Origin of the sequence: Nocardia sp. NRRL S-836 (genome assembly GCF_001279525.1) — a bacterium.
Lineage (GTDB): Bacteria > Actinomycetota > Actinomycetes > Mycobacteriales > Pseudonocardiaceae > Lentzea.
In genome coordinates this window covers 1-48,013 of sequence record NZ_LGDY01000131.1, presented here as the reverse complement: position 1 = coordinate 48,013, position 48,013 = coordinate 1, and the positions used below count along the sequence as shown (strand labels likewise).

Annotated in this window: 45 protein-coding genes and 1 pseudogene; 31 read left to right on the top strand and 15 right to left on the bottom strand. The window is 70.5% G+C overall.

The annotated features are described in order from the left end of the window. The 6 genes from ADL03_RS36380 to ADL03_RS47665 form a co-directional block, all read left to right on the top strand. A partial coding sequence (locus ADL03_RS36380; RefSeq protein WP_053738162.1) for a sugar ABC transporter substrate-binding protein occupies positions 1-1,095 on the top strand: 1,095 nt, incomplete at its 5' end. Continuing rightward, complete coding sequence (locus tag ADL03_RS36375; RefSeq protein WP_197288950.1) at positions 1,092-1,979, top strand: carbohydrate ABC transporter permease; 888 nt, start codon at positions 1,092-1,094, stop codon at positions 1,977-1,979. The genes ADL03_RS36380 and ADL03_RS36375, both read left to right, overlap by 4 nt. Next, positions 1,969-2,787 carry a carbohydrate ABC transporter permease gene (locus ADL03_RS36370; RefSeq protein ID WP_053738160.1) on the top strand — a complete coding sequence of 273 codons (819 nt, stop codon included), beginning with the start codon at positions 1,969-1,971 and terminating at the stop codon, positions 2,785-2,787. The genes ADL03_RS36375 and ADL03_RS36370 overlap by 11 nt, the downstream gene beginning before the upstream one ends. Next, entirely contained in the window at positions 2,784-3,668 is an 885-nt protein-coding gene (locus ADL03_RS36365) for an alpha/beta hydrolase (protein WP_053738159.1), read from the top strand. The genes ADL03_RS36370 and ADL03_RS36365 overlap by 4 nt, the downstream gene beginning before the upstream one ends. Positions 3,669-3,693: 25 nt before the next feature. Continuing rightward, positions 3,694-3,990: a hypothetical protein gene (locus ADL03_RS36360; protein WP_157529610.1), complete on the top strand. Its 297-nt coding sequence runs from the start codon at positions 3,694-3,696 to the stop codon at positions 3,988-3,990. A 32-nt stretch (positions 3,991-4,022) separates the two neighbouring features. Then, positions 4,023-4,178, top strand: coding sequence for a hypothetical protein (locus ADL03_RS47665; protein WP_157529609.1), 156 nt, complete (start codon positions 4,023-4,025; stop codon positions 4,176-4,178). A gap of 3 nt (positions 4,179-4,181) precedes the next feature. On the opposite strand, the gene ADL03_RS36355 is transcribed toward ADL03_RS47665, so the two are convergent. Continuing rightward, on the bottom strand, positions 4,182-4,655 hold the full coding sequence (locus ADL03_RS36355) for an MSMEG_6728 family protein (RefSeq protein ID WP_053738157.1): 474 nt from the start codon (positions 4,653-4,655) through the stop codon (positions 4,182-4,184). Positions 4,656-4,732: 77 nt separating this feature from the next. Between ADL03_RS36355 and ADL03_RS36350 the strand changes: the two genes are divergently transcribed. After that, positions 4,733-5,011, top strand: a complete 279-nt coding sequence (locus ADL03_RS36350; RefSeq protein ID WP_053738156.1) for a hypothetical protein — start codon at positions 4,733-4,735, stop codon at positions 5,009-5,011. A gap of 58 nt (positions 5,012-5,069) precedes the next feature. Here the strand turns inward: ADL03_RS36350 and ADL03_RS36345 are convergent, their stop codons facing one another. Next, on the bottom strand, positions 5,070-5,465 hold the full coding sequence (locus ADL03_RS36345; RefSeq protein ID WP_053738167.1) for a RidA family protein: 396 nt from the start codon (positions 5,463-5,465) through the stop codon (positions 5,070-5,072). 91 nt (positions 5,466-5,556) lie between these two features. On the opposite strand from ADL03_RS36345, the gene ADL03_RS36340 reads away from it, so the two are divergent. Further along, positions 5,557-6,522, top strand: coding sequence for a YafY family protein (locus tag ADL03_RS36340; RefSeq protein ID WP_053738155.1), 966 nt, complete (start codon positions 5,557-5,559; stop codon positions 6,520-6,522). A gap of 1 nt (position 6,523) precedes the next feature. On the opposite strand, the gene ADL03_RS36335 is transcribed toward ADL03_RS36340, so the two are convergent. Next, positions 6,524-7,588, bottom strand: coding sequence for a family 2 encapsulin nanocompartment cargo protein terpene cyclase (locus ADL03_RS36335; protein ID WP_231642718.1), 1,065 nt, complete (start codon positions 7,586-7,588; stop codon positions 6,524-6,526). A 17-nt stretch (positions 7,589-7,605) separates the two neighbouring features. Beyond that, positions 7,606-8,460: a geranyl diphosphate 2-C-methyltransferase gene (locus tag ADL03_RS36330; RefSeq protein WP_053738153.1), complete on the bottom strand. Its 855-nt coding sequence runs from the start codon at positions 8,458-8,460 to the stop codon at positions 7,606-7,608. 324 nt (positions 8,461-8,784) lie between these two features. Here ADL03_RS36330 and ADL03_RS36325 point away from each other — a divergent pair, with 324 nt between their 5' ends. Further along, positions 8,785-11,499: a CHAT domain-containing protein gene (locus ADL03_RS36325; protein WP_053738152.1), complete on the top strand. Its 2,715-nt coding sequence runs from the start codon at positions 8,785-8,787 to the stop codon at positions 11,497-11,499. A gap of 28 nt (positions 11,500-11,527) precedes the next feature. On the opposite strand, the gene ADL03_RS36320 is transcribed toward ADL03_RS36325, so the two are convergent. Beyond that, on the bottom strand, positions 11,528-12,442 hold the full coding sequence (locus tag ADL03_RS36320) for an SDR family NAD(P)-dependent oxidoreductase (protein WP_053738151.1): 915 nt from the start codon (positions 12,440-12,442) through the stop codon (positions 11,528-11,530). A gap of 101 nt (positions 12,443-12,543) precedes the next feature. On the opposite strand from ADL03_RS36320, the gene ADL03_RS36315 reads away from it, so the two are divergent. Further along, a complete protein-coding gene (locus ADL03_RS36315) occupies positions 12,544-13,209 on the top strand; it encodes a TetR/AcrR family transcriptional regulator (RefSeq protein ID WP_053738150.1) in 666 nt (221 codons plus the stop codon). 141 nt (positions 13,210-13,350) lie between these two features. After that, positions 13,351-16,206 (top strand): nitrous oxide reductase family maturation protein NosD, encoded by a 2,856-nt coding sequence (locus ADL03_RS47660; protein ID WP_157529608.1) that lies wholly within the window; start codon positions 13,351-13,353, stop codon positions 16,204-16,206. A 61-nt stretch (positions 16,207-16,267) separates the two neighbouring features. On the opposite strand, the gene ADL03_RS36305 is transcribed toward ADL03_RS47660, so the two are convergent. Both ADL03_RS36305 and zapE read right to left on the bottom strand, forming a co-directional pair. Continuing rightward, complete coding sequence (locus ADL03_RS36305; RefSeq protein WP_053738166.1) at positions 16,268-17,041, bottom strand: ion transporter; 774 nt, start codon at positions 17,039-17,041, stop codon at positions 16,268-16,270. Between the two features lie 66 nt (positions 17,042-17,107). Further along, the gene (gene zapE / locus ADL03_RS36300) at positions 17,108-18,067 is read right to left on the bottom strand and encodes a cell division protein ZapE (RefSeq protein ID WP_197288948.1); all 960 of its coding nucleotides are present in this window, start codon (positions 18,065-18,067) and stop codon (positions 17,108-17,110) included. Positions 18,068-18,094: 27 nt separating this feature from the next. Between zapE and ADL03_RS36295 the strand changes: the two genes are divergently transcribed. The 5 genes from ADL03_RS36295 (at position 18,095) to ADL03_RS36275 (ending at position 21,805) form a co-directional block, all read left to right on the top strand. Then, positions 18,095-19,036 (top strand): pirin family protein, encoded by a 942-nt coding sequence (locus ADL03_RS36295; protein WP_053738165.1) that lies wholly within the window; start codon positions 18,095-18,097, stop codon positions 19,034-19,036. Positions 19,037-19,134: 98 nt separating this feature from the next. Continuing rightward, entirely contained in the window at positions 19,135-19,536 is a 402-nt protein-coding gene (locus tag ADL03_RS36290; protein WP_063798827.1) for an SsgA family sporulation/cell division regulator, read from the top strand. A gap of 9 nt (positions 19,537-19,545) precedes the next feature. Then, positions 19,546-20,739 carry an amidohydrolase gene (locus ADL03_RS36285; protein ID WP_053738147.1) on the top strand — a complete coding sequence of 398 codons (1,194 nt, stop codon included), beginning with the start codon at positions 19,546-19,548 and terminating at the stop codon, positions 20,737-20,739. A gap of 63 nt (positions 20,740-20,802) precedes the next feature. Further along, positions 20,803-21,651 (top strand): helix-turn-helix transcriptional regulator, encoded by an 849-nt coding sequence (locus ADL03_RS36280; protein ID WP_053738146.1) that lies wholly within the window; start codon positions 20,803-20,805, stop codon positions 21,649-21,651. Beyond that, positions 21,626-21,805, top strand: coding sequence for a DUF397 domain-containing protein (locus ADL03_RS36275; protein WP_053738145.1), 180 nt, complete (start codon positions 21,626-21,628; stop codon positions 21,803-21,805). Before ADL03_RS36280 ends, ADL03_RS36275 begins: the two co-directional genes overlap by 26 nt. Before the next feature lie 44 nt (positions 21,806-21,849). On the opposite strand, the gene ADL03_RS36270 is transcribed toward ADL03_RS36275, so the two are convergent. Genes ADL03_RS36270 through ADL03_RS36255 form a run of 4 tightly spaced genes read right to left on the bottom strand, consistent with a single transcriptional unit; the run spans position 21,850 to position 26,120 of the window. Next, positions 21,850-22,146, bottom strand: a complete 297-nt coding sequence (locus tag ADL03_RS36270; protein ID WP_053738144.1) for a hypothetical protein — start codon at positions 22,144-22,146, stop codon at positions 21,850-21,852. 16 nt (positions 22,147-22,162) lie between these two features. Continuing rightward, positions 22,163-23,779, bottom strand: a complete 1,617-nt coding sequence (gene glpD, locus ADL03_RS36265; RefSeq protein WP_053738143.1) for a glycerol-3-phosphate dehydrogenase — start codon at positions 23,777-23,779, stop codon at positions 22,163-22,165. A 34-nt stretch (positions 23,780-23,813) separates the two neighbouring features. Continuing rightward, positions 23,814-25,331: a glycerol kinase GlpK gene (gene glpK / locus ADL03_RS36260; RefSeq protein WP_053738142.1), complete on the bottom strand. Its 1,518-nt coding sequence runs from the start codon at positions 25,329-25,331 to the stop codon at positions 23,814-23,816. A 33-nt stretch (positions 25,332-25,364) separates the two neighbouring features. Beyond that, positions 25,365-26,120 (bottom strand): MIP/aquaporin family protein, encoded by a 756-nt coding sequence (locus ADL03_RS36255; protein ID WP_053738141.1) that lies wholly within the window; start codon positions 26,118-26,120, stop codon positions 25,365-25,367. Between the two features lie 243 nt (positions 26,121-26,363). Between ADL03_RS36255 and ADL03_RS36250 the strand changes: the two genes are divergently transcribed. After that, a complete protein-coding gene (locus ADL03_RS36250) occupies positions 26,364-27,128 on the top strand; it encodes an IclR family transcriptional regulator (protein WP_053738140.1) in 765 nt (254 codons plus the stop codon). 25 nt (positions 27,129-27,153) lie between these two features. Next, a complete protein-coding gene (glpK, locus tag ADL03_RS36245; RefSeq protein ID WP_053738164.1) occupies positions 27,154-28,647 on the top strand; it encodes a glycerol kinase GlpK in 1,494 nt (497 codons plus the stop codon). On the opposite strand, the gene ADL03_RS36240 is transcribed toward glpK (ADL03_RS36245), so the two are convergent. Beyond that, a complete protein-coding gene (locus ADL03_RS36240; protein ID WP_053738139.1) occupies positions 28,644-30,020 on the bottom strand; it encodes an aminopeptidase P family protein in 1,377 nt (458 codons plus the stop codon). The two genes, glpK (ADL03_RS36245) and ADL03_RS36240, sit on opposite strands and share 4 nt — an antisense overlap. A 107-nt stretch (positions 30,021-30,127) precedes the next feature. On the opposite strand from ADL03_RS36240, the gene ADL03_RS36235 reads away from it, so the two are divergent. Then, positions 30,128-31,069, top strand: coding sequence for a LysR family transcriptional regulator (locus ADL03_RS36235; RefSeq protein WP_053738138.1), 942 nt, complete (start codon positions 30,128-30,130; stop codon positions 31,067-31,069). Here ADL03_RS36235 and ADL03_RS36230 read toward each other — a convergent pair. The 3 genes from ADL03_RS36230 to ADL03_RS36220 form a co-directional block, all read right to left on the bottom strand. Next, on the bottom strand, positions 31,056-32,387 hold the full coding sequence (locus ADL03_RS36230; protein ID WP_053738137.1) for a collagenase: 1,332 nt from the start codon (positions 32,385-32,387) through the stop codon (positions 31,056-31,058). The genes ADL03_RS36235 and ADL03_RS36230 overlap by 14 nt on opposite strands. A 96-nt stretch (positions 32,388-32,483) precedes the next feature. Then, positions 32,484-34,061 (bottom strand): MFS transporter, encoded by a 1,578-nt coding sequence (locus tag ADL03_RS36225; protein ID WP_053738163.1) that lies wholly within the window; start codon positions 34,059-34,061, stop codon positions 32,484-32,486. An 11-nt stretch (positions 34,062-34,072) separates the two neighbouring features. Further along, entirely contained in the window at positions 34,073-35,206 is a 1,134-nt protein-coding gene (locus tag ADL03_RS36220; protein ID WP_231642716.1) for a molybdopterin-dependent oxidoreductase, read from the bottom strand. A 424-nt stretch (positions 35,207-35,630) separates the two neighbouring features. Here ADL03_RS36220 and ADL03_RS36215 point away from each other — a divergent pair, with 424 nt between their 5' ends. The 12 genes and pseudogenes from ADL03_RS36215 to ADL03_RS36160 all read left to right on the top strand — a co-directional run. Beyond that, the gene (locus ADL03_RS36215; protein ID WP_053738135.1) at positions 35,631-36,020 is read left to right on the top strand and encodes a hypothetical protein; all 390 of its coding nucleotides are present in this window, start codon (positions 35,631-35,633) and stop codon (positions 36,018-36,020) included. A gap of 29 nt (positions 36,021-36,049) precedes the next feature. Continuing rightward, positions 36,050-37,549: a WXG100 family type VII secretion target gene (locus ADL03_RS36210; RefSeq protein ID WP_053738134.1), complete on the top strand. Its 1,500-nt coding sequence runs from the start codon at positions 36,050-36,052 to the stop codon at positions 37,547-37,549. Continuing rightward, positions 37,546-38,307 (top strand): ESX secretion-associated protein EspG, encoded by a 762-nt coding sequence (locus ADL03_RS36205; protein WP_053738133.1) that lies wholly within the window; start codon positions 37,546-37,548, stop codon positions 38,305-38,307. The genes ADL03_RS36210 and ADL03_RS36205 overlap by 4 nt, the downstream gene beginning before the upstream one ends. Before the next feature lie 19 nt (positions 38,308-38,326). Next, positions 38,327-38,884, top strand: a complete 558-nt coding sequence (locus tag ADL03_RS36200) for a YbaB/EbfC family nucleoid-associated protein (RefSeq protein ID WP_157529606.1) — start codon at positions 38,327-38,329, stop codon at positions 38,882-38,884. Positions 38,885-38,909: 25 nt separating this feature from the next. Next, on the top strand, positions 38,910-39,215 hold the full coding sequence (locus ADL03_RS36195) for a type VII secretion target (RefSeq protein WP_053738131.1): 306 nt from the start codon (positions 38,910-38,912) through the stop codon (positions 39,213-39,215). Further along, the gene (locus tag ADL03_RS36190) at positions 39,215-41,554 is read left to right on the top strand and encodes a WXG100 family type VII secretion target (protein WP_053738130.1); all 2,340 of its coding nucleotides are present in this window, start codon (positions 39,215-39,217) and stop codon (positions 41,552-41,554) included. Before ADL03_RS36195 ends, ADL03_RS36190 begins: the two co-directional genes overlap by 1 nt. A gap of 381 nt (positions 41,555-41,935) precedes the next feature. Further along, complete coding sequence (locus tag ADL03_RS36185; protein ID WP_053738129.1) at positions 41,936-42,313, top strand: hypothetical protein; 378 nt, start codon at positions 41,936-41,938, stop codon at positions 42,311-42,313. A 38-nt stretch (positions 42,314-42,351) separates the two neighbouring features. Next, on the top strand, positions 42,352-43,974 hold the full coding sequence (locus tag ADL03_RS50580; RefSeq protein WP_053738128.1) for a PPE domain-containing protein: 1,623 nt from the start codon (positions 42,352-42,354) through the stop codon (positions 43,972-43,974). Then, the gene (locus ADL03_RS36175) at positions 43,971-44,726 is read left to right on the top strand and encodes an ESX secretion-associated protein EspG (protein WP_053738127.1); all 756 of its coding nucleotides are present in this window, start codon (positions 43,971-43,973) and stop codon (positions 44,724-44,726) included. Before ADL03_RS50580 ends, ADL03_RS36175 begins: the two co-directional genes overlap by 4 nt. Before the next feature lie 37 nt (positions 44,727-44,763). After that, on the top strand, positions 44,764-45,279 hold the full coding sequence (locus ADL03_RS36170; protein ID WP_053738126.1) for a YbaB/EbfC family nucleoid-associated protein: 516 nt from the start codon (positions 44,764-44,766) through the stop codon (positions 45,277-45,279). A gap of 18 nt (positions 45,280-45,297) precedes the next feature. Next, positions 45,298-46,176 carry a WXG100 family type VII secretion target gene (locus ADL03_RS36165; RefSeq protein ID WP_157529605.1) on the top strand — a complete coding sequence of 293 codons (879 nt, stop codon included), beginning with the start codon at positions 45,298-45,300 and terminating at the stop codon, positions 46,174-46,176. A 71-nt stretch (positions 46,177-46,247) separates the two neighbouring features. Beyond that, positions 46,248-48,013: pseudogene (locus ADL03_RS36160) on the top strand (hypothetical protein); the annotation flags it as partial.

Below are 48,013 nucleotides of genomic sequence, written 5' to 3'. Positions count from 1 at the left end.
GTGTGGACCGCCAACCAGGCCCACCTCACACTGCTCAACGACATCGCCACCGAGTACAAAGCCGCCCACCCGGACATCACCGAGATCAAGTTCGACTCCATCCCCGCCGACGGCTACACCACCACCCTCACCACCCAGATCGCCGGCGGCAACGCACCCGACCTCGCCTGGCTGCTCGAAGAGTCCGCCCCCGACTTCGTCTCCTCCGGCGCCCTCGCCCCCATCAAGACCAAGGTCGAGAAAGCCGACGAACTCGTACCCTCCGCCACGAAGTTGTGGGAGAAGGACGGCGAGCTCTACGCCTACCCGTTCTCCACCTCCCCCTTCGGCCTGTTCGTCAACACCGACCTCGTCACACAACTACCCACGACCTGGGAACAAGCCGTCACCGCGGCGTCCGGCAAGAACCTCGTGCTGCCCGACTTCAAATACCAGAACTGGGCGGTGCTCTCGGCGATCTGGCGCGGCTGGGGCGCCACCGCCTGGAGCGACGACGGCAAGCAGTGCGGGTTCGCCAGCCCCGAGATGAACGACGCCATGACGTTCATCCACAAAGCGATCTTCACCGACAACGCCATCCCCGGCCCCGGCACCACCGTCGACTTCTTCGCCGGCAACGCCGCCATGGCCGTCAGCCAGATCTCGCGCGCCGGCGGACTGAAGGACGCCAAGTTCGGCTGGACGCTGCTGCCCCTGCCCAAGGGCCCCAAGGGCGACTACGCGGTGATCGGGCAAGCCGGAGTCGGCGTGCTCAAGCGCTCGAAGAACGCCGACGCCGCCGCCGACTTCCTCGGCTTCCTCACCAACACCACCAACTCCGCGAAACTCGCACAGTTCTTCCCACCGGCGCGCTCGTCGCTGCTCAACGCCCAGACCCTGGCCAAGAGCAACCCGCTGATCAAACCGGAGCAACTGCAGGCGGTCGTGATCGACGGCATCAGCAAGGGCGTGGTCAAACCCAGCCACCGAGGCCAGGAAGAGCTCAACCAGACCATCCGCGCGGCACTCGACCCGCTGTGGAAACCGGACGCCAACATCGGACAGGTGCTCGACGACGTGTGCGCGAAGATCAAGCCGTTGCTGGAGCGCTCGTGACGTTCTGGACCCACCGCAGGCGCGACAACCTGGTCGGCTACCTGTTCGTCGCGCCCGCACTCCTGGGCAGCCTCGCGTTCGTGCTCATCCCGCTCGCGCTCGTGGCCTGGTACAGCCTCAACGAGTGGAACGTCCTCGCCGGCACCTTCGAGTTCATCGGCGCGGAGAACTACGAACGGCTCCTGAACGACGACAAGCTGCGCGACTCGCTCGTGGCCACGGCCTGGTTCGCCGCCGGGCTGGTGGTGCTCAACCTGTCGCTGGCCTTGCTGCTCGCCGTGCTGCTCAACCAGAAACTGCGCGGCACCACACTGTTCCGCACCCTGTTCTTCTCCCCCGTGCTCGTGTCACTGGTGGCGTGGACGCTGGTGTGGCAGCTGATGCTGCAACCGGAGGGCAGCGTCAACGGCCTGCTCGGGTTCTTCGGCATCGACGGACCGAACTGGCTGCGCGGCGACACGACCGCCATGGTCTCGGTCATCGTCGTCCAGGTCGTCAAGAACGTCGGCCTGAACATGGTGCTGTTCCTCGCAGCGCTGCAAGGGGTCCCGGCACCGCTGTACGAGGCCGCGAAGCTCGACGGCGCCGGAGCGTGGACGCGGTTCCGGCGGATCACGATCCCGTTGATCAGCCCGACGATCCTGCTCACGTCGATCATCACCATCGTCGGCTCGCTGCAGGTGTTCGCGCAGATCGCCGTGCTCACCCAGGGCGGCCCCGGCACCTCCACCACCGTCCTGATCTACTACCTGTACCAGCAAGCGTTCCAGTTCCACCACTTCGGCTACGGCGCCACGATCTCGGTACTGCTGTTCGTCATCGTCGCCGCCCTCACGCTGCTGCAGTGGCGGATGCGCCGGAAGTGGGTGCTCCATGAAACGTAAGGTGTGGCTCTACGGCCTGCTCTGCCTGCTGTGCGTACCGTTCGTGTTCCCGACCTGGTGGATGGTCACCTCGTCGATGAAACCCATCAACGAGATCTTCTCCGAGTCGCTGCTGCCGGACGAGTGGACGTTCTCCACCTACGAGCAGGTCTTCCAGCTGCAGCCGTTCGGGCAGCAGTACTGGAACAGCCTCTACATCGCCGTGATCGTCACCATCGGCACGATGGTGGTGGCCGCGATGGCCGGATACGCGTTCGCGCGCATCCGCTTCCCCGGCCACAACGCACTGTTCGTCGTGGTGCTGACGGGCCTGCTCATCCCCAGTGAAGTCACCATCGTGCCGCTGTTCCAGCTCTTCCAGCAGCTCGGCCTCACCAACACCCACTGGCCGCTGATCATCGTCCCGATCTTCGGCGCCCCCTGCGTCCTCGCCATCTTCATCATGCGCCAGTTCTTCCTCGCCCTGCCCGCGGAGCTCGAAGAAGCCGCACGCATGGACGGCCTGGGCCGCGCCGGCATCTTCTACCGGATCGCACTACCGCTGTCCCGCCCGGCACTCGGAGCGGTCGCGATCTTCACGTTCCTGCACTCCTGGAACCTCTACCTCGAACCCATCGTCTACCTCTCCACACCCGACATGTTCACCCTCCCGCAGGCGCTGACGCAGTTCGTCGACATCTACGGCGGTCCGATGTGGAACGTCCAGCTCGCCGCCGCGACCATGACGGCCATCCCGATCCTCGTCGTGTTCGTGCTCGCGCAACGGCAGTTCATCGAGGGTCTCGCACACACGGGCGTGAAGGGGTGATCGACCCGGAGATCGCGGCCCGGGCCGACCTCACGCGGCCGCCGTTGACGGCCGCGGGCATCGCGGAACGCCGCCGGACCGGACGCGTGGTCACCGACGCCGAGCTCACGCGGGACGGCTCGGTGACGTTCACCGAGGAGGACGCCGACGGGGTGCCCGTCCTCGTGTTGCGCCCCAACGGGTTCGACGGCCCGCCCGTGCTGCACCTGCACGGCGGCGGCATGGTCGCGGGCACGCGCCGCTCCGACCTGCACGTGCTGGCGGAGTGGGTCTCGGAGCTCGGCGTCACGCTGGTCTCCCCCGAGTACCGCCTGGCCCCCGAACACCCGCACCCGGCGCCCGTGCGGGACTGCTACCGGACCCTGACGTGGATGCAACGCGTGGGCTTCCCGCCTCCGGTGGTCGCGGGCACGTCGGCGGGTGGGGGCCTGGCGGCGGCGGTGACGCTCATGGCCCGCGACCACGGCGGCCCTGCCGTCCGCGGCCAGCTGCTCATGTGCCCGATGCTCGACGACCGCTGCGCGACGCCGTCCAGCCACCAGTTCCTCTCCGGAACCACGTGGGTCCGCGCGTCCAACCTCACCGGCTGGACGGCGTTGCTCGGCGACGCGCGAGGGGGGCCGGACGTGTCCCCGTACGCCGCACCGGCCCGTGCCACCGACCTCTCCGGCCTGCCGCCGACGTACGTGGACGTGGGCTCGGTGGACGTCTTCCGCGACGAGGCCGTCGACTACGCGGCACGGATCTGGCGGACCGGCGGGGACGCCGAGCTGCACGTGTGGCCGGGCGGCTGCCACGGCTTCGACCAGCTGGTTCCCGACGCCGTCCTGTCCCGGCGGGCCCGTGCGGCGCGAATGGAGTGGCTGCGGAAGGTGATTTAGCCGCTCACGTGGGTACCAAGGCGACATGACTGCCACACGCACGATGCAGGCCGACGCCGACATTGTGTTCAACACCGCTTCGGACGACACGCGCGCGCTCGCGTGGCTGCCGCCTTCGCTGCGCACGTGCGAGATCGTCGTGAACACCGACGAACGCACGCTCGAATGGCGCCGCAACGACGAACAGTGCGCTTACCTGCGCGTGGAGCAGGGCGGCGCGGGCACCAGCGAGGTCGAGCTGCGCCTGCCGGACGACACCGGCGGCGACGACGCGCTGCGGGCGCTGGAGGCCGAGGTGGCGGAGAACTTCACGGCGGGCTGATTGGTCACCCGGCCGCAGGGTAACCAGGCCGCATGACCGATCCCGTGAACCCGGAGGCCCCGCACTCGCCGGGCACTCCCGACCTGGGCGACCTCGACACGCCCGAACCGGACGTCTCGCCGGAGCGCAACGACACCGAGCCCGAGGTGCCGCAGGACGAGCCCGACGCGCCCGAACCGCCGGACTGACCGTCAGACCCGGACCTCCCGGTCCGACTTCGGCCACACGTACGGCAGGTCGTCGGGCACGTCCGGGAAGAACCTCCGGTAGAACGCCGGGTCCTTGCGGACCAACGCCGACCGGTGGCTGCGGTGGAGTTCCTCGTCACCCAGCCACCACGGCAGGTCCCCGGCCGCGGCCAGCTCCTCCTGAGTGCGCACGACCGTGATCTCCTTCGCCCGCCCCAGGTCCGACCGCATGGTCGCCTCGCACGTGTCGCGGTAGCCGCCCGCACGCCACTGCGCGCAGACCTCGATCCCGTACCGGACGAGCGCCTCCTCGTACCCGGCCCACATCCGCACGGCCGGGTGGTGCCGCCAGCCGTGGCCGGGCACGATCAACGCCCGCTGCACCTGCAGGGTCTCGACGCGTTGCTTGCCGAGCCTGCGCTGGTCGAGCACGCGGGCCGTGAAGGTGAAGTCCTGGTAGGGCAAGAAGGTCTGCACGGTAGAGGCGTACCCGCGCAGCCGCCGCGCAATCCCGGCGGATGTTTTCGAAACACCGCCACGGGTAGCCGACCGGCATGAGCACGGACGTTCGAATCATGCCGATGGCCGCCCACGAGTACGCCGCCGAAGTGCACGAGGGCGCCGAGACGACCAGGCACCACGTGGTCCTGTCCGAGGGTTTCTTCGACGACCTCGCGCTGGTCGAACCCGATGAGCCCACCCTGGTCGGTGAGATCATCCGCTACCTGCTCGACCGCGAGCCGAACACCTCGGTCCCGCGTGAGCTGGACGCCGCCCGCCTCGTCGCGGAGGACCCGGAGTTCCTGCCGGAGCTGCGCCGCCGCCTGACCTGAGCACCACACCCGGCCCGGGCTGCTCGCCGTTCTCCCGCGGCGAGCAGCCCGGGTCGCGTCACGCCACCGCGATCCCCTCCAGCTCCACCAGCAGCTCGGGCAGCGCCAGCCGCGTCACCCCGAGCACCGTCGTCGCCGGTACGACGCCCGCGGCCGCCAGCCGGCCCGCCAGCACCCCGTAGTGCGCGAACAGCTCGTCCACGTCCGTCGTGTACACCGTCAGCCGCACGAGGTTCGCCGGTGACATCCCGGCGGTGCCCAGCACCGCATCCAGGTTGTCCAGGCTCAACGCCAGCTGCGCGGCCATGTCCCCCGCGTGCTCCGGCTTGCCGGAGGCACTCATCGCTGCCTGCCCCGAGCAGTACAGCGTCCGCTCGACGCCGGACACGACCTCCCCCTGGCTGTACCCCAGCGCCGCCGACCACTCCCACGGGTTGACGGCGGTTCGTTCCACTGCCACGTCCAGCTCCATTCGTTCGACCTGGGCAGCAGCCTCGCAAGCAATACACGACATCCTGTGTCACGTATTGCCGTACGGTTCGGGCATGCGCGCCGATCGCCTGGTGAAGCTGGTCCTGCTGCTGCGCCACCGCGGGAGGTTGTCCGCCACCACGATCGCCCGGGAGCTCGAGGTCTCCACGCGCACAGTGCTGCGTGACGTCGAGGCGCTGTCGAGCGCCGGTGTCCCGATCTACGCCGAACGCGGCCGCAACGGCGGGTTCGCGTTGCTGCCCGGTTTCCGGACCGAGCTCACCGGCCTGAACCACGACGAGGCGCTCGCGTTGCTGATCGCCGGCTCACGGCGGGGCGCGCAGGTGTTCGGGCTGGGCTCGGCGCTGGCGTCGGCGGTGCTCAAGGTCACCGACGCGTTGCCGGAGAGCTACCGCGACGCGGCGGCCGGGAAGGCGCAGCGCCTGCTCATCGACCCCGGGACCGACCTGCTGGAGCGCCGCACCACCATCGAGGAGATCCCCGACGCCGTCGTCACCGAGCTCCGGCGCGCGGTGTTCGCCGGCCACAAGCTCAAGATCCACTACGCCGCCGGGGACCAGCGGCCGCAGTGGCGCACGGTCGACCCGATCGGCCTGGTCACCGTGCGCGACCAGGGCTACCTGCTGGCCACGAAGGACGGTGCGGACCGCACGTACCGGTTGTCCCGCATCAGGGCCGCGGCGGAGCTCGACGAACCCGCGGACCGTCCCGACCACGTCGACCTGGACCGCACCTGGCAGGAACGCGGCGCCCGGTTCCGCACCGGCGGCGAGCAGACGAGCGTGCGGCTGCGCCTCGACCCGGCGAACCACGCACAGCTCGTGGACACGGCACTGACCGTCCACACCGAACAGCCCGGCGCGGACGGCTGGCTCACCGCGGCGGCCACCTTCCAGGACGCGTGGCACGCCGAGTGGGCGCTGTGGCAGCTCGGCGCGAACGCGGAGGCCCTGGACCCGCCGTGGTTGCGCACCGCGCTGCGCGACCGGGCCGCCGCGATCGCCGCCCGCTACCGGTGACCTACCGGTAGCGCGGGTGCGTGGTGTGCCACTCGAACCCGCCGCCCATCCAGGCCTTCACACCCTTCAGGAACCGGTGCAGCTCCACCGACGGCACTGCCAGCAACGCCCGGTGCCCCGCCTCGAAGTCCCGCACGAGCTGGTTGTGCAGCTCGACCGTCCGCTCCACGGCCTCGGCCATCGAGCACCGCCGGTCCGCCGCGATCTGCAGCACCATGTTGCACACCGGCTTCTCGTCGGCCGCGTCCTTCTCCACCGACACGAGGTCGTTGACCATCACCGACGCCGTGCCCGCCGCGGTCAGCAGCTGCCGCACGCGCGGGTCGTAGTAAAGGGGTGCCGGCACCTCATAGCCGCCGACGGCGTCGATCAGAGTCATCGATGTGTAGAACGTGTCGTGCTGCCGCGTCGCGAGGTACTGCCACGCGGGCGGGTACGAGCCCGTGTGTCGCCACGCTGCGTAAGCACCCCACGAGACGAACATCGCGAAGGTGGAGTAACACACCCGCTGCACGATGGTCGCCGTGGAGCGCGACGCGAGGTGCGCGATGCCGGACCGCAGTCCGACGAGCACGGGGTCGTCGCCCAGCACCTCCTCCAGCTCCACCGTGAACTCGGCGGCCGGGGCCACCGGGTCCATCGCGGCCATCGCCAGCGCCAGCCGCGGCGGCAGCTCCTCGGGGACGGCACCCATCTCGGTGCTGTCGGCGTAGAGGTCGTCCGCCGCCCACCACGCGGCGTTCAGCTTCGCCGCGATCAGCAGCTGCTCGACGTCGTCGGTGTCGACGTGGGTGAGCACGGCGAGGCGGCCGAACCGGCCGCCCAGGAACCGTTCCGGCTCGTCGAACCCGCAGCTCTCCGCCCACGCCACCAGCCGCTCGTCCACGGCGGCGGCGAGCAGCTCGTTCTCGCGTTCCACGACCGGCACGTACATCGGCGGCGCGGTGCCGTCGCCCCACGGGCGTTCGGCGTAGCCGGGCTCCGCGGCGGCGGAGACGGCCTCGGGCCGCCCGAGCCGGGCAGCGGAGGTGCCCAGCCCGGACGGCCCGGAGAGGAGATCCCTCATGTCAGCCACGGACTCCATCAGATCCGGTCAGCGACGATCAGGAGGTAGTGGAAGCTGCCTTCCCGGTACGCGGTCAGGAACGGCTCCTCGACGCCCGTCGCGACGTTCGACTGCGCCCGCAGCTCCCAGTACGGGATGGTGTCCGGCGTCAGGTCGACCACGCTGATCGGCACGAACCCGTTGTCCGCCAACGCCCTGAAGTACGCGCTGCGCGGGTGGATGTTGCAGATGTAGTGCTGGTCGATCTGGCTGACCGCCCGCGACCGCCCGCCGGTCAGGTCGTTGTAGCAGCCGGTGATGCACACGTACCGGCCGCCGGGCGCGATCAGCCGGGCGAACTCGCCGTAGAGCTGCTGGAGGTCCACGTACATCGTGGTCTCGTTGGTCCAGATGCCGGTGAACGACCCGGTCTCGAACCCGGTGTCGAGCATGTTCTTGAAGTGGAACCGCACCTGGTCGGCCACACCGCGCTCGACGGCCTGGGCGTTCGCGAACGCCACCTGCTGCTCGGAGATGCTGACGCCGTCGACCTGGGCGCCGAACCGCGCGTTGGCCATGAAGCTCGTGCCGCCGCGGCCGGAGCCGCCGTCCATCAGGTGGCCGCCCAGCGGCACGTCGCCGAACGCGTCGAGCAGGACGTTCGCCTGCGCGGTCTCCAGGCGGTGCATCTCGGCGATGATCGCCTCGTCGCGCACCTCCGCCGGTGCCGTCAGCACGGCCGGGTCGTACTCACCGAGGCCGTAGTGGTGGTGGTAGAGCCCGTCGACCTCGCCGAGCTTGATGTTGACCGGGTCCTTCTCCCTGTTCCAGTAGTCGGCGACGGAACGCTGGTAGTCGGTGCGCAGGACCGGCTTCACAGTGGGGCTCGCCATACCTCGGGTGCTCCTGTTCGTTGGAACGCTCACTGCTGAACAGCACAAGACCTTTGCACCTTCCGGACCAGTCGGCGAGCCGCCGAACGGTGATGTCCCGATCACGAACGGGTGCTCCGAACACCCGCCTGAGTGCGTGCCATAACGCACATTTCCGGGACGGAAGCCCCTCTTTCGATGGTTTCCTTCATCCGCTGGAATGACAACGCTCTGCGTTATTCCACGTCACCTGACAGCACCAAACGGGGGAAACAACGGCAAATCACCACACGACGCCCTTCCGGCGCAGCAGGCTGTGCGAGCTGAGAACCACAGGGAGAACCGATGGCGGACGCGGTCGCCGTGCACAACCAGGGCGGTGCGCTGATCGAGCAGTACCAACGCACGGGCGAGCACCGCATGCTCGACGAGGGTGTGGCGGTGCTGCGTGAAGCGTTGCGACTGGGCGGCCTGACCGAGACGATCAGCACGCTGGCCTCGTCGTTGCTGCACCGCTACGAGACCGCGCACGACCCCGCCGACCTCGACGAGGCGATGGACCTGCTGACCCGGCTCGTCGACGGGCCGGGCGTGAACCTCACCCAGGCCACCGAGATCGTCCGCATCCAGCGCCACCGCTACGAGCGCGACGGCGACCCGCACAGCCTCGACGAGGCCATCGCGCTCGCGCAGGGCGTCGTCCGCCAGACCGGCCCCGGCCAGCGCGACTACGACCTGATGCAGCACCTGCTCGGCCTCGCGCTGGCCGAGCGCTACGAACGCACCCGCCAGCTCGCCGACCTCGAAGGCGCCATCGCCGCGCACCGGATCGCCGCCGACAACGCCCGCGACGAGCTGCGGCCGGGCATGCTGCTCAACCTCGCCGCCACGCTGCGGGCGCGGATCGCGGCCACCGGTGACCTGTCGATGCTGGAGGAGGCGGAGGCGATGGTCGGCGGGGCGCTGGCCGCGCTGCCCGCGGGCCACCCCGAACGCGGCAACGCCGAGTGGCTGATCGGCGCGCTGGCCCAGTTCCGGGCCCAGCTGCACCGCGACACCGACGTGCTCACCGACGGCATCGGCGCGCTGCGCAGGTCCGTCGAGTCGGCGCGGGACCCGGAGTCGCTCGGCACCCGGCTGGACAGCCTCGCCGGTGCGTTGCTGCAGCGGTTCGAGCACACCGGCGAACCGGGCGCGCTGGACGAGGCGGTCGAGGTGCTGCGCCGCACGCCGCCCGGCGCCGAGCACCTGACCAGCCTCGGCAACGCCCTGCGGCTGCGCTACCGGCACTTCGGCGACGTGGACGCGTTGCGCGAGGCCGTGCGGGTCCTGCGGGAGGCCGTCGCCGCCGCCGTCGACCGGCACGCGCACACCGCCGCCGCGACCAGCCTCACCCAGGCGGCGACCGAGCTCGCCGAACGGTTCCCCGAGCTGGTCACCGACGCCGTCAACGCGGCACGGGCGCTGGTCGCCGCCACCGAGAGCGCCGACGCCAAGGAGATGCTCGCCGTCACGCTGCGGATGCGGTTCGACGTGACCGACACCCGCGAGGCGCTGATCGAGGCGGGCGAGCTGTTCGAGCAGGTGCTGCGGCAGCGCCCCGCCGGTGATCCGCTGCACCCGCGGGCGCTCGCGAACCTCGGCGGCTTCTGGCAGCAGGTCTACGAGCTCACCGGCACGCCGGAGACGTTGAACGAGGCGGTCATCTACTACGGCAGGGCCGCGCGCGCCGACCCCCAGCAGGCCTCCTACCACCACTGCTTCGCCCGGCTGCTGCTGCGCCAGGCCGAGCAGACCGGCGACTCGGGGCGGCTGCGGGCGGCCGCGCGGGCGCTGGCGGAGTCGGCCGCGAGCGAGGCGCTCGACCCGGTGACGCGGGTGCTCGCCGCGCACACGGCGTCCGTGACGTCCGCGCGGATCAACGACTGGGAGCAGGCGCTGCGTGGTGCCGAGCGGGCCATGGCGTTGCTGCTGCGGCTGGCCGGGCCGGACGTCGAGAACGGTCTCGCCGAGCTGGTGGAGCTGGTGGCGGACGCGGTGGCGTGCGCGGTCCAGGCCGGGCAGCTGGCGCTGGCGGCGCAGTGGCTGGAGTACGGCCGCGACCTGTTGCTGGGCCGCGTGTTCGACGACGACCGGCCGCTGACGTTCCCGTCGATCGGCGAGCTGCAGCAGTGCGCTGTGGACGGTCCGGTCGTGCTGCTCAACGTGAGCCGGCTGCGGTGCGACGCGCTGACGCTGTGGCCGGGCCGGGTGGAGCTGCTGCCGTTGCCGCGCTTGCGGTACGAGGACGCAGCAGCGCACGCGGAGCAGTTCGGCACCGACGACCACGCGTTCGGCGAGGTGCTGGAGTGGTTGTGGGACACCGTGGCCGAGCCGGTGCTCGAAGGCGTGCCCGACCACACGCACGTGTGGTGGTCCCCGACCGGGCCGCTGACCGGCCTGCCGCTGCACGCGGCGGGACGCGGCGGCCGGTCCGTTCTGGACCGGGTGGTGTCCTCCTACACCCCGACGGTCCGTGCGCTCGCGTGGGCTCGTGCGCGTGCGGCCTCGCCCGTGGGTCCGCCGAGCATGATCGTGGTCGCTCCCTCCGACGCACGGCACGAGGTCGCCGCGCTGGCCGAGCTGTGGGAGGCGGCGGCGTTGACCGGCCCGCTCGCCACGCGCGAGAACGTCCTGACCGCCCTGGAACACCACCCGTACGTCCACCTCGCCTGCTCCGGCGACCCGTCCGGCAACCCGGCGCGCAGCGCGGTCCGGTTGCACGACGGGCCGTTGACCGCCCTCGACGTCGCCCGCCTGCGGCTGCCCGCCGCGCGCCTCGCCGTGCTGTCCGGCGCACACCTCGCGGGAGCGTTCACGCTCGCCGGCTACCCCGGTGTGATCGACACGCTCTGGCCGGTCGACGAGGTCGCGGCCTCGGACGTGACGGTCGCGTTCCACTCGGCCCTGCTCGACCACGGTCTGAGCCTGCCCGCACGGGCACTGCACTCGGTCGTGCTCGAACTGCGCGACCGGTACCCGGCGCGGGTGTGGGCGGCGTTCACCCACACGGGAGCCTGACCCGCACCACCGGGCGGGAATGCGCGGCTCACGCGACGGCGACTGCCCGGCCGACCGGGAACCGCACGCCGGTGAGGTCCTCCGAGACGGCCCAGAGGCGTTGCTGCACGGCCAGGTCGTAGGAGTCCGGGCTGGAGGTGACCAGCCGCGGGTGGCCGCGCACCTCGGCCAGGCCGTCGGGCCCGTAGTACTGGCCGCCGAGGACGGACGGGTCGGTGGCGGCACGCAGCGTGGGAAGGGCGCCCGCGGCGGCGGTCTGGGTGATGACCGGAGCGAGCCAGGTGATCAGCCCGCGGGCGATCGGCGGGCTGTTGCGGATCAGTTCGGTGTTGGAGACACCCGGATGTGCGGCCACGGCGGTGGTAGTGCCGTGCGCGGCGAGGCGGCGTTGCAGCTCGTACGTGAACATCAGGTTGGCGAGCTTCGATTGGCCGTAGGCGGCGGCCCGGCCGTAGGAACGCTCCCACTGCAGGTCGTCGAAGTGGATGGCGGCGCGGATGCGGTGGCCGGTGCTGCTGACCGTGACCACCCGCGAGCCGGGCACGGGCAGCATCAGGTCGAGCAGCAGCCCGGTGAACGCGAAGTGGCCGAGATGGTTGGTGCCGAACTGCAGCTCGAAGCCGTCGCGGGTGGTCTGCTTCTGCGTGTACATGACACCGGCGTTGTTGATCAGCAGGTCGATCCGCGGGTGGGTGGCGCGCAGACCGGCCGCGGCGGTGCGCACCGAGTCGAGCGAGGTCAGGTCCAGTTCCCGCACGGAGACGTCGCCGTCGATCCGTGCGGCGGCCAGTTCGCCCTTCTCGGTGTCGCGCACGGCGAGCACGACCGCCGCCCCGCGTTCGGCGAGCCGCTTGGCGGTTTCGAAGCCCAGCCCGGTGTTGGCGCCGGTGATCACGGCAACGCGCCCGTCCTGGCGCGGGATGTGCTGCTCGGTCCACTTCATCGCAGGCTCCTAAGGTACCGCCGGTAACTTACAGTCGGAACGCTAATGTACCGCCGGTACACTGTCAAGGTACCGACGGTACCCAAGCTAGGATCGGCATCATGACGTTCCAGCGGGCGCGCACCGAAGAGCAGCGTGAGGTCCGGCGCCGGGCGATCCTGGAGACGACCTCGGCGATGCTCGACGAGAAGCCGGTGGCCGAGGTGACCCTGAACGAGCTGAGCCGGCGGGTCGGCCTGGCCAAGACGGCGGTGCTGCGCTACTTCGAGTCCCGCGAGGCGGTGCTGCTCGACCTGATGGACGACCGGACGGCGACGTGGCTGACCGAGCTGGAGCACGAGCTGGCCCGCGGTGTCGGCCCCGACCGGTCCGCGGTGGACCGGGCGGAACAGGTGGCCGACGTGCTGAGCCGGTCGCTCGCCGACCGGACGGCGCTCTGCGACCTCTACGGCGCGCAGGGTGGGGTGCTGGAGCACAACGTCTCGGTGGACGTGGTCCGCCGGCACAAGAAGGCCTCGCTGGACAACCTCGCGGTGATGGCCGGGCTCGTCCGGCGGCACCTGCCCGAGGTCGGCGGCCAGGCTGAGCACCTCTGCCTGACCGTGCTGCTGGTCGCGGGAGCACTGTCCGCGTACGCCTCGCCGCCGCCGAGCCTGCTGGCCGTCTACGAGTCAGAGCCGGAACTGGCGGTCCACCGCGTCGAACTCCGGACGGCCCTGCGGCTCGCGATCACCACGTCGCTCCTGGGCGTGCTGCCGCGCCCCTGAGCCCCGCGGTTCCACAACGGCGTTCAAAAAGTAATTGAAACCCTTTGCAGAGAGCCTATTTCAGCCACGTGAATGTTTGACACATTCCGCATTCATGGGCTACAAAGAATCGGCCCCGCCCTGCCGAAGGGTTCTCACCACATGCGAACCTCACCACCTCTGCTGTGCCTGCTCTTGGCCGGCACCCTGGTCACACCCGTCACACCGGCGACGGCCGCACCCGCGTTGACGAGCCTCGACGTCTCGTCGGCCAACCGGCGCGCACCCGTTCCCGGCCTCTACGACTGGTCGAAAGCCGGTTATCGCGGCAATGGCGTGCTGCCCGGCAACAATGAGGTCAACCCGAGCGCGAGCTGTCAGATCACACCGGCGGAGCTCGCCTCCCAGTTCGCCGTTCTCCCGAATGACGCGGCGGACGACACCGCGGGCTTGCAGGCGGCGATCGACAGCATCAGGACGTCGTGCTCGCCGGGTGCGAGCTATTCCATGCTGAGCCTCATCACGCTGCCCGCCGGCGAGCTGAAGGTGTCGCGGGAACTGCACGTCGACGCCGACTACCTGATCATCAGGGGCGCCGGGGCGACCGCGACGAAGATCGTCTACACGCCCGACGCGAACACCCGCTACGACACCCTCACCCCGGACGGCTCGGACTGGGACGAGGACGGGATGACGTCGGGACAGGGCAAGGGCGGCTGGCTGTGGCCGGGCCGCGGGCTCTTCCGGGTGCAGTCCCGTGGCGTGCACACCGGCTACGCGAGCGACTACGCGAACGCGCCGGCGAACCGCAAGGACATCTTCGAGGGCACGGTGAACGTGCACTGGAAGGTCGGCGCGAAGGTGAGCACCGCCGCGAAGGCGGGTGACCGCACGATCAAGGTCGCGTCCGTCACGAACATCAAGGTGGGCACGCTCGTCAACGTCCGCGCGGCCAACTCGGTCAAGTTCTACGAGCAGCAGTTCGCCACCGGCACCCCGCACCCGTTGCAGAACATGCACATGCGCCAGCAGATCTTCACCGTCGCGGCGGTCTCCGGCACCACGGTCACGCTCGACAAGCCGCTGGAGTTCGACGTCCCGGTCGACTCCACGTCGGACGGTTCACCGGCGATCGACGGGACGACCTACGCCTCCAAGGTCTCGCCGCTGGTCGACCCGGTCCTCGGCGTCGGTTTCGAGAACTTCGGCTTCACGCAGGCGATGCCGGGCCTGAACCCCGCCGAGGCCGTGCACAACTACGGCAACATGGCGCCGGCCGACGAGATGCACGGCATCGTGTTCAAGTGGGCCGCGAACTCATGGGTCAGGGGCATCCGCGCGGAGATGACCGGGTCGCACCCGATCGTCACCGAGGAGGCCAAGAACCTGCAGATCGTGGACAACCACCTGGACGGCTCGTGGAACAAGGGCAAGGGCGGCAACGGCTACTTCCGCGGCTCGCGGGTGTGGGACTCGCTCTACGCCGGCAACACCTCGCGCAACCTGCGGCACTTCACCTTCCAGTGGTCGGCGTCGGGCAACGTGGTCATCGGCAACGACTTCGACTCCGACCTGAACCTGCACGGCGGCTGGGAGCGCAACAACCTGTTCGAGCTCAACACCGTGAAGGTCCCCTACGCCCACCGCTCCGGCAACTGCCGCGCCAACTGCGGTGAGGAGGGCGGTGGCGGTCCCGACGACTCGAACTGGTTCCCGATCTGGTGGGGCGCCGGCCAGAAGGCCGTCAAGTGGTCGGGCGCGTCCGGTCCGCGCAACGTCTTCTTCAACAACGACATGAGCAAGCAGCTGTCCACCGGTGGCGCCTACGAGCCGTTCTACAGCGAGCGGCAGCGCGTCCACCAGTTCGGCTGGAACGGCACCGCGTACCGGCACCTCGACGTCGGCGGCACCCCGATCACCGACTGGGCGAAGAACGAACGGCGCGACTACACCGGCGGCCACGGCGTCGACGTGTCCACATCGGACTCGGCCAGGTCGTTGTTCCTCAGGGACGTCCCGGCCGGCAGCACGCCGGAGGAGCCCACGGGGACGATTCCGGTGGCGAACGCCGACCAGCTCAGGGCAGCGCTGGCGAACGCCAGGCCCGGCGACGTCGTCCAGCTCGCCCCCGGCACCTACCGCGGCTCGTTCGTCACGCAGAAGGCCGGCACGGCGGGCAAGCCGATCACCCTGACCGGGCCGTCCTCCGCGGTGCTGGTCAACGACGGCCCGTCCGGCACCGCGCCGTCCTGCCCGGTGCCGACCGCGGGCTGGGACTCGGGTTACGGCCTGTGGCTGTACAACGCGCCGTACTGGACCATCAAGGGCATCACCGTCGCGGACTCCAAGAAGGGCATCGTCCTCGACAACTCCCACCACGTGACGATCGACGGCGTGACCGTGCGCGGCACCGACGAGGAAGGCGTGCACTTCCGCCGTTCCTCCGCGGACGGCGTGCTGAAGAACTCGACGATCACCGACGCCGGTGTCGTGACGAAGGACTACGGCGAGGGCGTCTACATCGGATCGGCGAACTCGAACTGGACGTGCCACGGCAACTCCGGCGGCGTCGACCGGTCCGACCGCGTCCAGGTGCTGGGCAACCGGATCGGGCCGAACGTGGCCGCCGAGCACATCGACGTCAAGGAGGGCACGCAGGGCGGGCTGATCTCCGGCAACACGTTCGACGGCACCGGCATCAGCGGCGCGAACTCCGCGGACTCGTGGATCGACGTGAAGGGCTCCGGCTACCGCATCGAGAACAACACCGGCAGCTTCACCTCGCCCGGCACGTTCAAGAACGGCTACGAGACGCACAACCCGAGCACCACGCCGTCGTTCGCCAACGGCTGCGGCAACGTGTGGCGCGGCAACACCTCCGACCTCGGCGGCGTCGGCGAGTACGCCGTGTACGTCTCGTCCACGTCGAAGTGCAAGGACAACCCGAACGTCGTGCACGGCTCGAACACGGTCTCCCGCGCGAAGAAAGGCCTGACGAACGTCCCGGTCACCCCGTGATCCGGGGTTGAGGTGGTCCGATCGGTGTACGGCGGCGTCTCCGGTCGGACCACCTGCTTTCTCACACGGTGGCCCTGAGCGCGCGCACCTCCTCCCGCAGCGCCCTGACCTCCTGCAGCACCAGGTCGTCGTGCGCACCGGTCCGGGGCGCGGGCAGCGCGACCTCCTCCTGCATCGCGCTGCACACGACCGCGATGAACAGGTTCAGCATCGTGAACGTCCCCACCAGCAGGTAGATCAGGAAGAACACCCAGGCGAACGGCTTCTGCACCATCAGGTCGCGCATCACGTCCGACCAGCCGTCGCCGGTGGTGATCTGGAACAGCGTCAGCAACGTCGGCCCCAGCCCGGAGAACCGGGGGTCGCCGGTGTCGCCGAACAGGTTGCTCGCGATCACGCCGCCCACGTAGACGAGCAGCACCAGCAGGCCCGACAACGACACCAGGCCGGGGATCGACCGCACCAGCGCCGTGACGACCCGGCGCATGCTCGGCACCATCGCGACGAGCCGCAACGCGCGCAGGATCCGCAACGCGCGCAAGACCGACAACGGACCGGCCGTCGGGATCAGCGAGATCGCCACGATCACGAAGTCGAAGACGTTCCACGGGTCGCGGAAGAACCGCCAGCCGAACGCGTACAGCCGCGCGGCCAGCTCGACCGTGAAGATCGCCAGTGCCAGGTGGTCGATGAACGTCAGCAGCGGACCGAAGTTCGCGTGCAGGACCGTTGTCGTCTCCGCGCCGAGCGTGAGCGCGTTGACCACGATCACGCCGACGATGAACAGCTGGAACCGGTTGCTCTCCACGAGCGAGCCGACGCGGGCGCGCACCATCTTCACCACAGCTCCTAGCGCACAGGGGTTTTCCGAAGCTATCGGCGGTGGAGGCGGCCCAACTGTTCACCCGATGGAGTTGATCAGCTCCAGCCGGCTCGCGGTGCGGGCGAGGTCGAGCGCCTGTCCGCCGACGATCTCGGCCAGCGGGTGCTCGCTCACCAGGGTCAGGCGGGCGTCGCGGTCGACGAGGACGTCCACGACGTTCGCGAACCGTTGCTGCGCCTCGCGGTCGCGGGTCTCCAGGCGCGGCACGTCCACGACCGTCCACTCGTCGTACCGGTCGGCGAGCGCCAGGTGGTCCGCGGTGGAGGTCGGCTTCTCGCACAGGTCGCCGAAGTCGAACCAGATCCGCCGCCCGGCCACCCCGAGCGCCGTGACGGCCCGGCCGTTGACCTCCAGCACCACCGGCGGCCCCGGCACGTCCGCCGACGTCGTGATCGTCCCGGTCTCGAACCGCGAGCGCGGGCGCCCGTGCAGGTGCCGGTAGTCGACCTCGCCGTCGAGGGCGACGGCGTCCATCAGCTCCTCGACGAGCGCGATCCCCGGCAGGAAGAGGTCGTGGTAGAGCGGGTTGGGCAGCAGCCCGTGCGGCGGGTAGTTGGACGTGGCGATGACCATCACGCGGCGGGCCCTCAGCTCCTCCAGCAGCCGGGTCATCAGCATGGCGTCGCCGACATCGTGCAGGTGGAGCTCGTCGAACGCCAGCACGTCACAACGCCCGACCAGCTCCTTGAGCGCCTTCGCCACCGCACCGCGTTCGTGCAGCCGTGACGAGATCCGTGTGTGCAGCTCGTGGAAGAACGCGTGGAAGTGCACGCGCCGTTTGCGTCGCACGGGCAGCACGTCGAAGAACGCGTCGGCGAGGAAGCTCTTGCCCCGCCCGACCGGCCCGTGCAGGTACACGCCCCGGCGCCGCTCCCCCAGCCCGGCGAGCTCGCCGATCACCCGGACCTGGCCGGCGTCCAGCTCGTACCCGCTGGCCGCGACGTGCGCGAGCAGCCGTTCCCGAAGATCCACCGCCACCCCCGGCGCCACCCTACGATCGCACCCGTGAGCAATGTCGAGGCCGAACCGGCAGAAGTGACGTGCACCTCCACGCCCGGCGGGGTCGAGGTACTGCAGCCGCGCGACGTGCCGCTGGGCGGGCCGCGGGCGATGTCGGTGCGGCGCACGTTGCCGCAGAAGCAGCGGTCGTTCATCGGCGCGTGGTGCTTCTGCGACCACTACGGCCCGGACAACCACAAGATGGACGTGGCGCCGCACCCACACACCGGGCTGCAAACGGTCAGCTGGCTGTTCACCGGCGAGATCGAGCACCGCGACAGCCACGGCGTCCACGCCTACGTGCGTCCCGGCGAGCTCAACCTGATGACCGGCGGCCGCGGCATCTGTCATTCCGAGGTGTCCACTCCGGCGTCCACGGTGCTGCACGGCGTCCAGTTGTGGCTCGCACTGCCCGAAACCAGTCGAGACGCACCGCGTGATTTCCAACACCATTCCCCGCTGCCTGTACGAATGGGCAACGCGACCGTCAAGGTCTTCCTCGGGGAACTGGCCGGTTCGACGTCACCGGTGAGCACGCACACGCCGTTGCTCGGCGCCGAGATCATTCTCGAACCGGACTCGGAGATCACCTTCGACGTCGACGCGGGGTTCGAGCACGGCGTCCTGCTCGACACCGGCGACGTCAAGATCGGGGACACCGCCCTCACCGCGGGTCAGCTGGGGTACATCGGCACTGGTCGGAGCACCCTGACCCTCTCCTCGGCAGTGGGCGCGCGGATCGTTCTGCTCGGCGGGACGCCATTCGGTGAAGAGATCGTCATGTGGTGGAACTTCGTCGGCCGCACCCACGACGAGATCGCCGCCTATCGCGACGAATGGCAGGCCGGGACCGAGAGGTTCGGCCGTGTGGAGGGTTATGCCGGCGAGCGGTTGCCCGCTCCGCCGCTGCCCGGTGGCCGTCTGCGCCCGCGCGGCAACCCCGCGTAACCAATGTCAAACGTCATATTCGGATGCCTTGAAAATCAAGAAACGATCAATTTTCCTGATTGAGGCATCCACGGAGGTTGCCGGACGTCCAAGGGGGCATGAAGAACGTGACAAGTGTGGGTGCCGAGTCGGTCTTCGCCTTCATCGCGCCGTCGGGGCGCCCCATGCCCGTCGACGTCGAGCTCGGCTACCGCGCCGACGACCCGCACGCGGTGACGATGACGTTCCGCATGGGACGCCAGGAGACGGTGTGGCTCGTGAGCCGCGATCTGCTCGCCGACGGCCTCATCACCACGGCCGGCGCCGGTGACGTGAAGCTGCGGCCGCACAACTCGACGACCGCGGTGCTCGAGCTGCAGTCCGACGTGTCACACGCCGTGTTCCACGTGCGGTCGTCCGAGCTGCAGCAGTTCCTGAACTCCACCTACGACGTCGTCGCGCCCGGTCAGGAGACCGACCACTTCGACTTCGACGTCGAACTGCGCAAGCTCCTCGGCTAGAACTGCCGGGTGAGCATCGACCTGAGCGCGCTCTACCGCGACCTGCACGAGCACCCCGAGCTGTCGTTGCAGGAGTTCCGCACCGCCGGAGTCCTCGCCGACGCCCTGCGATCGCTGGGCTACGACGTCACGACCGGGGTCGGCGGCACCGGTGTGGTCGGCGTGCTGCGCAACGGCGAGGGCCCCACGGTGCTGCTCAGGGCCGACATGGACGCGTTGCCGGTGCGTGAAGAGACCGGTCTGCCCTATGCCAGCACGGCGCGCGCGGTGGACGCCAACGGGGACGAGCAGCCCGTGGCGCACGCGTGTGGCCACGACATGCACGTCACGTGCCTGGTCGGTGCGGCCGAGGAGCTCGCCGCGACGCGGGAGCAGTGGTCCGGCACGCTGCTCGTCGTCGGCCAGCCCGCCGAGGAGCTCGGCTGCGGTGCCCGGAACATGGTCGACGACGGCCTGTTCGAGCGGTTCGGCAAGCCCGACGTCGTGCTCGCCCAGCACGTCGGGCCGCTGCCCGCCGGGATGATCGCGCACGGCAGCGGGCCGTTGATGGCGGCCAGCGACTCGGTGGACATCACGCTGCACGGGCGCGGCGGGCACGGGTCGTCGCCGGAGAGCGCTGTCGATCCGGTGCTGATGGCCGCGCATGTCGTCGTGCGGTTGCAAGGCATCGTCTCGCGCGAGGTGGCGCCCAGCGAACGTGCGGTGGTCACGGTCGGACGGCTGCACGCCGGCACCAAGGAGAACGTCATCCCGGACACCGCCGAGCTCGGCGTCGACATCCGGACGTTCGACGACCACACCACCGGCGTCATCCGCGCCGCCGTCGAACGGATCGTGCGCGCCGAAGCCGCCGCCTCCGGGGCTCCGCGCGAGCCGGAGTTCGAGTGGCGTGACGCCATGCCGCGGCTCGTGTCGGACCCGGAGGCGACCGCGCGGACCGTGGCCGCGTTCACCGAGCACTTCGGCAGCGACCGGCTGATCCCCGGCGCGGTGGTCAACGCCAGCGAGGACGTCGGCGCGTTCGGCACGGCCGCCGGTGCCCCGACGGTCTTCTGGTTCTTCGGCGGGATCAACTTCAACGCGCGCACGCCCGACCCTCTGCCTATGAACCACTCCCCAGCATTTGCACCTGATATACAACCCACGGTAAAAACTGGTGTTGACGCACTAGTGGTCGCGGCGAAAGCATGGCTCAACCGCTAGCCCAGAACTTTCACCCGAATGTGGCTATTACTTGAACGAAAAACAAGCCATAGCGTATTTGGCATGACCGCGATCACCTCTACTGCCTACAGCAGGGACCTCGGCGACGAGCTGCGCAGGCTCCGGGAAAAGTACACGAACATGACGGGAAGGGGCCTGGCCACGCAGCTCGGGTGGGATCCGAGCAAGGTCTCCAACGTCGAGAACGGCAAGGCGCGGGCGAGCGAGGTCGACCTCGTCCAGTTCATGACCGCCTGTGGCCAGGGCATCGACTACATCGACACCTTCCGCCGCCGCTACGCCAACGCCTTCGACCTCTACTTCGCCCAGGGCCCCAGCAACCTCCGCACCCTCATCATGACCGAGTCCATGGCCACGAAGATCACCAGCTTCGAGGTCCTCGTACCCCCTGGCCTCCTGCAGACGGAGAACTACGCGCGCCGGCTTTTCCAGGAAGCCGGCGTGACGCTGGCCGACATCGAGCCGGGCGTCCGTCTGCGCATGGAACGCCAGACCGTCCTACGGCGCCCTTTCCGGCCAGAATGCTTGTTCTACATCCATGAGCTCGCATTGCAACTACGACTGGGCGACGCCCAGGCCATGGAGGACCAGTACCTCCGCCTGTTGTTCAACACGCACATTCTCCGCATCATCCCCGCCCACATCCGCATCGCCGCCGTGCAGGCGAAATGCACGCTGTACGAGTTCGACAAGGCCGAGCCCCTGGTGTTCAGCGAGACCGGCACGGCCCAGGTGTTCGCCCAGGGCGCCGAGGTCGTCGCACGAGCCCGCCAGACCTTCCAGCGGCTGGATGCCGTCGCCTTGGATGAGGAACAATCGAAGAGCAAGCTGGCTGAGTACATCAGCTCTCTTCGAGAGGACCCTCATGCCCCAGGACCGGATCTGGCGTAAGAGCAGCTACAGCAGCAGCGACGTCGACAGTGACTGCGTGGAGGTCTCGCTGACCCGGGACGCGCTGGTGCGGGACTCGAAGAACGCGAGCGGCGACGTTCTCGCCTTCTCCGGTCCCGCCTGGCGCGCCCTGGTCGGCTGGGTCGCCCGGTAGGCCGTGAAGACCGCCCGGTGGCGTGCCCGATCAGCTCGGGCCGCCTACCGGGCGGTCAGTCCGGACTGCAGTGGCAGGAGCGGGGCCACGATCCGCCGGAACGGCCCGCTCTGCACGGTGGTCCCCACCGGGACCGCGAACGGCGCCGAGGCGTCGAGCACGTCGGGCAGCCGGGCGTAGACCGCCCAGTGCTCGTCCCAGGCCTGGATCACGTCGAGGTGACCACCGGGCAGGAACCGGGTCAGGTGCACTCCCGCCACCTGCCCGGTGCCACCCAGCAGCGGCAACAGCCGGAAGCCACCCTCCCGGCGCAACCTCTCGATCAGCTCCGTGCTCTCCATCGCACCGCCACGTCTCCTAGTGCTGGGTGGACGCCAACTCTGCACTCTCCCGATATGTGCGCACGGCCGCATCACGTTCGGGCCCGGTCCACCCGAGCGGACCAGCGACCAGATCCGCCACCCGGTCGACGACGGACGCGCCGCCGTCGAGGTGTTCCATGGCGATTCGCGTCCGCCTGGCAAGCACGTCGTCCAGCCCGAGCGCACCCTCGTGCGTCACCGCGTACACGATCTCGGCGGCCAGGTAGCCCGCCACGTCCTCGGCGAGCGCCGGGTCCCGTGAGATCAGCGCGAGCACGTCGGAGATCGCGGAGCCGTAGCGCCGCAGCAGGCGTTCCACAGTGGACGCGGGCAGGCCGGACTCGGCGGCGACACGCGTCCGGTCTGCCCACAGCTCTTGGTAGCCAACGGCTCCGCACAACGGCAGGCGCGCGGTCAGCGAGGGCGCGACGGCCTTGCCGAGACCGGCGACCGCGGCGTTGACGACGTCGGCGGCCATCACGCGGTAGGTCGTGTACTTGCCGCCCGCGATGACGAAGAAGCCGGGTTCCGGCTGGGCGACGGCGTGTTCGCGCGACAGCTTCGCGGTGTCGCCGGACGCGCCGTCCAGCAGCGGCCGCAGACCCGCGTACGTGCCGACCACGTCGTCGATGGACAAACTGTGCCGCAGCACGGCGTTGACGTGGTCGAGGATGTAAGAGACGTCCTCCGGTTCGGCCGTCACCGCGGCCGGGTCGCCGTCATACGGCGTGTCCGTGGTGCCGATGATCCAGTAGGCGCCCCACGGGATGACGAACAGCACGCTCTTCTCGGTCCGCGTGATCAGCCCGCCGTCGAGCTGGATGCGGTCCCGCGGCACGAGCACGTGCACGCCCTTGGACATCCGCACGTGGAACGGCGGGGTGCCCGGGCTCAGCGCGTTCACGGAGTCGGTCCACACGCCGGTCGCGCTGATCACCCGCCGTGCCCGCACGACGTGCGTGACGCCGGTCAGTTCGTCGCGCACCGACGCGCCGGTCACCTTGCCGTCCGTGCGCAACAACGACGTCACCCGAGCCCGTGACACCACGGTGGCCCCGTGCTGCGCGGCCGTGCGCACCAGCGTCGTGACGAGCCGTGCGTCGTCCATCTGCGCGTCGTAGTACCGGATCGCACCCGCAAAGGCGTCGGTGTTCAACGACGGGCCGATGGCGGCCATCCGCTTGCGGGAGAGGTGGCGGTGCATCGGCACCGCGCCCGCCCCGCCGATCGAGTCGTACAGCAGCACGCCCGCGCCGACGTACGCGCGTTCCCACTGCTTCTCCAGCGGGAAGAGGAACGGCACCGGCCGCACCAGGTGCGGGGCGAGCCGGCGCAGCAACAACCCGCGTTCCTTCAGAGCTTCGCGGACCAGCTTGAACTCCAGCTGCTCCAGGTACCGCAGCCCGCCGTGGACGAGCTTGCTGGACCGGCTCGACGTGCCCGCCGCCCAGTCGTGTGCCTCGACCAGCGCGACCGAGAGACCTCTCGACGCCGCGTCCAACGCGGCACCCGCTCCGACCACGCCACCACCCACGACCAGCACGTCGAACTCGGTGCTGTCCAAAGCGGCCAGCGAGTCCGCGCGTCGAGCCGGATCCAGCCTTGCGAACACCTTCAGCTCCTCAGCAGATGATCAGCGCAGATGATCAGCGGACGTCGGCGTCGACCCAGTCGAACGACTTGGTGACGGCCTTCTTCCAGTTGCGGTACTGGCGCTCGCGCTCGTCGCCCTCCATCGCGGGCGTCCAGCGCTTGTCCTCGGACCAGTTCGCGCGCAGTTCGTCCAGGGACGACCAGTAGCCGACCGCGAGGCCCGCCGCGTAGGCGGCGCCGAGTGCGGTGGTCTCCGCGACGACCGGCCGGATCACCGGCACGTCCAGCACGTCGGCCTGGAACTGCATGAGCAGCTCGTTGGCCACCATGCCGCCGTCGACCTTCAGCTCGGTCAGCGGGACGCCGGAGTCGGCGTTCATCGCGTCGAGCACCTCGCGGGTCTGGAAGGCGGTCGCCTCCAGCACGGCGCGGGCGATGTGGCCCTTGTTGACGAACCGCGTCAGGCCGATGACCGCGCCACGGGCGTCGGACCGCCAGTACGGCGCGAACAGGCCGGAGAACGCGGGCACGAAGTACGCGCCACCGTTGTCCTCGACCGAGGCGGCCAGCGTCTCGATCTCCGGCGCCGAGCCGATGATGCCGAGGTTGTCGCGCAGCCACTGCACCAGCGAGCCGGTGACCGCGATCGAGCCTTCGAGCGCGTAGACCGGGGCCTCGTCGCCGATCTTGTAGCAGACCGTGGTGAGCAGGCCGTTCTTCGACGCGACCTTCTCCGTGCCCGTGTTGAGGAGCATGAAGTTGCCGGTGCCGTAGGTGTTCTTCGCGGTGCCCGGCTCGTAGCAGGCCTGGCCGAACGTGGCCGCCTGCTGGTCGCCGAGGATGCCCGCGATCGGCACGCCCTTGAGGATCCCGCCGGGACCGCCGTGGCCGTAGACCTCCGAAGAGGACCGGATCTCCGGCAGCATGGACAGCGGGATGCCCATCTCCTCGGCGATCGTGGCGTCCCACTGCAGCGTGTCGAGGTCCATCAGCATGGTGCGCGACGCGTTGGTCACGTCCGTGGCGTGCACACCGCCGTGCGGGCCGCCGGTGAGGTTCCACAGCGTCCACGTGTCGGTGTTGCCGAACAGCAGGTCGCCGGCCTCGGCACGCTCGCGGGCGCCCTCGACGTTGTCGAGGATCCAGCGGATCTTCGGGCCGGAGAAGTAGGTCGCGAGCGGCAGGCCGACCTTGGCCTTGTACCGGTCGCCGCCGCCGCCGAGCGCGCCGAGCTCGTCGACGATGGCCTGCGTGCGGGTGTCCTGCCAGACGATCGCGTTGTAGACCGGCTCGCCGGTGTTCTTGTCCCACACCACGGCGGTCTCGCGCTGGTTGGTGATGCCCACCGCGGCGATGTCGCCGGTGTTGAGGTCGGCGGCCGAGAGCGCCTGGCCGATCACGAACCGGGTGTTCTCGGAGATCTCGACCGCGTTGTGCTCGACCCAGCCGGCCCGCGGGAAGATCTGCTCGTGCTCCTTCTGACCCACGGAGACGATGGAGCCGCTGTGGTCGAAGATGATCGCCCTGGTGCTGGTCGTGCCCTGGTCGACGGCGAGGACGTACTGCGTCATCGAAACTGTCCTTTCGGGATGGTCAGAACACGGTCAGAACGCGAGAGCGGACACGACACCGGCGAGGGCGCCACCGAGGAGCGGTCCGACGACCGGCACCCACGCGTAGCTCCAGTCGGAGTCCTTCTTGCCCACTGCTTCGCCATCAGTGCCCTTGTAAGACAGCGGCAGGATGGCGTGCGCGATGCGCGGGCCGAGGTCACGCGCCGGGTTGATCGCGTAGCCGGTCGGGCCGCCGAGGGAGGCGCCGATGCCGACGACCAGCATCGCGACGGCCAGCGGGCCGAGCTGCGTCGGGGTCTTGCCGAGGGCGAGGACCACGAAGACCAGCACGAACGTGCCGATGATCTCGCAGACCAGGTTCCACGCGTAGCTGCGGATGGCCGGGCCGGTGGAGAAGACGGCGAGCTTGAGGCCCTCGTCGGGCGTCTCGTCGAAGTGCGGCTTGTACGCGAGCCACGCGAGGACGGCACCGAGGAACGCACCGAGGATCTCGCCGGCGAAGTAGACGAGCGTCGAGCCCGCGGTGACCGGCACACCGGGTGCGAACTCGGACGCACCGCTGGTGAGGATGCCCACCGTCACGGCGGGGTTGAGGTGCGCACCCGACTTGTAGGCGATGTACACACCGGCGAAGACCGCGAGACCCCACCCGAAGTTGATCAACAGCCAGCCGCCGTCGAACCCCTTCGACTTGGTGAGCAGCACGTTGGCCACCACACCCGCACCCAGCAACAGCAAGATGCCCGTACCGAGCAACTCGCTGAGGAACACTGTCCCGAGACCCACGCTGGCCTCCCATTCGTCCTTGAACGGCTGATCACCCCGTGGTGATTGACGCGGAACGTAATGACCGGCGTCACGCCTGCTCAACGGACGCTGTTCGACAATGTCGACACCCACGGCCCCCGAACGTGTGACCGGCCGGTCACGCAGCGCGCAGACAACGCGTTTCAGGCTCGTTTCCAGGCGTGACGGACGCCGTAGGTGTTCGACATTGCCGACACGGGTCGTCTGAATTACGTTTCACGCGTGCCGGGACCCATCCAGTCGATCGAACGCGCCGCAGCCGTGCTGCGGCTTCTCGCGCGTGGGTCAGGCCACCACGGTCTCACGGAGATAGCCGACTCGCTCGGTCTCGCCCGCGGCACCGCGCACGGGATTCTCCGCACGCTGCAACGTGTCGAGTTCGTCGAGCAGGACTCCGCGACCGGCCGCTACCGGCTCGGCGCCGCCCTGCTGCACCTGGGCACCAGCTACCTCGACGCGAACGAGCTGCGTTCCCGATCGATCAACTGGGCCGACACGCTCGCCGCGCGGTCGGGCCAGGAGGTGCGGATCGGCATGCACCACGACGGCGCCGTGCTCGTCGTGCACCACGTGTTCCGGCCCGACGACTCCGTGCAGACCCTCGGGATCGGCGCGATGCTGCCGTTGCACGCGACCGCGCTGGGCAAGGTGCTGCTCGCCTACGACCCGGACCTGTCCGCGGCGGCGCGCAAGCGGGAGCTGACGTCCTTGACCCGCCGCACGATCACGCGCGCCCAGGCGCTGGAGCGGGTGCTGACCGAGGTGCGTTCGCAGGGCTGGGCCGGTGAGGCCGAGGAGTACATGCCCGGTGAGGCGAGCATCGCCGCGCCCATCCGCATTCCCGGCGGGCTCGTCGTGGGCGCGATCGGTGTCTCCGGCGCGGCGGACCGGCTGTGCGACTCCACCGGGCGGCCGCGCGCGACGCTGGTGCGCCAGGTCGTGCAGGCGGCGGAAGCGGTCACCACGTCACTGGTCGACGAGAACTGAGAGGCTTGGCGTGCAACGCTTCGTGATGGCGATCGACCAGGGCACCACGTCGACGCGGTGCATCGTGTTCGACCAGAACGCCCGGCTGGTCGCGGTCGCCCAGCGCGAACACCGCCAGTACCACCCGCGGCCGGGCTGGGTGGAGCAGGACGCCGTGGAGATCTGGCGCAACGTCGACCGGATCATGCCGCAGGCGTTGCGGCAGGCCGGGATCACCGCCGACCAGGTCGTGGCGCTGGGCATCACGAACCAGCGCGAGACGTTCGTGGCGTGGGACCGGCACACCGGTGTCCCGGTCGGGCGCGCGATCGTGTGGGAGGACATCCGGACCGAGGACCTCGTTGCCGCCCTGGGCAAGCAGCCGGGAATCGAGGAGGTCCGCGAACGCTGCGGCCTGCCGCTCGCGACCTACTTCTCGGCGCCGTCGCTGCGCTGGCTGCTGGACAACGTTCCGGGCGTGCGCGAGCGGGCGACGCGCGGTGACGTGCTGTTCGGGACGATGGACACCTGGCTGATCTGGAACCTCACCGGCGGCGTGAACGGCGGTCTGCACGTCACCGACGTGACCAACGCGTCGCGGACGATGCTGATGAACCTCAGCACCCGGCAGTGGGACCCGATGCTGCTGGAGTTCTTCGGGGTGCCCGCGGCGATGCTGCCGGAGATCCGGCCGTCGTCGGAGATCGAGGGCCGCACCACGCGGGTCGTGCCGGGCATCCCGATCACGGCGGCGCTGGGCGACCAGCACGCGGCGCTGTTCGGGCAGACCTGCTTCGAGAAGGGCTCGATCAAGGGCACCTACGGCACCGGCGGGTTCCTGTTGATGAACACCGGCAACGAGCTGGTGCGGTCGAAGCACGGGCTGCTGACGACGATCGGCTACCAGATCGGCCGCGAGCCGACGTACGCGCTGGAAGGCTCGATCGCGGTCGCGGGGTCGCTGGTGCAGTGGTTCCGCGACAACCTAGGGCTGATCCACTCGGCGCCGGAGATCGAGACGCTGGCGCGCACGGTGAAGGACAACGGCGGCTGCTACATCGTGCCGGCGTTCTCCGGGCTGTTCGCGCCGCACTGGCTCGCCCAGGCGCGCGGGATCGTGGTGGGGCTGACGTCGTACATCAACAAGGGGCACCTCGCGCGAGCGGTGCTGGAGGCGACCGGCTGGCAGACGCGCGAGGTCGTGGACGCGATGAACGCCGACCTGGGCGAGCCCACGCCGGTGCTGAAGGTGGACGGCGGGATGACCGCCGACCACCTGCTGATGCAGTTCATCTCCGACGTGCTGGACATCCCGGTGCAACGGCCGCTGGTGGCGGAGACCGTGTCGCTCGGCGCCGCCTACGCCGCCGGTCTGGCCGCGGGCTACTGGCCCGACCTGGAGGGCTTGCGCCGCAACTGGCACCTGGCCGCGCGGTGGAACCCGGTGATGGACGCCCGGCACCGGGAGGACGAGTACGCGAACTGGAAGCGGGCCGTGGAGCTCACGTTCGCGTGGGCCCGCTCCAGTCCGTCCACCTAGGAGCGGTTCCTGCTCACCCAGGCGGCGATCTCGTCGGCGTCGATCGGCAGCGCGTCCGACAGGACCTCGGCGCCGTCGCCGGTGACGACCAGGTCGTCCTCCAGGCGCACGCCGATGCCGCGCAGCTCCGGCGGCAGCGTCTCGTCGTTGGGGTGGAAGTACAGGCCCGGCTCGACGGTGAGCGCCATGCCGCGTTCGAGGATGCCCTGCTGGTAGGTCTCCTGGCGGGCGTCGGCGCAGTCGTGCACGTCCAGGCCGAGGAAGTGGCCGGTGCCGCAGACGATGTAGCGGCGGTGGTGCTGGCCGCTCGGGTCGAGCGCCTTGTCGACGCTGACCGGCAGCAGGCCCCAGTCGTGCAGGCCCTCGGCGAGCACGCGCATGGCGGTGTGGTGGAAGGCGCTGTAGTCGTTGCCCGGCTTGACTTCCGCGAGCGCGGCGACGTGCGACCTCAGCACCAGGTCGTACACCTGGCGCTGGGCCGCGCTGAACTCGCCGCCGACCGGGAGGGTGCGGGTGACGTCGGCGGTGTAAAGGGTCCTGGTCTCCACACCGGCGTCGAGCAGCAGCAGGTCGGCCTCGTTCACCTGGCCGTCGCACCGGGTCCAGTGCAGCACCGGGGCGTGCGGACCGGACGCGACGATGGAGGTGTATCCGGGGCCGTTGCCCTCCGTGCGCGCGCGACGGTCGAACGTGCCCTGAAGCCACCGCTCTCCCCCGCCGCGCACGGCCTGGCCGAGCTCGGCGGCGACGTCGAGGAAGCCCTTCACCGTGGCGTCGACGGCCTGGCGGAGCTGACCGATCTCCCAGTCGTCCTTGATCCGGCGCAGCTCGGACAGCACGGTCCGCAGCTCGTCGCTGTGCGAGCCGGTCAACGAGTCGAGCAGCGGGTCGACGCCCTTGGCGGTCAGCGTCTCGGGGTGGCGGCCCTTGAGCGCGTGCGCGAGGTCCTCGATCGGGCGGGTGGTGAGGTCGAGCGCCTCGGTCCACTGCTTCGGCCCGGCCGCCGCGCCGATCCAGAACGGGCTGCGGTCGGCGTCACCGAAGAAGTCGACCGTGTGCGCCTCGGACGGCGTCGGCACGAACAGCGTGGCGTCACCGTCCTCGATCACGACGACCGCGCCCTCGGCCTGGCAGCCGGTCAGCCACACGAAGTCGCTGTCCGCGCGGAACTCGTGGAACGTGTCGTTCGAGCGGACGTGCGCCCGTCCGGCGGCGAGGGCGATGCGCCGGCCGGGGAACTGGGCGGCGAGCCTGGCCCGATGAGCGGCGGCCGCCTCCTTCGCGCCCTGCGGGAGGCTGATGGGGTTGTCCCACTCGCCCCAGCCGTCGCGGATGTAGGTGCGGAAACCGTCCGCGTCCACCAGTTTCGCCATGTCGCGGCGTGTGCGGGCCAATTCTGGTCCTCTCCGGGTCGTTTTACCCACCAGCCTCCGTCGAACGGAGGGCGTGCGCCCATCCAGGTTGGGGATAGCCTCGTCCTATGGAACTGGAGATCCGCCACCTGCGCGCCATCTGCGCGATCGGTGACGCCGGCAGCCTGTCGCGCGCGGCGACCCAGCTCGGCATCTCCCAGCCCTCGCTCACGACGCTGCTGCAGCGGGTCGAACGCCTGGTCGGCGGCCGGTTGTTCGACCGCGGCCGGGCCGGTGCGGAACCCACGCCGCTGGGTGCGCAGGTGCTCCAGCGCGCGCGGTTGCTGCTGGTCGAGCTGGACGCGTTCGGGGCGTCCGTGGCCGGCCGGGGCGGGCCGGTGCGGTTCGGGTCGGTGCACATGGAGTGCGTGACGGCGTTGTTCACCCGGCTTGAGGAGGCGTTGGAGGACGTCACGCTGTACGTCGACCCGTCGTCCACGGGCCTTGCGCTGGCGTTGGCCAACGGGCACCTGGACGCGGCCGTGATCGCCGTGGACGAGGACGGTGACCTGGGGTTGCCGCGCGGGGTGGCACAACGGGTCGTGGTGCCGTGGGTGCCCGTGCACATCGCACTGCCTGCTTCGCATCCGTTGGCCGAAAGGCCGGAGGTGTCGCTGTCGGACCTGGCCGGTGAGGCGTGGGTGGGGCCGCCCGGTGCCGAGGACGGGTCGCTCACGGCACTGCGGGCGGCGTGCCGGGCGGCGGGGTTCGTGCCGCGGATCCGGTTCGAGGTGCCCAGCGGTGCCGGACGGCAGCTGATCGCGGCGGGCAAGGCGGTGCAGCTGGTCGAGCCGACGTCGCAGGGCGGGCCGGGGGTGGCGGTGCGGCCGCTGGCGGGGGCGCCGATGCGGATGCGGCTGGTGTTCTGCTGGCGGCGGGAGCGGCTGACCTGGGACCAGGCCAGCCGCATGTTCACCGACGTGCTCGCGGCCTACGCCGCCGCCGCGCTGGCCAGCCCGGCGTTCCGGCCGTGGTGGGAGGAGCGCGGCGCGGCCTTCACAGCGAGCTGAGCCAGCCGTACCAGTCGCTGTCGTACCGGGTGCCGATCACGCGCGTCAGGTGGTCGCGCGCACCGGCCCAGTCGCCCGCGCGGTAGTCCGCGAGCACCGCCTGGACGTCGGCGGGGTGCCTCTCGGCCAGGTAGCGGACCGCGAGATAACCCCAGTTGTAGACGCGCTTGGTGTCGTGGTCGTACGTCGTGTCGAAGAGCGCGCTCAACGCGTACGTCTGGTTCTTGGCCTCGGCGATCGCGTCGCCGTAGACCTCGCCGCGGTAGGTGTACGACAGGTACTCGGCGAACCCCTCGATCCACCACACCGTGGGCGTGCGCATGTTCTCGGTGAAGTCGCCGTACATGTCGAACCGGCCGTCGAGGTAGTGGGTGTACTCGTGGTTGAGGTTCCAGATGGCGAACGTCGGCAGCCAGTCGGCCTCGTGCGCGATGAACCGCGCCTGGTTCGCCGCCGGGTCGCCCTCCAGGTACATGCCGCCGTTGTTGGTGTCGATGTCGAACAGCACCCCGGCGTAGGTCCGGTAGTCGCCGGCGGTGTTGAAGACGACGACCTCCAGCGAGGTGTTCCGGTCACCGGCGACCGGGCCGGGGTCGCGGACCACGCGGTGGAACACGGCGTCCTGCCCGGCGAGGCTGGCGCAGGTCTGCCGCAGCTCGGTGGCGGTCATCTGCTGGGCGCGGATCTTGAGCGTGGTGCTGCACGTGTACCTGACGGTCAGCACGCGGCGGTCGATCTTGGCCCTGAAGTCGCAGGTGCCGTAGCGGCCGCAGTTGGCCTTGTCGTACCAGTCGACCATCTCCGCGACGCCCACCCACATCGGCGCGAGCCGGCCGACGACGTCACCGCGTGCCGCCAGGTCGGCCAGCAGCGGCCGCACCGTCGGCTGCAGGACGCCGTGCCGCAGGAACCGGCCGAGCTCGCGGGTCGCGTTCTGGGTGAGGTAGGCGCGGTCGGTGCCGAAGAAGTCCGTGTGCCACACCACGAACCGGTGCAACGCCCGCAGGACCTCCGGGTAGGCCTGCACCGCGGGCACGAACGCCGCGTCGCCGTGGCCGTAGTAGAGCATCACCATCCCGGCGTGCACGGTCGCGTCGTCGGCGGCGGTGTAGTTGTCGAGCACCCTGGTCAGCTCGCGCAGCTCGGCCGGGTAGTCGACGGCGGTCGCCGTGTGGAACGTGGTCTGCGGGCTGTGGTGCAGGGTCCTGGCGATCTCGGGTGGCAGGAGTGGCCCGTGACCGTCGGCCGGGGCGGCTTGTGCCGGTGCCGGGACGAGCAGGGTGGCGATGAGGGCCAGAACGAGGGCAGCTAATCGCATCGGTGTCCTCCGCAGGGGTGTGAGGTGTCCGAAAGCGTCACACCGGCCACGGCCGCGCGAGCATCCCTACCCGGCATAGCTCGCTGCTATGGAAAGCTAGTCGGGTTTGGTGGGCTGCGCGAACACCAGGTGCCGCACGATCGGTGGCTCCTTGGCCAGCTCGCGCGCCACCTCCTGGTTCTGCCGGTCCACGACCGTGCCGCGTTCCAGGTGCTGGCGCAGGTGCTCCTGCCAGGTCGCGATGGTGAAGGTCTCCAGGAACGTGTCCGGCCGCTCGGTGTCGCGGAACAACCCCCACATCGTCGCCCCGGTCCGGCGCCGCGCCCTGCCGACGCGCTGCATCGCGTCGATGAACCGCTCGTGGTTCTCCGGCGCGACCGGCCACTCGACGGTGACCAGCACCGGTCCGGCGTCGCTGTCGTCGTGCTGCGGCGGCTCGTCCCAGTAGGTGGCGGGGGTGACGTCGAGCGGCCGGTCGATGAGCGGCCACCAGCGCGTGGCGGCGAGGGCCAGCACGGCCATCGCGGCGGCGGGCACGATCATGGCCGTCCGCAGGCCGTACGCGTCGGCGATCACGCCCCACACGACCGCACCGAGCGCCTGGCCACCCATGAGGATGAGCTGGTAGTAGGCGAGCGCGCGGGCCCTGGTCCAGGCGGGCAGCAGGACCTGCGCGCTGGCGTTGAACGTGGACAGCGTGGCGATCCAGCAGGCGCCGGTCAGCAGCATCGCGACGACGACCACCGCGAAGTTCGCGGTGAGCACCGAGGTGGTGGTGGCCAGCGCGTAGAGCACCGTCGCACCCAGCACCATGCTGTTCTTGCTCATGCGCTGCAACAGCTTCGGCACCACGAACGCCCCGCCGATCGCCCCCGCGCCGACGCTGCCGAGCAGCACGCCGTAGCCGCTGGCGTCGAGCTGCAACGGTCCACGCGCGATGGCCGGCAGCAACGCCCACAACCCGCTGCCGAACACGATGAACAGCAGCAACCTCGTGAGCACCCGCCGGAACAACGGCGAGCTGGCCACGTACCGCGCACCGGACCGCACCGCCGTCGCGATGTGCTCGGTCCCGAGTGGACGGTGGTCCGACGGCCGCCGCCACCGCCCCAGCACGATCAGCACGCCGAGGAACGACACGGTGTTGAACGCGAACGTCGCCTCCGACCCGGCCACCGCGATCAGCAACCCGCCGAGCGCGGGCCCGATGGCGCGGCCGACGTTCATGTTGACGCCGTTGAGCAACGCGGCCTGTGGAATCTCCTCGCGACTGACCAGCTCCGGCTGGATCGCCTGGAACGACGGCATCGACAACGCCTGGCCCATCGCCATCAGGGCGAGCAGCGCGAGCAGGCTCGACGGGGTCGCCCGGCCGGTGCCGGCCAGCAGCATGAGTCCCGCTGCCCCGGCCAGCATGAGCGCCTGACCGGCTATCAGGACGTGGCGGCGGTCGAGGATGTCACCGAGCGCCCCCGACGGCACCACCAGCAGGAACACCGGCAGGGTCGTGGCCGTCTGCACGAGCGCGACCTGCAGGGCGGTGCCGCCCAGGTCGCCCATGAGCCACTGGGCGCCGACGGTCTGCGCCCACGTTCCGATGTTGCTGGCGAACTGGGCGAGCCACAGGGCCCGGAAGGCGCTGCGGCGCAGGGGTGCCCACGCGGAGACGGTCACACCCCTGATCTTCACACCTCGGCGGACCGAACGCCGACCTGCGCCACCGTCACCGGGTGCCGCACGACCGCCCCGAACAGGTAGCCCTGCGTGTTGTACGGCGTCTCGTCCGGCTGGTCATCGGCTCGCACCCGCAGCACGTGCGCTCCCGGAACCGCCACCCACGGCGCCTGCCACCGCGTCCACCCGCCGCGTGACACCACGGTCGCCCGCCGCCACGTCCGCCCGTCGGTCGACACGGACACCCGCCGCACCCCGCCAGGCCCCCAGGACCGACCGGTCAGCAGGTGCCGCCCCGCGGGCAGCACCGCGTCCCAGGGCAGCTCGAACGCGCTCTTCGTGACCTGAGTCGTGACGAGCGTCCCCTCGGCCGGGTACGAGGGCCCGACCAGCCGGTAGTACTGCGTGTCCCACGGCGAGTCAAGCTCGGTCGTCGACACCTCCAGCGACCCGAGCCACTTGATGCTCGCGATCCCGACCCACCCCGGCACCACCAGCCGCGCCGGGAACCCGTGGTCGGGCGGCAGCGGGGCGCCGTTCATCTCGTAGGCGACCAGCACGTCGTCCAGCGCCTTCGCCACCGGCAGCGGCCGCCGCACCCGCCCGAGGTTCACCCCGCCGGTCACGTACTCGTCGTCCAGCCCCACCGGCAGCACGTCCACCGCCGAGCGGCGCAGGCCGGCCAGGCGCAGCAGCAGTCGCAACGGCACCCCGCGCCACACGGCGTTGCCGACCGCCCCGAGCTTCCACGGCGTCCCGGACACCGCCTGGCCCTGCTGGGTGGTGAAGAAGCTCCGCCCGTTGCCGGCACATTCGATGACCGCTTCCAGTGACACCGACGGCAGGGCCTTCAGGTCCCACAGCGACAACGACAACGGCCGCGTGACGCCGGACCCGGACACCCGCAGCCGCCACGCGGTGGCGTCCACCGACGGTGTCGAGGTGTGGTTGCGCACGAAGAACTTCGACACCGGCGTCAGCGATCCGGTGCCGCGCAACGCCTCCCAGCGCGTCTCGGCGTTCGTGCCGTGCACGACGAAGTCCGACGCGGGCAGTGGTTTCACGATCGCAGGAGTAGCAGCCCACGCCCGGGAAGGCAGCACGGAAAGTCCTGCCGCCAGCAGCACACCGCGTCGGGAGATCATGCGGACGACGGTATCGAGGGCCCGCAAGAGCCGGTCCCACAGAACGGGAAAGCCCTCGTCGGCACCTGACATGGACATCCACACTGGACAGTGGCCCGCGAAATGGACACCGTCCGTTGATCCCATGATCGGTGCAGCGGGTCGCGGACGCCGTGCGTGAGCCGAGGTTCATCGAGTGTGATTTGGAACACATTCTACATCGAACAGGTTTTGTTTCGCCGGTGTGAAAACGTTGTCGAAGCCCGTTCGGGCAGGCGGCCGAGAGCGCTCCCACAACCAGGGCAAACGATCACGCAGGTGATCAGGTGTTCGACCTGGGTGGTCCGTTCGGGCACCGCGGCCCGAATTGTGAACGAGCATCTCAACTGGGTGTTGTCCAGCTGAATCGTCACTCGCTGTCCGGCTTCTCCTCAATACTGCCCGCATGTACATCGTCGGTGACGAAGCGGAGGTCAGGGGCGACGTTCCGCTCCGCGACTCGGTGGGCTCCGGTCAGGTGCGGCTCGACCCGACCGCGGGCGAGGAGCTGCGCAGGCAGCTGCAGCACCAGATCGACCAGGTCGACAGCTGGCTGGAGCAGTCGGGCCACAGCATCGCGCGGCCCGCGCCGCTGGGTGCGAACCCCGTGGGTGACGCCATGCGCGACAAGTTCACCGACCGGGCCGCCGGCGAGCAGCACTCGTTCGTCGGCGTGATGACCGCGTACCGCACGGTGCTGGAACAGACCAGGGCGTCCGTCGTCGAGGCGATCGAGAACTTCACCAGCCTCGACGAGGAGACCCAGGACGAACTCAGGAAACTCACCACCAGCTGATCCACTCCGAAAGCGAGAACGAGCCGGTCATGCCCCCCGAGACCGTCCCGACCGAGAACGAGCCCGTTCTCACCGGCCCGCAGAACTGGGCCTCCCGGTCGCACCAGGAGCTCTACACCGCGGTGCACCACGACAACGACCCCGGCCAGGCCGGTCAGATCGGTTCCGAGTGGGGACGCTACGGCTCCGAGCTCACCGAGGCCGCCCGCGCCATCACCCGGGTCATCACCAACTCGGAGACCGGGTGGACCGGTGACGCCGCCGAAGGCGCCCGTGCCGCGATGAAGAAGCTCTCCGACTGGGTCGACGAGACCGCGCGCACGGCCGTCCAGGTCGGCGACAAGGTCACCGAGCAGGGCCGGGTCATGGAGAACGCGCGCGCCCAGATGCCCGCGCCGGTCCAGTTCGACTGGGACGGGGCCGCCGCCGCGCTGTCGCAGCCGGGCACCGCGGCGTTCGCTCTGGCGACCGCTGACATCGCTGTCGCCAACGCCCAGGCGCGTGCCGCGCACGACCAGGCCGTCACCGTCATGACGACGATGGAGAACAGCTCCCGGCAGATCGACACGTCGACGCCCGCGTTCACGCCGCCGTTCAACCCGAACACCGGCGAGGTCGAGGAGCCGGTGCTCGCCGCCAGGCTCGCGGCCGGAGCGCCCACGTTCGGCAGTGCCGACGCGTTGACGGCCACGCACGCGCAGAGCGCCGCCACGGTTGCCACCGCGCCCACCCCGACCGGTGCGTCCGGTGCGGCTCCGCAGGGCGGCAGCGGCTACCAGCCCGCCGCCGCGAGCTACGCGCCGCAGACCGGTGCGGGTGGCGGCGTCACCATGCCGACTCCGCAGTCGTACCCGTCGTACAGCTCGGGCAGCACGACCACGTCCGGTGCGGCGTACACCCCGCAGCCGCCGCCCACGTACACGCCGCAGCTCCCCCAGGGCGGCAACACCTACACCGGTGGCACCGACCACCGCTCCCCTTTCCCGACCGGCACGCCGTACCTGGGCACGGGTCCCGGCCCGACGCCGCGCACGCCGGTGCCGAACAGCCTCACCAGCCCCGGCAACCAGCTGCCGAAGGACACCACCCTGCCGAGGGGCACGACCCCGCCGATCGGAACGGGCCCCGGTGGACCCGGCGGCCCCGGTGGCGGCTCGTCGGCGTTCAAGGGCGGTGCGGTGCCGAACCTCGGTGGCGGCGGCGCGGGTGCCGGTGCGTTCGGCGGCGGCCTCGGTGGTGCCGGTGGTGCGGGTGCGGTGCAGGCCGGAGGCGCGGCGGGTGTGCAGAACCAGCCCGGTGGCCGTCCCGGCGTGCCGATGGCCGCGCCCGGTGGCGCGACGGCGGCCGGAGCCGGCACGGGCGGCGCCCCGATGGGTGGTCCGCAGGGCGGCAAGGGTGAGGACGACAAGGAACACAGGTCCGCCGGCTACATCATGGGCGGTGACCTGTTCGACATGCCCGGCGCGGACCTGCCGCCGTCGGTCATCGGTGCTGCCAAGACGAAGAAGAAGGGGCTCGAGCCGTCGTGATCTCGCCTGAGTACCTGTTGTCCGCCCGTGAGTTCGAGGTGCTGTGGCAGTCGCTGCGCCTCGGCCGGATGCCGTACCCCCTGGACGTGCCCAGCGCGGGTGACACCGAGTCCGAACGCAAGGCGTTGCAGGACAGGACGCTCGCCGCGCTGCGGGACAGGGGTCTCGCGGGCGACCGGCGGCTGGAGGACCTCCTGCGGCTGCTGAGCGACCACGAGGTGTCCGTGGACGCGGTGGCCGGCCTCGACCGGCCGCTGCGGGCGCTCGCGGCGGCCGACGGTGAGCAGGGCGTGCTGGCGATCATCGACGACGAGCAGGTCGGCCTGGTGGAGATCAGGCCGACCGGGCTGGCGCGCGAGATCGTGCGGATGCTGCCCGACGGCGGCCCCGGCCCCGGCAACTCGCTGTCCATCAGGGCGGCGACGCTGCAGGAGGCCGTCGCCCTGCAGGAGGCGGAGGACGACGAGGACTCCGAGGACCCGTGGGGCGCCGCCGACGAGGACATGGACGACCAGCAGGCGTTGCAACGCGCCGGTCTGTCCTCTCAGGACGCCCGCCAGCTGGAGGAGCTGGCGTCCAACCGCGTCGCGGGCGGTCAGTTCGGTGTGACGCACCGCCGCGAACGCTCCAGCGTCGTCATCAACTGGTTCGACACCCACCAGGGCCGTTACCTGGTGGTGAACTCCGACGGGTGGCTGAGCCTCTCGCCGACCGACAACGACCGCATCGCGACGCGCATCGACGCGGTGCTGGCATGAGAGGAATTCCGTGGATCCGTTGGCTCCCTTAGACGGACGCCGGCTGGCCGGGGTGGACCCGGACCGCTGGGTGCAGGACATGGAGGCGAAGATCGCCGACCTGTCCGCGAAGTCGGCGCAGCTGCGCGACGACCTGACGAACTCGTCGGCGACCGTGCTGTCCAAGGACCACGCGGTGCAGGTGACGATCGCGCCGACCGGTGCGCTGCAGAACCTGCAGCTCACCGACCACGCGGCCGGCATGAGCCCGCAGCGGCTGCAGGCCTCGATCATGGAGGCGGTCGCGAAGGGCCAGCGCGCCGCCTCCGAGAGGATGGTCGAGGCGTTCGCCCCGATCGGCGTGGGCACCGAGTCGATGGACCTCGTGCTGTCCTACCTCCCCCCGCCCGTGGAGGACGAGGTGGAGGACTACGACCACGACCGGTACGACGAGTACGCCGAGGAGGAGCCCGCTCCCCCGCAGCAGGCACCGCCCGCGTGGCCCCAGGCGGGTCCGCCCGCACCGCAGGCGCCTCCCGCGCGCCGGCCGCGGCCCGCACACGACGACGACGATGACGAGGACGGCCAGCCGTGGTGACCACTTCCGTTCGAGGGGGCCTCCGATGACGGGCGCGTTCGCCGTATCACCGGACGACCTCAAGACGTTCGCGAACAACCTCGACACGCTCGTCAGCGAGCTGGAGACGTCGAAGAACGTCCTCGGCGGCGTCCACTTCGACCCGCTGGTGTTCGGCATCGTCGGCCAGATCTTCGCCGCCGCCGCGCGCGTCGAGGTGAAGAAGGCCGAGGAGTGCATCGCCAAGTACGAGTCGGGGTTGCGTGAGGCCGCGAAGAACACGCGCCTGACCGCGGACACCTACACCGGCACCGACCAGGGCAACACCCAGACGTTCAGCGGAGGCGCGTGATGGTGCAGGGCCTCACCTGGACCCCCGGCTTCGGCGAGGGCACGGAGTTCAACGACGGTTTCTCCGGCGCCGGCATGCTCGACACGATCATGGGCCTGAAGAAGGCGGTCGACGACAACGACAAGGCCGCGACCGCCGCGTACAGCGTCGGTCTGGCGTTCGACGTCGTCGGGGCCGCGCTGAACCCGCTGGGCGCGGTGATCGGTGCCGGTGTCGGCTGGCTGATCGACCACATCGCGTTCCTCCGCGAGCCGCTCGACCTGCTGGTGGGCGACAACATCGCCATCCGGCAGGAGACCGAGAAGGTCAAGGAGGACGCCAAGAAGTACGAGGGCATCGCCACCACCCACCTCAACGCGCTGAAGAAGCTCGACGGCTGGATGGGCGAGACCGCCGACCGCTTCCGCGCCTCGATGGCGCAGGTCGCCAAGGAGATGGAGGCGATCGGTTCGTCGATCAACTCCTCCGCGAAGCTCATGGCGACCATGGGCGCGTGCGTCACCGCCGTGCGTTCGCTGGTCCGCGACATCATCGCCATGGTGATCGGCAACCTGATCGGTGGCGCCCTGATCGCCGCCGGTCTGGCACCCATCACCTTCGGCGCCTCGATCGTCGCGTTCGTCGGCACCGCGGTCGCCACCGCCCTGGAGGCGCTCGCCCGGATCATGCGCCACGTCACCAAGCTCAAGTCGGTCCTGTCGTCGTCCGCGAAGTCCGCGGACGACCTCGGCGAGGCGCTGGTGAAGCTGTCCGACGACGCCGCGCGCTTCGGCAAGGGCGGCGGCTCGGCCGACGTCCCGACCCCGCCGCCGGTGAAGGGCCCGACCACGGACGCGCCGACGCCGTCCGGCGCCTCGGGCGGCCCGAAGCCGTCCGGTGGCACCGACGCCCCGCCCGTGCAGAAGCCGCCGGAGGTCAACGGCGGCGGCGCTGGTGGTTCCAAGCCTCCGGGCACCGACGCACCGCCCGTCCAGAAACCGCCGGAGGTCAACGGCGGCAGCGGTGCCGGCGGATCCAAGCCGCCCGGCACCGACGCACCGCCCGTCCAGAAACCGCCGGAGGTCAACGGCGGCAGCGGTGCCGGCGGATCCAAGCCGCCCGGCACCGACGCACCACCCGTCCAGAAACCGCCGGACGTCGACGCACCGCCGGCGACCAAGCCGCCGGAGACCGGTGGCGGCAACACCGGCACGTCCGGTGTGAAGCCGCCGGAGCTCCCGCCGGTCAAGGACCTGCCGCAACCGCCTCCGCCCGCGGTCCTCAAGCCGCCGGCGGACGTGCCGGTGCCCCCGCCGCTGCCCGGTGGCGGCATGGGCGGCGGCGCGAAGCCGCCGACCGGCATCAAGCCGAGCGACCTGCCGCAGCCACCCCCGCCCGCGGTCGTCAAACCGCCGAAGGACAACCCGCTGCCGCCCGGCGCTGGCTCCGGCACGCCGAAGCCGGACACGCCGCCACCCGCGCTGCCGAAGCCGGACGACGTCACGCCGAAGCCGCTGCCCAAGCCGGACGACGCGGCGCCCAAGCCGCCCGGCGCGGACACGGGCGCCCCGAAGCCGCCCGGCGCGGACACAGGCGCCCCCAAGCCGCCCGGCGCGGACACAGGCGCCCCCAAGCCGCCCGGCGCCGACACCGGCGCGCCCAAGCCACCCGGCACGGACGCACCCGGCGGCTCCGGCGGCGCGAGCCCCAAGCCGGACGACGCGGCGCCCAAGCCGCCCGGTGCGGACACGGGTGCCCCGAAGCCGCCCGGCGCGGACACGGGTGCCCCAAAGCCGCCTGGCGTCGACACCGGCGGACCCAAGCCGCCCAGCACGGACGCCCCCGGCGGTTCCGGCGCGCCCAAGCCCGACGATGCGGCCCCCAAACCGCCGGGCACGGACGCTCCCGGCGCCCCGAAGCCCGACGACGCGGCACCGAAGCCCCCCGGCTCCGATGCCCCCGGCGCGCCCAAGCCCGACGACGCGGCCCCCAAGCCACCCGGCACGGACGCCCCCGGCACCGGTGGCGCGGGTGGCCAGAAGCCGCCGTTCTCCTGGGCCGAGGTCAAGAACCACGTCGACGACCTCAGCAAGTACGGCAAGGAGCACCTGGAGAACGTGCTCACCACGAAGTTCGGCAAGACCCCCGAGGAGGCCGCCGGCATCAGCCAGTGGATCAAGAACTTCGAGGAGCTCGCCGCGCCGGGTGGTCACTTCACGGTCGCGGGCAAGGCGTTCGCGTCGGGCAGCGCGCTGCACATGGTCCACGAGCTCTGGAAGGAGCTCGCCGCCGACCAGCACTCGCAGAAGCAGGACGCCGGCTATCTCGGTGACCTGAAGGAGTACAACGCCCAGCACTGACGGATGCACCGGACGCGGGCGTCTCCCCTGGGGAGGCGCCCGCGTCCGGCTGTCTCTAGCCAACCGAACGGGTGATAGGGGACGATGTGCGTGAGACCGCCCACAGCGCACCCGACGTGGCCTTATTCCCCGATGTGATTTAGACCACACCGACCTCGGGTCAAGGTCCGTTCCGGTGATGTGAACAGAGATCATGAGCCCGTTCGGGCAGTTACCGGAGAGCGCTCCCACAACCTGGGCAAACGATCTTCCCGATCATCGTCGTTCACCTGTTCGTGGCCCGTTTGACTGTGTCGCAACGCATTGTGAACGTTGGTCTCAATTGGCAAAACAGCCGGTGGAAGGTGCGCATTGCCCGCCGGAACACTCAATAATGCCCGCATGTACATCGTCGGTGACAACGACGCTGTCGCACTCCGCGACACCGTCAGCTCGGGTCAGGTGCAAATCGACCCGACCGCGGGCGAAGAGCTGCGCAAGCAGCTGCAGGCCCAGATCGACCAGGTCGACTCGTGGCTCGAACGGTCGAAGTCCAGCATCACGCGTCCGGTGCCCCTGGGCGCGAACCCGGTCGGCGACGCCATGCGCGACAAGTTCACCCATCGGGCCGAGGGTGAGCAGTACTCGTTCGTCAGCGTCATGACCGCGTACCGCACCGTGCTCGAGCAGACGAAGAACTCGGTCATCGAGGCGATCGAGAACTTCACCAAGCTCGACGAGGAAACCCAGGCCGAACTGAAGAAGCTCACGAACAGCTGAACGTCTGAGCTGTCACCGACGCGAGAGGCGAGCCGGTCATGCCCCCCGAGACCGACGCGATCGACATCGAGAACAAGCCGGTCCTCACGGACCCGCAGAACTGGGCGGCGCGCTCGCACCAAGAGCTGTTCGCCGCCGTGCACAACAACAACGACCCCGGTCAGGCCGGCGAGATCGGCCACGAGTGGGGCAAGTACGGCAGCGAGCTGACCGAGGCCTCGCGCGCGATCGGCCAGGTCATCACGAACTCCGAGTCCAAGTGGACCGGTGACGCCGCCGACGGTGCCCGCGCCGCGATGAAGAAGCTCGCGGACTGGGTCGACGAGACCGCGCGCACCGCCGTCGAGCTCGGCAACAAGGTCGCCGAGCAGGGCCGCGTCATGGAGACCGCCCGCGCGCAGATGCCGCAGCCGGTCCAGTTCGACTGGAACGCTGCCGCCGCCGCGCTCTCCCAGCCCGGTACGCCCGCCTTCGTGCTGGCGTCGGCTGACATCGCCGCCGCGAACGCCGCGTCCCGTGCCGCGCACGAGCAGGCCATCACCGTGATGACGACGATGGAGAACAGCTCGCGGCAGATCGACACGACGACGCCGACGTTCAAGCCCCCGTTCAACCCCGTCACCGGTGAGGTCGAGCAGCCGGTCTCGACGGTGCACATGATGTCCGGCGCGCCCACGCTGCAGGGCGCCGACGGTCTCATGACCACGAGCTCCGCGGGTGGCGCCGGCACGGCCACCGCGCCCACCCCCACGGGTGCCTCCGGTGGCGTTCCGGCCGCCGGTGGTGTTCCGGTGGGCGGCAACGTGAACGCACCCGCCGCGGCCGCGTACACGCCGTCGGCCCCCGGCTACGTCGACCCGGCGGCTGTCGGTGCCGGTGGCGGCGCCGGTGGTGGCGGCGGGAGCTACACCCCGCAGATGCCGAACTACAACCCCGGCAACACCAACGTGGCGGCCGCGAGCTACACGCCGACCGCGCCGGGTTACACGCCGCCGCCCAACCTCAGCAGCACCTACCCCAGCGGCGGCGGCAACAGCTACACGCCGCAGTTCCCGGCCGGTGGCACGCCGTACCCCGGCATGGGCCCCGGCTCGACGCCGCGCCCGAACAACACGTCGTACAACCCGAACATCCCGAAGGTGCCCGTCGTCGGCAAGGACATCCCGAACCCGAACTACACGCCGCAGAACCCGAACTCGCTCAAGGGCGTGGCGCCCGGAATGCCCGGTGCGGGCGGTCCTGGCGGGGGTGCCGGTGGTGGTGGCGGCGCCGGAGGTGGCGGCGCGGCCGGCTTCAAGGGCGGCGCGATGCCGAACTTCGGCGGCGGTGGCGCGGGTGGCGGTGCCTTCGGTGCCGGTGGCGCCGGTGGTGCCGGGTCGATGCAGGCCGGTGGCGCGGCGGGCGTGCAGGGCCAGCCCGGTGCGCGTCCCGGCATGCCGATGGGCATGAGCGGGCCCGGTGGCGCCGCGGCCGCCGGTGCGATGGGTGGCGCGCCGATGGGTGGTGCCCCGCACGGTGGCGGCAAGGACGAGGACAAGGAACACCGCTCGGCGAGCTACATCATGGGCGGCGACCTGTTCGAGGTGCCGGGTGAGAACCTGCCGCCGTCGGTGATCGGCGCCGCGAAGCCGAAGAAGCAGAAGGGCGCCGAAACGCCGTGATCACGCCCGAGTACCTGCTCACGCCGCTGGAGTTCGACATCCTGTGGCACGAGCTGCGGCTGGGCCGGATGCCGTACCCGCTGGACGTGCCCAGCGAGGGGGACACCGAGCAGGAACGCCGGGTGCTGCGCGACCGGACGCTGGCGGAGCTCCGCCGGCGCGGTCTGCACGGCGACGAGCGCCTGGAGGGCTTCCTGCGGCTGCTCGACGACCACGAGGTGTCGGTCGACGCCGTCGTGGGCCTGGACCGGACGGTGCGGGCGCTGGCCGCGTCCGACCGCCAGCGGGCCGTGCTCGCGATCATCGACGACGGCCGGGTCGGCTTCGCGGAGATCCGCGAGACCGGCCTGGCGCGCGAGATCGTGCGGGTGCTGCCCGACGGTGAGCCCGGTCCCGGCACGGCCTTGTCGGTGCGGGTGGAGCAGCTGCACCGGGCCGTGGCGATCCAGGAGGCCGAGGCGGGCAAGGAGTCCGACGACCCCTGGGGCGAGGACGAGGTCGACGAGAAGCAGGCGCTGGTGCGGGCGGGACTGTCCGCGAAGGACGCGACGCAGGTGGGTGAGCTCGCGGCCAACCGGGTCGCGGGCGGCCAGTTCGGCGTGACGCAGGGGCGGCAGCGCGCCGACGTCGTGATCAACTGGTTCGACACGCACGAGGGCCGCTACCTGATGGTCAACTCGGACGGCTGGCTCAGCCTCTCGCCGACCGACAACGGCCGCATCGCCACTCGAATCGACGCCGTGCTCGCGTAGAGCACGCACCGCGCAATCACCGCCGCCGGAGGACGTTGTGGTCAACCCCGCGAACCCGACCCAGTGGGTCGAGGAGTACGAGGCCAAGCTGGCCGACCTGAAGAAGAAGTCCGAGGACCTCGAGGAGAACTTCGCCAACGCGAGCGCGACCGTCCAGTCGAAGGACGGCGCCGTGACGGTGACCGTGGGCCCCAACGGCGGCCTGCAGAACCTCGTGCTCGGGCACCGCGCGGTGGAGCTGGGCGCGCCCCGGCTCACCGCGTTGATCCTGGAGACCGCGCGCAAGGCCCAGAAGCAGGCCGCGCACCAGGTCCTGGAGCTGTTCAAGCCGCTCGGCGAGGGCACCGAGGCCTACCGGATGGTCTCCGACGCCATCCCGCAGGACGACGAGGTCGACGAGACCGACGAGTACGACGAGATCGAGGAAGCCGCGCCGGAACCCGCGCCCGCTCCCCCGGTCGCGAAGCCCGCCGCGCCCGCGCAGCCGGCTCCCGTCCGAGGCCGCAGCCGTGCGGCGGACGACGAAGACGACGACGACAACCAGCCGTGGTGACCGAAAGCAGGAGCAGCAATGCCTGAAACCCCCATCTCGTCGCCTCCCGGGATGAACATCACCGAGGAGAACAAGCTCAAGGGCTCGCTGTTCATCGAGGCCTACGGCAGCCTGATCGACGGAATCGGCAAGGACGCGGAGTCGGAGGCCGAGAAGGCGCTGGACATCACGTTCAACGCGATCGGTGCCGCGTCGGCCACGGTGATGCTCGCGATCGACCCGCTGGGCAGCCTCTTCGGCGCCGGTGTCGGCTGGCTGATCGAGCACGTGTCGTTCCTGCGCGACGCCCTGAACCAACTCATGGGCAACCCGGAGGAGATCCAGGCCAACGTCGAGGCGACCAAGGCCCGTGCCGCCGAGCTGCGCGTGCTGGCCGAGGACCACAAGAGCGGCCTGGCGACGTTCGACGGCTGGACCGGTGAGTCCTCCGAGCGGTTCAAGACGTCGATGGACGGCATGTACCAGGAGCTCGACGACCTGGCCAACGCCGTGGAGACCAAGGCCAAGATCACCGCGATCATGGGCATGCTGGTCACGGTGCTGCGCGACATCGTCCGCGACCTGATCGCCCAGCTGATCGGTTCGCTGATCGGTGGCGCCCTGATCGCCGTCGCCACGATGATCCCGACCTTCGGTGCCTCGATCCCGGCCTTCATCGGCTTCGCGGTCGGCAAGGCCGTCGCGCTGGGCGTGAACATCGCCTCGCGCGTCGCCCGCGTCGTCGCGGCGCTGGGCCGGCAGATGAAGCGCATCGGCGACCTGGACGACATCATGGCGAAGGTGAGCAAGGGCTGGGAGCGGTTCGAGAACACCGCCGACGTCGCCGAGATCACCTACGAGGGCGTGAAGGCCTCGAAGGACGTCGACAAGAAGATCGACGAAGCCCTGCAGAAGTAGCCGCGTGCCGGGATCCCGCCTCTGCGGGGTCCCGGCTCCGCTGGTTTCGGTGACTTGGAGAAGACCCGCTCATGGCCAAGGGGAACGTCAATCCCAACCCGTCGCCGAACCCATCGGCGAACCCGACGCCGCCCCCTTCGGCGCCACCGACGACCGGAACCGGCGGTGGCGGGCCCACCGGCAACACCGGCTTCTCCATGAACGACTCCTCGATGCAGGGGTTGCAGAGCAAAGCCGGTGACTTCCAGTCCCGCCTGTCCGGCATCGCGAGCGGCCTGCGCGGCCTGAGCTTCTCCGGCAACGCCCTGGGCCCCATCGGCCTGTTCGCCGTGCCCGCGCTGAACAACTCGAACGAGAACGCCGTCTCGCAGGCCGACCGCGGCGCGAAGGCGTTCGGCGACGTGCAGGCCGGCATCAAGGCGACGCACCAGACGCACGTCAACGCCGACACCTCCAACAGCTCGGCGCTCAAGTCGATCGACACCTCCACCAACGCCAAGCCGCCACCCGGCGCGGGCGTCACGGACTTCTCGAAGCCCGCCCCCGGCGGCCCCAACGCCAAGGGCCCCGACGCGATCAAGGGCGGCGGCGTCAACGTGCCGCCCGCCTCTGGCCAGACCGGCCCGAAGGCGCAGGGGCCGGGGTCGATCAAGGGTGGTGGCGTCAACGTCCCCACGGGCGGCAAGGGTCCCGGCGGTCCGTCCGTCGGCGCCGCACCGACCGTCAAGGGCGGCGGAGCCAACGTCCCCACCGGCGGCAAGGGTGTCGGCGGCCCGTCCGTCGGCGCCGCACCCACCGTGAAGGGCGGCGGGGCCAACGTTCCCACCGGCAGCAAGGGTCCTGGCGGTTCCTCCGTCGGTGCCGCACCGACCGTGAAGGGCGGCGGCGCCACCATCCCGACCGGCGGCAAGGGTGTCGGCGGCCCGTCCGTCGGCGCCGCACCCACCGTGAAGGGCGGCGGGGTGAACCTGCCCACCGGTCCGTCCGGTGTGGGCGGTCCGTCCGTCGGTGCCGCACCGACCGTCAAGGGCGGCGGAACCAACGTCCCCACCGGCGGCAAGGGCCCCGGCGGATCCTCCGTCGGCGCCGCGCCCACCGTGAAGGGCGGCGGCGCCACCATCCCGACCGGCGGCGGCAAGGGCGTCGGCGGTCCCGGCTTCGTGCCCCCGCCCGCGGTCGGCGGCACCCCCGGCGCGACCGGCGGCAAGCCCGGCACCACCGGCGGCCCTGGCAAGGGCGTCGGCCCGGTCCCCGGCATCACCGGCGGCACCGCGGGCAGCCCCAAACCCGGCAGCGGCACGGTCGGCGGCGCCCCGATCGGCACACCCCCACCCGTCGGCGGCAAGGGCGGCGGCAACATCCCGTCAACCGGCGGCAGCACCCCGGGCCTGCCCGGCGGCAAGCCCGGTGCTTCGGTACCGGGCCCGTCGAGTGCCGTGAACTCCCCCGCCACCGGCGGCGGCCGCGGCTTCACCCCACCCCCGTCAACGGGCAACCCGGCCACCGGCACCCCCATGGCCCCCGGCGCGGGCCCGATGGGCGGCGGCGGCGCCAACGCGGGCGGCACCGACCGTTCGAGCAAGTTCGGCGGCGGCGGCACCCCGAAGGGCATCTTCGACGCCCCGAAACCCGGCACCCCCGACAGCACCATCACCAAGGCCCCGCCGTCGTCGGCCTCCACGCCACCCCCGGCCCCGAAGCCCACGATCACCGCACCCGGCACGCCCGGTGCAACGCCGTCGTCGCCGAAGCCGACCGTCCCGGGTTCGCCGGGTTCGACGCCCGGCACGTCCGGCACGCCTGGCTCGACGCCAGGTGCCACGCCTCCGCCGTCGGC

Bases quoted from the DNA above. Each gene is read 5' to 3' on its own strand.
- ADL03_RS36370 (WP_053738160.1), top strand. From the start codon at position 1,969: ATGAAACGTAAGGTGTGGCTCTACGGCCTGCTCTGCCTGCTGTGCGTA.
- ADL03_RS36360 (WP_157529610.1), top strand. From the start codon at position 3,694: ATGACTGCCACACGCACGATGCAGGCCGACGCCGACATTGTGTTCAAC.
- ADL03_RS47665 (WP_157529609.1), top strand. From the start codon at position 4,023: ATGACCGATCCCGTGAACCCGGAGGCCCCGCACTCGCCGGGCACTCCC.
- ADL03_RS36350 (WP_053738156.1), top strand. From the start codon at position 4,733: ATGAGCACGGACGTTCGAATCATGCCGATGGCCGCCCACGAGTACGCC.
- ADL03_RS36340 (WP_053738155.1), top strand. From the start codon at position 5,557: ATGCGCGCCGATCGCCTGGTGAAGCTGGTCCTGCTGCTGCGCCACCGC.
- ADL03_RS36335 (WP_231642718.1), bottom strand. From the start codon at position 7,588: ATGAGGGATCTCCTCTCCGGGCCGTCCGGGCTGGGCACCTCCGCTGCC.
- ADL03_RS36330 (WP_053738153.1), bottom strand. From the start codon at position 8,460: ATGGCGAGCCCCACTGTGAAGCCGGTCCTGCGCACCGACTACCAGCGT.
- ADL03_RS36325 (WP_053738152.1), top strand. From the start codon at position 8,785: ATGGCGGACGCGGTCGCCGTGCACAACCAGGGCGGTGCGCTGATCGAG.
- ADL03_RS36320 (WP_053738151.1), bottom strand. From the start codon at position 12,442: ATGAAGTGGACCGAGCAGCACATCCCGCGCCAGGACGGGCGCGTTGCC.
- ADL03_RS36315 (WP_053738150.1), top strand. From the start codon at position 12,544: ATGACGTTCCAGCGGGCGCGCACCGAAGAGCAGCGTGAGGTCCGGCGC.
- ADL03_RS47660 (WP_157529608.1), top strand. From the start codon at position 13,351: ATGCGAACCTCACCACCTCTGCTGTGCCTGCTCTTGGCCGGCACCCTG.
- ADL03_RS36305 (WP_053738166.1), bottom strand. From the start codon at position 17,041: ATGGTGCGCGCCCGCGTCGGCTCGCTCGTGGAGAGCAACCGGTTCCAG.
- ADL03_RS36290 (WP_063798827.1), top strand. From the start codon at position 19,135: ATGAAGAACGTGACAAGTGTGGGTGCCGAGTCGGTCTTCGCCTTCATC.
- ADL03_RS36280 (WP_053738146.1), top strand. From the start codon at position 20,803: ATGACCGCGATCACCTCTACTGCCTACAGCAGGGACCTCGGCGACGAG.
- ADL03_RS36275 (WP_053738145.1), top strand. From the start codon at position 21,626: ATGCCCCAGGACCGGATCTGGCGTAAGAGCAGCTACAGCAGCAGCGAC.
- ADL03_RS36270 (WP_053738144.1), bottom strand. From the start codon at position 22,146: ATGGAGAGCACGGAGCTGATCGAGAGGTTGCGCCGGGAGGGTGGCTTC.
- glpK (WP_053738142.1), bottom strand. From the start codon at position 25,331: ATGACGCAGTACGTCCTCGCCGTCGACCAGGGCACGACCAGCACCAGG.
- glpK (WP_053738164.1), top strand. From the start codon at position 27,154: ATGGCGATCGACCAGGGCACCACGTCGACGCGGTGCATCGTGTTCGAC.
- ADL03_RS36240 (WP_053738139.1), bottom strand. From the start codon at position 30,020: ATGGCGAAACTGGTGGACGCGGACGGTTTCCGCACCTACATCCGCGAC.
- ADL03_RS36235 (WP_053738138.1), top strand. From the start codon at position 30,128: ATGGAACTGGAGATCCGCCACCTGCGCGCCATCTGCGCGATCGGTGAC.
- ADL03_RS36230 (WP_053738137.1), bottom strand. From the start codon at position 32,387: ATGCGATTAGCTGCCCTCGTTCTGGCCCTCATCGCCACCCTGCTCGTC.
- ADL03_RS36220 (WP_231642716.1), bottom strand. From the start codon at position 35,206: ATGATCTCCCGACGCGGTGTGCTGCTGGCGGCAGGACTTTCCGTGCTG.
- ADL03_RS36215 (WP_053738135.1), top strand. From the start codon at position 35,631: ATGTACATCGTCGGTGACGAAGCGGAGGTCAGGGGCGACGTTCCGCTC.
- ADL03_RS36210 (WP_053738134.1), top strand. From the start codon at position 36,050: ATGCCCCCCGAGACCGTCCCGACCGAGAACGAGCCCGTTCTCACCGGC.
- ADL03_RS36195 (WP_053738131.1), top strand. From the start codon at position 38,910: ATGACGGGCGCGTTCGCCGTATCACCGGACGACCTCAAGACGTTCGCG.
- ADL03_RS36190 (WP_053738130.1), top strand. From the start codon at position 39,215: ATGGTGCAGGGCCTCACCTGGACCCCCGGCTTCGGCGAGGGCACGGAG.
- ADL03_RS36185 (WP_053738129.1), top strand. From the start codon at position 41,936: ATGTACATCGTCGGTGACAACGACGCTGTCGCACTCCGCGACACCGTC.
- ADL03_RS50580 (WP_053738128.1), top strand. From the start codon at position 42,352: ATGCCCCCCGAGACCGACGCGATCGACATCGAGAACAAGCCGGTCCTC.
- ADL03_RS36165 (WP_157529605.1), top strand. From the start codon at position 45,298: ATGCCTGAAACCCCCATCTCGTCGCCTCCCGGGATGAACATCACCGAG.